The 55,323-nt window shown below is 69.2% G+C and carries 49 protein-coding genes and 9 pseudogenes; 27 read left to right on the forward strand and 31 right to left on the reverse strand.

The window, feature by feature from the left end; genetic code table 11:
• Positions 1 to 110: pseudogene (locus AB0947_RS37825) on the reverse strand (transcriptional regulator); the annotation flags it as partial.
• A 189-nt stretch (positions 111 to 299) separates the two neighbouring features.
• Between AB0947_RS37825 and AB0947_RS37830 the strand changes: the two are divergent.
• The 4 genes from AB0947_RS37830 (at position 300) to AB0947_RS37845 (ending at position 4,238) form a co-directional block, all read left to right on the forward strand.
• Positions 300 to 1,088: an SDR family oxidoreductase gene (locus tag AB0947_RS37830; protein ID WP_366754921.1), complete on the forward strand. Its 789-nt coding sequence runs from the start codon at positions 300 to 302 to the stop codon at positions 1,086 to 1,088.
• 267 nt (positions 1,089 to 1,355) lie between these two features.
• The gene (locus AB0947_RS37835; protein WP_366754922.1) at positions 1,356 to 2,378 is read left to right on the forward strand and encodes an LLM class flavin-dependent oxidoreductase; all 1,023 of its coding nucleotides are present in this window, start codon (positions 1,356 to 1,358) and stop codon (positions 2,376 to 2,378) included.
• Positions 2,379 to 2,556: 178 nt separating this feature from the next.
• Complete coding sequence (locus tag AB0947_RS37840; protein ID WP_366754923.1) at positions 2,557 to 3,183, forward strand: RNA polymerase sigma factor; 627 nt, start codon at positions 2,557 to 2,559, stop codon at positions 3,181 to 3,183.
• The gene (locus AB0947_RS37845; RefSeq protein WP_366754924.1) at positions 3,180 to 4,238 is read left to right on the forward strand and encodes a CU044_5270 family protein; all 1,059 of its coding nucleotides are present in this window, start codon (positions 3,180 to 3,182) and stop codon (positions 4,236 to 4,238) included. The genes AB0947_RS37840 and AB0947_RS37845 overlap by 4 nt, the downstream gene beginning before the upstream one ends.
• Positions 4,239 to 4,423: 185 nt before the next feature.
• Here AB0947_RS37845 and AB0947_RS37850 read toward each other — a convergent pair whose 3' ends face one another.
• Positions 4,424 to 4,558 (reverse strand): hypothetical protein, encoded by a 135-nt coding sequence (locus AB0947_RS37850; protein ID WP_366754925.1) that lies wholly within the window; start codon positions 4,556 to 4,558, stop codon positions 4,424 to 4,426.
• Positions 4,559 to 5,132: 574 nt separating this feature from the next.
• On the opposite strand from AB0947_RS37850, the gene AB0947_RS37855 reads away from it, so the two are divergent.
• The gene (locus AB0947_RS37855) at positions 5,133 to 5,978 is read left to right on the forward strand and encodes an enoyl-CoA hydratase/isomerase family protein (protein WP_366754926.1); all 846 of its coding nucleotides are present in this window, start codon (positions 5,133 to 5,135) and stop codon (positions 5,976 to 5,978) included.
• Positions 5,979 to 6,164: 186 nt separating this feature from the next.
• The gene (locus tag AB0947_RS37860; RefSeq protein WP_366754927.1) at positions 6,165 to 7,136 is read left to right on the forward strand and encodes an MIP family channel protein; all 972 of its coding nucleotides are present in this window, start codon (positions 6,165 to 6,167) and stop codon (positions 7,134 to 7,136) included.
• Positions 7,137 to 7,665: 529 nt separating this feature from the next.
• On the opposite strand, the pseudogene AB0947_RS37865 reads toward AB0947_RS37860, so the two are convergent.
• Positions 7,666 to 7,916 (reverse strand): annotated as a pseudogene (locus AB0947_RS37865) (transposase); the annotation flags it as partial.
• Positions 7,917 to 8,189: 273 nt separating this feature from the next.
• Here AB0947_RS37865 and AB0947_RS37870 point away from each other — a divergent pair.
• On the forward strand, positions 8,190 to 8,585 hold the full coding sequence (locus tag AB0947_RS37870) for a hypothetical protein (RefSeq protein ID WP_366754928.1): 396 nt from the start codon (positions 8,190 to 8,192) through the stop codon (positions 8,583 to 8,585).
• 126 nt (positions 8,586 to 8,711) lie between these two features.
• A pseudogene (locus AB0947_RS37875) lies at positions 8,712 to 8,997 on the forward strand (hypothetical protein).
• Positions 8,998 to 9,182: 185 nt separating this feature from the next.
• On the opposite strand, the gene AB0947_RS37880 reads toward AB0947_RS37875, so the two are convergent.
• The 4 genes from AB0947_RS37880 to AB0947_RS37895 form a co-directional block, all read right to left on the reverse strand.
• Positions 9,183 to 9,596: a hypothetical protein gene (locus tag AB0947_RS37880; RefSeq protein ID WP_366754929.1), complete on the reverse strand. Its 414-nt coding sequence runs from the start codon at positions 9,594 to 9,596 to the stop codon at positions 9,183 to 9,185.
• The gene (locus AB0947_RS37885) at positions 9,593 to 11,260 is read right to left on the reverse strand and encodes a hypothetical protein (RefSeq protein WP_366754930.1); all 1,668 of its coding nucleotides are present in this window, start codon (positions 11,258 to 11,260) and stop codon (positions 9,593 to 9,595) included. Before AB0947_RS37885 ends, AB0947_RS37880 begins: the two co-directional genes overlap by 4 nt.
• 29 nt (positions 11,261 to 11,289) lie before the next feature.
• Complete coding sequence (locus AB0947_RS37890; RefSeq protein WP_366754931.1) at positions 11,290 to 11,547, reverse strand: hypothetical protein; 258 nt, start codon at positions 11,545 to 11,547, stop codon at positions 11,290 to 11,292.
• 486 nt (positions 11,548 to 12,033) lie between these two features.
• Entirely contained in the window at positions 12,034 to 12,483 is a 450-nt protein-coding gene (locus AB0947_RS37895; protein WP_366754932.1) for a hypothetical protein, read from the reverse strand.
• Positions 12,484 to 12,623: 140 nt separating this feature from the next.
• Between AB0947_RS37895 and AB0947_RS37900 the strand changes: the two genes are divergently transcribed.
• Entirely contained in the window at positions 12,624 to 13,811 is a 1,188-nt protein-coding gene (locus AB0947_RS37900; RefSeq protein ID WP_366754933.1) for a zinc-ribbon domain-containing protein, read from the forward strand.
• Positions 13,812 to 13,921: 110 nt separating this feature from the next.
• Here the strand turns inward: AB0947_RS37900 and AB0947_RS37905 are convergent, their stop codons facing one another.
• Both AB0947_RS37905 and AB0947_RS37910 read right to left on the reverse strand, forming a co-directional pair.
• Positions 13,922 to 14,452 (reverse strand): hypothetical protein, encoded by a 531-nt coding sequence (locus tag AB0947_RS37905; protein WP_366754934.1) that lies wholly within the window; start codon positions 14,450 to 14,452, stop codon positions 13,922 to 13,924.
• A 70-nt stretch (positions 14,453 to 14,522) separates the two neighbouring features.
• Positions 14,523 to 14,813 carry a hypothetical protein gene (locus tag AB0947_RS37910; protein ID WP_366754935.1) on the reverse strand — a complete coding sequence of 97 codons (291 nt, stop codon included), beginning with the start codon at positions 14,811 to 14,813 and terminating at the stop codon, positions 14,523 to 14,525.
• Between the two features lie 1,313 nt (positions 14,814 to 16,126).
• On the opposite strand from AB0947_RS37910, the gene AB0947_RS37915 reads away from it, so the two are divergent.
• Complete coding sequence (locus AB0947_RS37915; protein WP_366754936.1) at positions 16,127 to 16,558, forward strand: DUF6300 family protein; 432 nt, start codon at positions 16,127 to 16,129, stop codon at positions 16,556 to 16,558.
• 217 nt (positions 16,559 to 16,775) lie between these two features.
• On the opposite strand, the gene AB0947_RS37920 is transcribed toward AB0947_RS37915, so the two are convergent.
• The 4 genes from AB0947_RS37920 to AB0947_RS37935 form a co-directional block, all read right to left on the reverse strand.
• Entirely contained in the window at positions 16,776 to 17,312 is a 537-nt protein-coding gene (locus tag AB0947_RS37920) for a hypothetical protein (protein WP_366754937.1), read from the reverse strand.
• A gap of 1,257 nt (positions 17,313 to 18,569) precedes the next feature.
• A complete protein-coding gene (locus tag AB0947_RS37925; protein WP_366754938.1) occupies positions 18,570 to 18,803 on the reverse strand; it encodes a hypothetical protein in 234 nt (77 codons plus the stop codon).
• Between the two features lie 419 nt (positions 18,804 to 19,222).
• Positions 19,223 to 19,810, reverse strand: a complete 588-nt coding sequence (locus AB0947_RS37930; RefSeq protein WP_366754939.1) for a hypothetical protein — start codon at positions 19,808 to 19,810, stop codon at positions 19,223 to 19,225.
• 133 nt (positions 19,811 to 19,943) lie between these two features.
• Positions 19,944 to 20,744, reverse strand: a complete 801-nt coding sequence (locus AB0947_RS37935; RefSeq protein WP_366754940.1) for a hypothetical protein — start codon at positions 20,742 to 20,744, stop codon at positions 19,944 to 19,946.
• Between the two features lie 1,263 nt (positions 20,745 to 22,007).
• Between AB0947_RS37935 and AB0947_RS37940 the strand changes: the two genes are divergently transcribed.
• From AB0947_RS37940 to AB0947_RS37960, 5 genes are all read left to right on the forward strand, one after another.
• The gene (locus tag AB0947_RS37940) at positions 22,008 to 22,418 is read left to right on the forward strand and encodes an Imm10 family immunity protein (RefSeq protein WP_366754941.1); all 411 of its coding nucleotides are present in this window, start codon (positions 22,008 to 22,010) and stop codon (positions 22,416 to 22,418) included.
• An 827-nt stretch (positions 22,419 to 23,245) separates the two neighbouring features.
• The gene (locus AB0947_RS37945) at positions 23,246 to 23,797 is read left to right on the forward strand and encodes a hypothetical protein (protein WP_366754942.1); all 552 of its coding nucleotides are present in this window, start codon (positions 23,246 to 23,248) and stop codon (positions 23,795 to 23,797) included.
• A gap of 396 nt (positions 23,798 to 24,193) precedes the next feature.
• Positions 24,194 to 25,045 carry a hypothetical protein gene (locus AB0947_RS37950; RefSeq protein WP_366754943.1) on the forward strand — a complete coding sequence of 284 codons (852 nt, stop codon included), beginning with the start codon at positions 24,194 to 24,196 and terminating at the stop codon, positions 25,043 to 25,045.
• A gap of 125 nt (positions 25,046 to 25,170) precedes the next feature.
• The gene (locus tag AB0947_RS37955; RefSeq protein ID WP_366754944.1) at positions 25,171 to 25,767 is read left to right on the forward strand and encodes a hypothetical protein; all 597 of its coding nucleotides are present in this window, start codon (positions 25,171 to 25,173) and stop codon (positions 25,765 to 25,767) included.
• Positions 25,768 to 26,322: 555 nt separating this feature from the next.
• Entirely contained in the window at positions 26,323 to 26,493 is a 171-nt protein-coding gene (locus AB0947_RS37960) for a hypothetical protein (RefSeq protein WP_366754945.1), read from the forward strand.
• 267 nt (positions 26,494 to 26,760) lie between these two features.
• On the opposite strand, the gene AB0947_RS37965 is transcribed toward AB0947_RS37960, so the two are convergent.
• Positions 26,761 to 27,291 (reverse strand): hypothetical protein, encoded by a 531-nt coding sequence (locus AB0947_RS37965; RefSeq protein ID WP_366754946.1) that lies wholly within the window; start codon positions 27,289 to 27,291, stop codon positions 26,761 to 26,763.
• On the opposite strand from AB0947_RS37965, the gene AB0947_RS37970 reads away from it, so the two are divergent.
• The 8 genes and pseudogenes from AB0947_RS37970 to AB0947_RS38005 all read left to right on the forward strand — a co-directional run bounded on the left by AB0947_RS37970 (position 27,290) and on the right by AB0947_RS38005 (position 36,965).
• Positions 27,290 to 27,772 (forward strand): cupin domain-containing protein, encoded by a 483-nt coding sequence (locus tag AB0947_RS37970; RefSeq protein ID WP_366754947.1) that lies wholly within the window; start codon positions 27,290 to 27,292, stop codon positions 27,770 to 27,772. The two genes, AB0947_RS37965 and AB0947_RS37970, sit on opposite strands and share 2 nt — an antisense overlap.
• Positions 27,773 to 28,173: 401 nt before the next feature.
• Positions 28,174 to 28,434, forward strand: coding sequence for a hypothetical protein (locus tag AB0947_RS37975; RefSeq protein ID WP_366754948.1), 261 nt, complete (start codon positions 28,174 to 28,176; stop codon positions 28,432 to 28,434).
• A gap of 170 nt (positions 28,435 to 28,604) precedes the next feature.
• Positions 28,605 to 29,150: a hypothetical protein gene (locus AB0947_RS37980; RefSeq protein WP_366754949.1), complete on the forward strand. Its 546-nt coding sequence runs from the start codon at positions 28,605 to 28,607 to the stop codon at positions 29,148 to 29,150.
• A 584-nt stretch (positions 29,151 to 29,734) separates the two neighbouring features.
• A pseudogene (locus AB0947_RS37985) lies at positions 29,735 to 30,495 on the forward strand (IS110 family transposase); the annotation flags it as partial.
• A gap of 356 nt (positions 30,496 to 30,851) precedes the next feature.
• Positions 30,852 to 31,283 carry a peptidase inhibitor family I36 protein gene (locus AB0947_RS37990; RefSeq protein ID WP_366754950.1) on the forward strand — a complete coding sequence of 144 codons (432 nt, stop codon included), beginning with the start codon at positions 30,852 to 30,854 and terminating at the stop codon, positions 31,281 to 31,283.
• Between the two features lie 377 nt (positions 31,284 to 31,660).
• On the forward strand, positions 31,661 to 35,545 hold the full coding sequence (locus AB0947_RS37995) for a ricin-type beta-trefoil lectin domain protein (protein ID WP_366754951.1): 3,885 nt from the start codon (positions 31,661 to 31,663) through the stop codon (positions 35,543 to 35,545).
• 72 nt (positions 35,546 to 35,617) lie between these two features.
• Positions 35,618 to 36,477, forward strand: a pseudogene (locus AB0947_RS38000) (IS5 family transposase).
• A gap of 80 nt (positions 36,478 to 36,557) precedes the next feature.
• The gene (locus AB0947_RS38005; RefSeq protein ID WP_366754952.1) at positions 36,558 to 36,965 is read left to right on the forward strand and encodes a DUF4265 domain-containing protein; all 408 of its coding nucleotides are present in this window, start codon (positions 36,558 to 36,560) and stop codon (positions 36,963 to 36,965) included.
• Here AB0947_RS38005 and AB0947_RS38010 read toward each other — a convergent pair.
• Both AB0947_RS38010 and AB0947_RS38015 read right to left on the reverse strand, forming a co-directional pair.
• Positions 36,929 to 37,177 (reverse strand): hypothetical protein, encoded by a 249-nt coding sequence (locus tag AB0947_RS38010; RefSeq protein ID WP_366754953.1) that lies wholly within the window; start codon positions 37,175 to 37,177, stop codon positions 36,929 to 36,931. The two genes, AB0947_RS38005 and AB0947_RS38010, sit on opposite strands and share 37 nt — an antisense overlap.
• Before the next feature lie 385 nt (positions 37,178 to 37,562).
• Positions 37,563 to 37,718: a hypothetical protein gene (locus tag AB0947_RS38015; RefSeq protein ID WP_366754968.1), complete on the reverse strand. Its 156-nt coding sequence runs from the start codon at positions 37,716 to 37,718 to the stop codon at positions 37,563 to 37,565.
• Between AB0947_RS38015 and AB0947_RS38020 the strand changes: the two genes are divergently transcribed.
• On the forward strand, positions 37,713 to 38,108 hold the full coding sequence (locus AB0947_RS38020) for a hypothetical protein (RefSeq protein WP_366754969.1): 396 nt from the start codon (positions 37,713 to 37,715) through the stop codon (positions 38,106 to 38,108). The genes AB0947_RS38015 and AB0947_RS38020 overlap by 6 nt on opposite strands.
• 213 nt (positions 38,109 to 38,321) lie before the next feature.
• Here the strand turns inward: AB0947_RS38020 and AB0947_RS38025 are convergent.
• From AB0947_RS38025 to AB0947_RS38080, 12 genes and pseudogenes are all read right to left on the reverse strand, one after another.
• A pseudogene (locus AB0947_RS38025) lies at positions 38,322 to 38,465 on the reverse strand (hypothetical protein); the annotation flags it as partial.
• Positions 38,432 to 38,647 (reverse strand): annotated as a pseudogene (locus tag AB0947_RS38030) (hypothetical protein); the annotation flags it as partial. The pseudogenes AB0947_RS38030 and AB0947_RS38025, both read right to left, overlap by 34 nt.
• Before the next feature lie 412 nt (positions 38,648 to 39,059).
• Positions 39,060 to 39,191, reverse strand: coding sequence for a hypothetical protein (locus tag AB0947_RS38035; protein ID WP_366754954.1), 132 nt, complete (start codon positions 39,189 to 39,191; stop codon positions 39,060 to 39,062).
• 675 nt (positions 39,192 to 39,866) lie between these two features.
• Complete coding sequence (locus AB0947_RS38040) at positions 39,867 to 42,701, reverse strand: FAD-binding and (Fe-S)-binding domain-containing protein (protein WP_366754955.1); 2,835 nt, start codon at positions 42,699 to 42,701, stop codon at positions 39,867 to 39,869.
• Positions 42,702 to 42,852: 151 nt separating this feature from the next.
• Positions 42,853 to 43,686, reverse strand: a complete 834-nt coding sequence (locus AB0947_RS38045) for a DUF6282 family protein (protein WP_366754956.1) — start codon at positions 43,684 to 43,686, stop codon at positions 42,853 to 42,855.
• Positions 43,679 to 44,536 (reverse strand): nitrilase-related carbon-nitrogen hydrolase, encoded by an 858-nt coding sequence (locus AB0947_RS38050; RefSeq protein ID WP_366754957.1) that lies wholly within the window; start codon positions 44,534 to 44,536, stop codon positions 43,679 to 43,681. Before AB0947_RS38050 ends, AB0947_RS38045 begins: the two co-directional genes overlap by 8 nt.
• A complete protein-coding gene (locus AB0947_RS38055) occupies positions 44,533 to 45,483 on the reverse strand; it encodes a glycine betaine ABC transporter substrate-binding protein (protein ID WP_366754958.1) in 951 nt (316 codons plus the stop codon). Before AB0947_RS38055 ends, AB0947_RS38050 begins: the two co-directional genes overlap by 4 nt.
• Before the next feature lie 57 nt (positions 45,484 to 45,540).
• Positions 45,541 to 46,299, reverse strand: coding sequence for an ABC transporter permease (locus AB0947_RS38060; protein ID WP_366754959.1), 759 nt, complete (start codon positions 46,297 to 46,299; stop codon positions 45,541 to 45,543).
• Positions 46,296 to 47,267, reverse strand: coding sequence for an ABC transporter ATP-binding protein (locus tag AB0947_RS38065; RefSeq protein WP_366754967.1), 972 nt, complete (start codon positions 47,265 to 47,267; stop codon positions 46,296 to 46,298). The genes AB0947_RS38060 and AB0947_RS38065 overlap by 4 nt, the downstream gene beginning before the upstream one ends.
• A 25-nt stretch (positions 47,268 to 47,292) precedes the next feature.
• Positions 47,293 to 47,940, reverse strand: coding sequence for an ABC transporter permease (locus AB0947_RS38070; RefSeq protein ID WP_366754960.1), 648 nt, complete (start codon positions 47,938 to 47,940; stop codon positions 47,293 to 47,295).
• 160 nt (positions 47,941 to 48,100) lie between these two features.
• Entirely contained in the window at positions 48,101 to 48,907 is an 807-nt protein-coding gene (locus tag AB0947_RS38075) for an IclR family transcriptional regulator (protein ID WP_366754961.1), read from the reverse strand.
• Positions 48,908 to 49,062: 155 nt separating this feature from the next.
• Positions 49,063 to 49,986, reverse strand: a complete 924-nt coding sequence (locus tag AB0947_RS38080; protein WP_366754962.1) for an alpha/beta fold hydrolase — start codon at positions 49,984 to 49,986, stop codon at positions 49,063 to 49,065.
• Positions 49,987 to 50,525: 539 nt separating this feature from the next.
• Here AB0947_RS38080 and AB0947_RS38085 point away from each other — a divergent pair.
• Together AB0947_RS38085 and AB0947_RS38090 are read left to right on the forward strand one after the other, a co-directional pair.
• Positions 50,526 to 50,660 carry a hypothetical protein gene (locus AB0947_RS38085; RefSeq protein ID WP_366754963.1) on the forward strand — a complete coding sequence of 45 codons (135 nt, stop codon included), beginning with the start codon at positions 50,526 to 50,528 and terminating at the stop codon, positions 50,658 to 50,660.
• 90 nt (positions 50,661 to 50,750) lie between these two features.
• Positions 50,751 to 51,755: an aldo/keto reductase family protein gene (locus tag AB0947_RS38090; protein ID WP_366754964.1), complete on the forward strand. Its 1,005-nt coding sequence runs from the start codon at positions 50,751 to 50,753 to the stop codon at positions 51,753 to 51,755.
• Between the two features lie 463 nt (positions 51,756 to 52,218).
• Here the strand turns inward: AB0947_RS38090 and AB0947_RS38095 are convergent.
• Together AB0947_RS38095 and AB0947_RS38100 are read right to left on the reverse strand one after the other, a co-directional pair.
• Positions 52,219 to 52,850: pseudogene (locus AB0947_RS38095) on the reverse strand (S1 family peptidase); the annotation flags it as partial.
• Between the two features lie 346 nt (positions 52,851 to 53,196).
• The gene (locus AB0947_RS38100) at positions 53,197 to 53,514 is read right to left on the reverse strand and encodes a hypothetical protein (protein ID WP_366754965.1); all 318 of its coding nucleotides are present in this window, start codon (positions 53,512 to 53,514) and stop codon (positions 53,197 to 53,199) included.
• Between the two features lie 439 nt (positions 53,515 to 53,953).
• On the opposite strand from AB0947_RS38100, the gene AB0947_RS38105 reads away from it, so the two are divergent.
• Positions 53,954 to 54,553 (forward strand): DUF6058 family natural product biosynthesis protein, encoded by a 600-nt coding sequence (locus tag AB0947_RS38105; RefSeq protein WP_366754966.1) that lies wholly within the window; start codon positions 53,954 to 53,956, stop codon positions 54,551 to 54,553.
• A 341-nt stretch (positions 54,554 to 54,894) separates the two neighbouring features.
• Here AB0947_RS38105 and AB0947_RS38110 read toward each other — a convergent pair.
• Positions 54,895 to 55,323, reverse strand: a pseudogene (locus tag AB0947_RS38110) (alpha/beta hydrolase); the annotation flags it as partial.

Below are 55,323 nucleotides of genomic sequence, written 5' to 3' on the forward strand. Positions count from 1 at the left end.
AGGCCGGGCACGCGCCGGACGCGCCCGTCGGCGGGCAGTCCCGCCGACTCGGGGCTCACCCGCGCGCGACGGGTGCGCAAAAAGGCGGCGATCTCACTGCTGCGGTCCATACACCCAGTCTCACCTGCCCCAACACTGCTCGCCCCACGCTGGGTGGCCCTGCCAGTACCTGTTCTGTCAGGGCCACCTCCCGAGCCGTCCAGGTCGGTCCCGCGGTGGTCTGCTTGAAGACAGGGCCCGCGAGACGGACGTCCCAGGCCCCATCCCCGTACGACTCACCTTTCGAAAGGTGTCACTCCATGACCACCGAGACCTCTGCCACGGCCTCTGTCAGGCCCCTGGACGGCCGGGTGGCCGTCATCACCGGCGCGTCCAGCGGCATCGGCGAGGCAACGGCCGAGCACCTGGCGGCACAGGGCGCCAAGGTCGCGGTGCTCGCCCGGCGCGCCGAGCGGCTGGACGACCTGGTCGCGCGCATCGGCAAGAACGGCGGCACCGCCGTGGCCATCACCGTCGACGTGACCGATGCCGCCGCCGTGCAGGCCGCCGCCGACCGTGTCCAGGCCGAGCTGGGCGGCGCGGACCTGCTGTTCAACAACGCCGGCGTCATGCTGCCCGCGCCCGTCGAGGAACTGCGCGCCGACCAGTGGCAGCGCCAGATCGACCTGAACGTCTCCGGGCTGATGAACGTCATCGGCGCGTTCACCCCGCAGCTGGTGCGGGCCGCCCAGGAGCGCGGTGTCGCCGACCTGATCAACACCTCCTCCAGCGCCGCGCAGAACCTCTACCCGACCTTCGCCGTCTACGCCGGCACCAAGGCGTTCGTCTCCCACCTGTCCAAGCACCTGCGCATCGAGCTGGGCCCGAAGAAGGTACGGGTCAGCGCGATCGAGCCCGGCATCGTGGGCACCGAACTCCAGGACCACGTCACCGACACCGGCGCCCGCGAATGGCTGGAAGGCTCCAAGGACACCATCGACTGGCTCCAGTCGATCGACATCGCGCAGACCGTCGGCTTCATCGCCTCCCTCCCGCTGCGGGTCAACCTCCCGCAGGTCTTCATCATGCCCACCGCCCAGCCCAGCTGACACCGGACGCACCGGCCCGGCACGGGCACCGCTGCCTGTGCCGGGGACGGGGGAGCGGGCAGGGTGCGGGTGGGCTCCGCCAGGCGTGCCGGGGCCGGCCTGCCGGAGGCGCCGACCGCGGGGCCGGTGGTCCCGTGCCCGCCCCGGTCCGTCCCTGCCGCCCGCGTCGTGCGCACCGCGCCGCCCGCGCGACCGGCCGGCCGGTCGCGCGGGCGGCGACGGGCCCGTTCCGGCAGAACACACACACCCTCGACAGCTGGACACACTGTGAAGAAGATCGGATTTCTCTCCTTCGGCCACTGGTCGCCCAACGAGCACTCCCTTACCCGGTCGGCCTCGGACGTCCTGCTCCAGTCCATCGACCTGGCCGTCGCCGCCGAGGAGATCGGCGTGGACGGCGCGTACTTCCGAGTGCACCACTTCGCCCGGCAGGCAGCCAGCCCGTTCCCGTTGCTCGCGGCGATCGGTGCGCGGACCTCGAAGATCGAGATCGGCACCGGCGTGATCGACATGCGCTACGAGAACCCGCTCTACATGGCCGAGGACGCGGGCGCCGCCGACCTCATCTCGGGTGGCCGGCTGCAGCTGGGCATCAGCCGCGGCTCACCGGAGCAGGTGATCGACGGTTGGCGCTACTTCGGCTACAACCCCGCGCCGGGCGAGACCGACGCCGACATGGCCCGCCACCACACCATGGCCTTCCTCAAGGTCCTCGACGGCGAGGGTTTCGCCCGGCCCAACCCGCGGCCGATGTTCCCCAACCCGCCCGGACTGCTGCGCCTAGAACCGCACTCCGAGGGACTGCGCGACCGGATCTGGTGGGGCTCCGCGTCGAACGCGACCGCCGTCTGGGCCGCCGAGCTGGGGCTGAACCTGCAGAGTTCGACGCTGAAGGAGGACGAGACGGGCGAACCACTGCACGTGCAGCAGCGCAAGCAGATCGAGGCGTATCGCGAGGCGTACCGCAAGGCGGGCCACACCCGAACGCCGCGGGTCTCGGTCGCCCGCAGCATCTTCGCCCTGACCAGCGACCTCGACCGCGCCTACTTCGGCCACGACCGCAACTCCCGCGACCACGTCGGCACGCACGACAACGTCACCCAGTCCGTCTTCGGGCGGTCCTACGCCGCGGAGCCCGACAGACTGGTGAAGCTGCTGCGGGACGACGAGGCGATCCAGGCTGCGGACACCCTGCTCCTGACCGTCCCGAACCAGCTCGGAGTCGACTACAACGTTCATGTGCTGGAGAGCATCCTCACCCACGTGGCGCCGGAACTCGGCTGGCGCTGAGCGCAGTCACCGGCCGACGCCCCGTCACACGGAGACATGTTCGCCCCGGCACAGGCCGGCCCGGCTGTGGGGCACGGCGGACATGTGCACCGCCGCCGGTCGCCCGCCCGTTCACATGTGACGCGGCTCACGGGAACCCTGCCACCTCCCCGGAACAGGTCATGGTGTGAAGGCATCTTTGAGAACCAGGCTTCGGGCGGGTGACCCGGAGGCGTTCCGGGAGTTGTTCCAGGAGTTCGCCCAAGCGATACACCGTCATGCCCTGCGTGTCTCGGACGACTGGTCGGCGGCGGAGGAAGTCGTCTCACTGACGTTCCTCGAAGTGTGGCGGCTGCGGGAGCGGCTCGAGCCAGGGGATGACCCGGTACGTCCCTGGGTGTACGGCATAGCGACGAACGTGCTGCACAACCGGCGTCGGGCCGTGCGCCGCCACAGTCGAGCCATGGGCCGCCTCCCCGCACCGGACGTCGTCCGTGACTTCTCCGACGAGACCGTCGAACGTGTCGACGACCGCCGCCGGCTCGCCGCCGTGAAGACGGCGGTGACGCGGCTGCGCGGAGGCGAACGTGACGTCTTCCAGCTCTGCGTGTGGTCCGGCCTCACCTACGGCGAGGCCGCCGACGCCCTGGGCGTCCCCGTCGGCACGGTCCGCTCCCGACTGGCCCGCGCCCGCAAACGGCTACAGAAGCTCACCGCGGAGGAATTGAAGAAGCTCGGAAATCCCCAGGAACCACGCCCTGACAGCGAACAGATACAGGGCGACCGCGATTCCGCGGTCCGGACGATACAGGAGACGCTCCGATGAACGCATACCGGCAACAAGGCGCCGAGCCCGAACACCAGCTGATGGGCAATCAGTTCCCGGCTGCCGCGACGCGCGGTCTCTCCCCCGCCCGCATGGCACTCCTCGAGGAACAGCTGATGCGTGAGATCTCCCGGGCCGAACCGGCCCCGGCCGCCGTGGCCCCCCGCCGCCGTGCACGGTGGGGCCTGGTGGCCGTACCCGTGACCGTGACCGCCGCAGCAGCAGTCGTGCTGACGAACATCGGCGGCCCGGCCTCCCCCTCCGCGCCGTACACGGCCCTTTCCCCGGTGGTGAAAGTACAGCCCGCATCCGCCGAGGGCACGACCGAGCTGATGCGGGAAGTCGCTGACGCCACGCGCGAGAGCCACCCCCTCACCGTGCGCTCCGACCAGTACGTGTACATCAGGAGCAAGGTGGGCTTCAGCCGTCAGACCGCTCAGCGCACCATGAACGGCCCCACGCACATGGACGCCGTGCACGAACGCGAAGTCTGGCTGCCGCAGGACCCCGCCCGCGCCGGACTCATCCGGGAGGCGGGCAAGGACGAACGGCTCGCAGGCACCGGCCAAGCCCGCGTCGACGGCGGCGCCGCGACGACCCCCGGCGCCGGCAATGCGACCTATGCCCAGACGGCCGCGCTGCCGACCGACCCCGACACCCTCCTCGAAACGATCTACACCGTCACCGCCGGAAGAGCCCCCAGCCGGGACGCCGCGGCCTTCGACTGGATCGGCGACACCATCGACGAAGCCATCGTCCCCCCGAGGAACGAGGCGGCGATCTGGCTCGCCGCAGCCAAGATCCCCGGCGTCGCCGTCGTTCACGACGCCGTGGACGCGGCCGGACGACACGGCGAAGCCCTGGCCTTCGAGTCCCTCGGCGAACGCACGGAATACATCTTCGACACAACGACACACACCTACCTGGGCGAACGCAGCTATCTCGTCAAGAACACCCCAGCCGGCAAAGCCGGCCAACTCACCGGCATCAGCGCGATCCTGGACAGAGGCGTCACCGACCGACTGGGCCTGGCACCCGCCGACACCGACAAGTAGGACGCACGGCATCCGGTCCGCCGACACGGCCCGGTCCCGGACTCCCCATCCGGACCGGGCCGTGTCCCGCTCGACGGGGGGGAAGGACGGGAGAGCGGCTGAACTGAGCACGGTGCAACCGCCGACGCGCGTAGCCGGTATCACGAAGCCGCCGCCCCCGGACGGGGAACGGCGGCTGCACGACCTCAGCGTCGGCGTCGCGCCGCCAGAACGGTCGCGACGACCGCCACTCCCGCGAGCACGACCGCCGCGCTCACGAACAGGATCCACGGCGGAATCCGCTGCTCGGTGATGGCCAGGATGACAGAACGAGTGCGCACGGGTGTTCCCCTTCTCAGGTGTCGGGTTCCGTCACCAGCACGAAGCCCCGCCGCGGGGTGCGTCGCTCGGTGACCCACGTACTGACCTGTCTCCGGACAGCACCCTGTTCCCGTGACCCGCATCACGTACCACTGCGGCAGCTGATCCGCGACGCGTGCGCTCCCACGTCACCGCCTCCGTCTGACACGGGCGGCGGGAAGCACGGCGCCGGCGCGGCCGGGCGGGGGCAACCGGGAGGCGCGCGGCCGCAGCGGTGCGGCCGGCTTGCTGGCACAGGCGGCTGACGCAACGGGTAGGGATGGGTCTGACAGCCCGGCCGCCCCATTTCTCCAGTGGTCAGGGGTGTCCGCCGTCTGTCACGGCCACCGCCTTGCCAGTGGCCGAAGTCCGCGTATCGGTCTCCGTGCCGCCGGCCCGCCGGGGGCTTCGCCGTCTCGTCACGCTGCCGGTTCCCCCGGTCAGCCGTACAGCTTGCTGTTCGCGGTTCTATCGCGGCGCGACAACAGGTGAATCTCACCGGCTCGCCAGAGCAAGCCTGACTGCCGACGGCCGTTCGGAGCTAGCGTGCGGCGCATGAGTTCCCCCACACGTCTCACCCTGACCGAGCACTCCCCCACCTACTGGCGGGTGACGTTCGACAACCCTCCGGTCAATCTCGTCGACGGGACTATGACCCGAGAACTGGACGAGGTGTTCACGCGCGCCGAGGAGGCCGCCGTCAAGGTCATCCTCTTCGACAGCGCTGATCCCGAGTTCTACATCGCCCACTACGACCTCTCCGCGAAAGACGAACTGGAGCACGTCCTGGCGCATCCGGAGGAGGTCCATCCCTATACGGCGCTCCTCACCCGCCTCACCAAACTCCCCCTGGCGACCATCTCCTCCATCAGAGGCATCGCACGGGGCGCCGGCAGCGAGTTCCTGCTCGCCACCGATATGCGCTTCGCCAGCCGAGAGAAGGCCGTCATCGGTCAGTTCGAAATCGGCATGAGTGCCATCGCGGGGGGCGGACCCGCCACGCGCCTGCCCGGCTTGGTCGGGCGCGGCCGGACCTTCGAGATGCTCTTCGGCGGCCTCGATCTCGACGGCGTGCGCGCCGAGCAGTACGGCTACGTCAACCGGTCGCTCCCCGACGCCGAACTCGACGGATTCGTCGACGAACTCGCCTCCCGCATCGCCTCCTTCGACCTGCAGACAATCAAAGACATCAAACACTTCGTCAATATCGCCACTCTGCGGCCTGACGCCGAGTTCAAGGACCAGATGGACGCCTTCTGGGCCTCGGTGAGCCGTCCGGCCCAGCAGCATGTCGCCAGGCACCTGTTCGAAGCAGGACTCCAGCAGCGCAGCGAGGTCGAGCGCGACCTGCCGCACTGGGTGACGCGCTTTCAGTACCGCCCCGGCTCGGACGAGGGCTAGACGGGGCTGCCGCCGCGACCACACGGCGCCGCCGGGCCGGTCCACGACGGCGGGGCCCTCCCGTCCCCGTGACAGCCGGTCCCCGCGCGCCGGCCCGCCCGGCTTCGCCCTCCCCCGGTCGACGGCACGGCCTCGGCGAGGGAACGCGACGCCACCAGTCCGACAGGTCAGATCATAGGAGTGACGATGACGGTTGAGATTGCGCCCTTGCTGCGCCCTTCCCGGCTCAGGTACCGAGAGGGGCTCCTCGGCGAGTGCCTTGCGGAGTTCCTGGGGATGTTCGTCCTCATCTCCTTCGGCCTGGGTGTCGCGGCCACGGCGGTCGCGGCTCTGCCGGGCTCGGGCCGTACCGCGGGTGCCACGACGAACTTCGTCGGGGTCGGGGACTGGGTCACGCCTGTACTCGGGTGGGGGCTGGCCGTGACCTTCGGCATTTATGTGGCCGGTGGTGTCAGCGGCGCCCATCTCAACCCAGCGGTCACCCTTGCCTTCGCCGTACGGCGCCGATTTCCCTGGGCGAAGGTCCTTCCGTTCATGGCGGCCCAGCTCATCGGCGCCTTCGCCGGGGCGGCACTGGTGTACGCGGTGTACCACGACGCGATCAGCGCCCTGGAGCAGGCGTTGAAGGGGCCGAAGACGAGCGGGCACAGCCTCAACACGTTCTCGATCTTCGGCACGTTCCCCGCTCCGTACTTCCACGGCGGCGTCTGGGGGCCGTTCCTGGACCAGGCGGTCGGCACAGCATTCATGCTCATGTTCATCATGGCGGTCATCGACCTGCGCAACCCGGCCGTACGGGTCTTCATGGGCCCACTCGTGATCGGACTGGCGGTCGCGGCCATCGGTTCGTCGTACGGCGCGAACGCAGGTTATGCCATCAACCCTGCCCGTGACCTGGGTCCGCGCGTGTTCGCGTGGGCGATGGGCTGGGGGCAGCTGGCGCTGCCCGGCTCGCTTCCAGGCGCCTTCAGCAACTACTTCTGGGTCCCCATCATCGCCCCGCTCGTCGGCGGCGTGATCGGTGTCCTGGTCTACGACCTCTTCGTGGGTGACGTCCTGCACGCGCGGGACCAGGCCACCAAGCCGCCGGAGGTGGGCTGCACGCGTCCGGTCACCAGCGCGAAGGAGTCGGTGGCCGCCGTCTCACGGCTCGAGTAGGTGCTGCCCACGATGTCCGGGCGGCGCGGCCACCAGGCCACCGATGTCCATGCGGCCCCGCGGACAGCTCCTTGCCGTCACCGTCGGCGGAGTTCCTCTGCCCAGTCCAAGATCGCGGCTGCCGCCGTGGAGTCCGGTCCCCCCGCCCCGCGGAAGCCGCACAGCAAGCGCCCGGGCACGGTCATGCTGTGCGTCGTCGTCACAGCCGTGACGGGCCTCGCGGTCGGCCATTACCCGGGCCCCGTCTGATACCGGATCCTGACGCTCCTGCCCGCCCTGGCCAGCGCCGCGCACGTCTTCCTCCTCCAGCCCGGGCGCGGCGTCCTGCGCATCACCTTGACGGTCACCACCGGGCTCTACTTCCTCGTGCAGGCGGTCAACGTCACGCAAGGAGCGCCGGGAGCCGTGATCGGCGTGCTCCTGTCCGCGGCCGTGCTGCTCCTTCTCGGCATGTGACCTGACCGTCTGCGAGCAGGCCGGCGAACCCCGGGTGCGGACGGCCGCTGAGAACAGCGCCCGATGAGCGTCCCAGCAGCCAGGTCACCGCGCAGTGGTCCAGGCGTGGGCCAAGGACGCGTTCCAGCGAGGGGTGGAACTGAGTGAGGAGGCCCCGCGTATCCGGTTGGAGGTCCGGGTGGCCTCGGCTGCCAGGTCCTGATCGAAGCCCACCAGCACGGTCAGCTCGGCGGTGATCTCGTCGGTCAGTTCCAGCGAGCGCAAGGTGTGCGGCATCGTCCGGGCGGCGTCCGCGATCACTGCGGCGTCCTTCACGTCGGTTTCGCCTCGCCGTGTCCGCCGGTCAGCGAACCGTGAGCGCTACTTGCGTACCGTCTCCGTGGATACCCTGAAGTCCGCCGGCACACACGTGTCCTTCCGCGCAGGCCGCAACGATCCGGGCCCGCTCCGCCACCGAGCTGAGACCTGACGCACAAGCCGCCGTACCTCATGTGTGATGAACTGTGGCCCGGTTTCGAGACGTTGATCCCGTCTCGGACAAGAGAGCGGGAGGGGACCGTGGACCTTGGTGGGGGGACGTGGCAGCGACTGACCGCCGTGGTGCTCGTCATGGCGGTGGCGGCCGGGTGTACGGGGCAGGGCGAAGGCGCGCGCGGCGGAAACGACGAAGACCTGCTGCGGAACAACGACTGGACGCAGATGCCGGGCACCACCGCGCGGAACGACATCCTGCGGATCAGCGCATTGGATCGGCGCATCGTGGAGCAGGACTCCTCCGGCGGTCAGCCCAACCCCCCGCTGAACCTGGCCGGCCCGCATCTTGAGTCCGATGGCGACTTCACCGTCACCGTGCGCATGTCCGGTGTGGGTGACGATGACGGCGACTCATGGCTGCGGCTGTACGGACGGGTACCGGTCATCTACGACGAGTGGCGCCAGGAGCGGCCCTCACTCCGCGTCGGAGTGACCGCTGACGGACGGGTGAAGGTGTAGATATGGGACGGCGAGGGCGATGAGCCGGCCACCTCCGAGGTTTTCGACTGCGGCTGCTCCGGGACGGTGACGCTCGCCGTGTCGAGCATCGGTGACACCTTCCGCGTGGCAGCCGACGGGCGGCAGCTGGGCACCGTGCTGAACGGCCGGGTCTATGGCGCGGAGCACGACGACCCCCACCCTGGCCCGCTCCCACACCGGACCTACGCCGAACTGGTCGGCGGGCCGCTGGACGGCCTGCTGCTGGACATCCACGGGTGGCGGACCGAGGAAGTCGACGACGGTGTCGCCCTGTCACCGAACTCGGATGGTGGCCCGGCGGCCGCGTCTTGTACGACCCGCGCCCCGGCGAACCCCGCACGCTGGGCCCGGTTGTGAGCTGCCGCTTTATTACTCCGGCGACACACCCTGATCACAGGCCCGACCGGGCTGCGGTGCGGGGGCGATGACTAGGTCGGCCTGACCGGAGTCGGCACCCGCCGGCGGGTGCGCCCGGAGAGCAGCCGTGTCACGAGTTCGGCTTCACCTGGGCAGCGCGTGGGCCCCGCACCGGGGGAGGGTGCGGGGCCCAGTTGTGCTTCGGGCGTCGGCCGCAGGTCAGGTGCGCCGGCGTGGGATGCGCGCCCGGTGCACGAGGGGGATGCCGAGGCGGGCGGCCACGGTTCTCTCCAGGTCGGAGACGACGTGGTCAGGGGTGGCGCTGCTCAGCGGAATCACCCAGTACTCGGCCCACTCCTCCTTCTTCGACGTGGTTCGGCTGGCGTGCTGGTGGAGCCTGGTTGCGGCGGCTCCCTGGGTAAGCATCCGGCGCGGAGCGGTTCTTCCGCAGTAGCAGGCGAGGCCCTCCTGGTTGGCCACGACGTAGATGGCCTTGTCCTCGTACCCGGAGTTCTGGCCGATGGGGACCGGTTCGGGCCGTTCCTCGGCGAGCCACTGGCCGGCGAGCTGGGCGAGCATGGCGTACCGGGTGTCGGTGATGGTGACGAGGCCGGTCCAGACGGTGTCGGTCATCCGAGCGGCTCCTCCTCGGAGATGCGGTCGAGGATCCTGCTCATACGACGGAGCTGCTTGACGGAAGCTTCGATGGCCGTCCAGGAGAGCTGGTCGGTGGTGCCGTTCTCCTTGCGCAGCTTGACCAGGTCGTCGAGGTGGTTGGTGGCCTCGGTGAGGGACGCCTGGAAGTTCGTGAGGGCCTTCTCCTCGCGTGCGGTGCTGGAGAGCCCGCTGGTCTCGCCTTCGGGGTTGAACCCGTGGAGGGCGGCGAGACGCAGGTGAGCGTTGAAGTCGCTGCCCTTCCAGCCATCGGGCTCGACCAGACGTCCGTCGGCCCACCAGCGCGGGCTCAGACCGCCCCGGATCCGCTTGATCGCGTCGGCGAGGACCTGTGGTCCTTCCTCCCTTTCGAGGACGGCCTTGACGACCGTGCCGACGCCGGTGCGCATGACCGTGTGGTTGACGATCTGCTCGGCGGAGCCGCCGGGGGCGAGGAGGTTCCCGCTGGTGACGAGGGCGACCATGGCGAGCACGCCGAGGAGCAGCTTGGCGGGGATGTCGCCGTTGTCGGCGCGCTGGAGAAGGTCGTCCACGGCCTGGTCGTTGTCGACGTTGTCGACGTCCCACTCGTGGTCGACGAGGTCCTTCCACAGGCAGCCGCTCTCCAGCGCGGTGCGCACCGGCTTGATGCCCTCTCCGAGGGAGGTGGAGTACGAGCGCAGGCCGAGCTCGGTGACCAGGCCGCTGCGGCCGGCGAGCTGGAGGCTGCGCTTGTCCAGCTTGGTGGCCGTGATCGCGTTCAGCTTGGGCTCCTTGCGGGTGAGCTGCTGGGCGATGAACGCGAACCGAAGGTCGCGGAGGGCACTGAGACCGAGGGTCTTCATGGGGTCGGTGATGTCGACGCGGCCGAGGAGGACGTCCTTGACGGCCTGGGCGTTTTCGCCGAGCTCGCCCTCGTCGAACAGGGCGGTGACGGTCTCCTCGGCCGTGATGCTGTGCTTCGAGGCGTCCGCGAACACCTTCACCCCGATGTTCATGCGCATCAGCAGCGAACGGACCGCGGCGGGGAAGCGCTGCATGCCCATGTCCGGGTCGTCGTCGGTGTAGCCGATGACGACCTCCACGGGGACGGTCATGGCGTTGAGGAGCGCAGCGGCCTGGTCGCGCTTAGCGCGGGCGGCCTTGTTAGTGCCGGTGGCGGCCTTGATGTCGCGGTAGGCCTTCTTGATGACCTCCCGGACGAGGCTGCGCCGGTCGGTGAGGGGGAGGCTCATGAGGTGCGACGGGAGCAGCGAGGGGCGCTCCTTGCCCTTGGCCGGGCCGATCAGGCCGGTCGGGGCCGGGACGTGGGCGGTGCAGGACGCCCAGCGGCTGTTGCCGTCGACAAGACCCAGGTCCCCGGCGGGGTAGCGCTCGGGGTCCAGGAAGACGACAGGGACGGCCGTCAGAGCCCGCTCCACGATGCGCCGGCCGACTTCCTGCTTGTTTTGCTCCTTCACCTTCTTGGATGCCCGGTCGACGGCGTCGAGGAGGGCGTCCATGGGGTCGGTGTAGACGAGGGCAGCGTCGGTCTCGTGTGCGGCGGGCATGGACAGGACCTGCTGCTGGGCAACGGTGTCCGGGTCGGCCGCGTAGTGGGCCTCGTCGAGGAGCCGGTCATTCTCGACCGCGGGGGACAACATCAGGGTGTGGGCACGGTAGTTGATGACGGTCAGCCAGCCGGTCTCGACACGGCGAGCTCCGGGCGGAGATCGGCGAGGAGGTCCGGCTCGACCGCGCTATACGCGATCCGGAGAATGGCGTCGTCGGTGAGCTGGACGCCAGGCCGGTCCTTTCCGAGGGCCTTGATCGCCTTGGCGGTCTGGCTGACCGGTACGACGCGGTGCTCGAACGGCGTGGAGCGGTCGCCGGAGCGGATGTCGATGACCTGGATGTCGGGGAGGTCGTCGGGGGGTTCGATGGTGCTCACGTGGCCTCAATCTGGTGGGCCGGCGCGTGACGGGCTCGCGGCCGGTGATCGGCGTACGCGAGCAGAGCGCCATCGGAGCGCTACGCACCCGTGCCCACCCCGGTGAGGACCGCGGTCCGTCGCTGGGCTGACCCGGCTTCGCTTCGGTGGCCTGGAGGCGGATCCAGGTACCCGCCCCGTGAGGTGCGGGCGGCGTACTTGGACCTTGTCAGTGGAGACCGCGGTCTCCACCGGCTGCGCAGCAGGCCGCCCTCGGCGGCGGCGATGGGCAGGAATGTACATCCGTCCAGGCTTGCAACGCAGGGGAATTGGCGAACTGCCCGACCTGGCCGGCTGCAACCTGCCGCCGATGCCTGCCCAGACCTTCTGCGCCAGGTACCAGCCTGTCCGTGACCGGCAGGCTCCGCCTCTGTCCCGGTGCCCGGCGACGACGGGCTGCACAGTCCGGCCGTGCAGCCCGTCCGCGCTCACGCACGTGTCGGACGGTCACCTCATCAGCGGCACGACGATCGCCGGCACGGCGATGCACAGCGTCATGACGCTGAAGGCCGCGATGCTGCCCCAGCGATCGCCCGGTTCACCGGGGCCTTGACCAGGCGGGCGATTCCGAACCCGATGAGGCCGGCGAGTGCGGAGAAGAGGATGCACATGCCCAGCACGAGCATCAGAACCACGAGCAGTTGCACGGTCACGCGGCACCCGCTGCTTACCGTGGCGGGCGCCAGCCTTGGTGTGGAGCTGGTCGGGGATCCAAATACGCCGCTCGCGGGCCGACTCGTACAGGACCCCGCGGAAGCGGGTCTTGCGCATCCGGACCGCCGCATGGGTGATGTCCAGCGCGTCCGCTATCTCGGTGTCCACGTAGCCCTCGACGGTCATCCGGACGACGACCTGGGTGATCGAGGGCTGCTCGCCCAGCTCGACGAGAAGGGCCACCGCTCCTCGCGGACCGCAGGCACGGACGATCCCGGAGCCGGGCTGTAATCAGCGGTCACGCGTCTCCGTCGGCCTGCCCGATCGTTGAAGAGGCTGGGTTGGACCGGGAGAGCTGCCCGCAGACCAAGGAGGGGGACGCCGTGGCGCGTTCGTTGGGTGTGTCGCTGGCCGAGGCGTATCCGCAGGTCGCCGCAATGTGGTTGCAGGAGCGCAACGGGGGGCTGACTCCGGCAAAGGCGACGCCGAAGATGCAGGTCGCGGTGTGGTGGCGGTGCTCGGCCGGGCACGAGTGGGAGGAGAACATCTCCAACCGGACGGCGCTGCCGAAGTGGAAGGGCGGCGACGTCGCGGCCTGCCGTGAGTGCGTCGGCTACAAGGTGTCCTACTCGTATCCGGACTGCGGGCACACCGCGATGGTCACCCCGGAGGCCGCGGCGAAAAAGCGGGGACGCTGCTGGAAGTGCCATCAGGAGTGGTGGCAGGCCAACGAGAAGCGCCTGAAGAAGGAGCTGTCCACCGCCGCGAAGGCCGCCGCCGGCCGCGCGGGCAAACTGCTGGACGCCGTCCCCGTACCCGCCGACGTTCCGGCACCGCTGGTCACCGAATGGCGGTGGTGGGCGTCCAAGCACCTCCAGGGCGCCATCGCCGCCGAGGAGCAGATGGGCAAGGAAGGCCGAACAGGCGAGGTCCTGGCTCATGTCACCGAGATGGCCGCCCACCTGCTGCCGACGAAGGAGGAAGCCGGGCACGCGGCGGCCAACGGCGGGGTACTGCGGCTCCTGGACCAGGCGCACTGGGCAGAGGGCTGGCTCCACCGGCTCACCGGACGCTCAGCCCAGAGCGTAGACAAGGAAACCCTGCAGAACATGGCCTGGCTCCTGGGAGAGGTCCTCGCGGACTGGTCGCAGCGCGCCGCCGAGGCCGTCGCCGCCGACCGCGCCAAGGGGCACGAGCCACCCGCCACCGCTGAGGTCACCCGGGTCCTGACCCGGGTCGCGCTCTCCTTCAAGGACGAGCTGGTGCGCGACACCCCGCTCGCCCCGTTCGCCCGTGCCTACAGGGAACTGCGGCTGCCCGTGGTCCCGGACGGCAAGGGCCGCTACGGCCGGGCGGACGTGGTGGTCTGGGTGCCCGGCGGGCCGAACTTCGTAATCGAGATCGACTCCGCGCCCAACCCGGCTAGCGCCGAGAAGCTCGTCTTCGCCCGCGACGCCGGCGCCTTCCCGCTGTGGGTCCGCTTCGGCAAGGGGAGCATCGAGACCATCGACGGCGCCATAGTCCTCGACATTCGTGACGCCGTGCGGGATGCGTGCAAGGCAGGCGCCTGACGGCCGTTGCTACGGGGTGCCGTCGATGCCCGACGCCGTGGCGTTCGGAGTGCCAACCTTCCGGCGGTAGCGGCCCTGCGCGGCTTGCTCGGACTCCACAACTGGCCCGGTCACGTCCGCACATAGCGATCGCCGTGATGGAAGTCGAACACCCACAGGTGTGCTTCGGGCGGTTCGTCGCAGACGTCGCAGACGCCGGGGCGCACTTGCACCTCGAAGTAGTTGTGAGCGAAACCTCCGGGGCCGTCATAGTCGCGTTGAGCGGCGCTCAGGCAGTTCCTGCCAGCCCGGCAGCGGCCGCAGCAGTCGTGAGTCATGATCGTGGGGTCCACCTTCTTCCTACACCCCTGGTGACCGCACTCGTAGTAGCCGCCTGCATGGTGGGTCCACCAGCGGTTGGGCGGGTCGGTGTCTTCCTCCTCGGTCTTGGTGGCCGCGGTGTTGGAAGGGGTGAGGGCGCGGCTGACTGCCACAGTGGCCACGAGGCCGAGCAAGATCAGACCCGCTTTGCCGACGGGCGCGAGGCCGTCGGCGATGCGCCGATGCAGGGGCTTTCGCTCGTCTCCGTCTTCTGACGGCGGGTCGGAAGGCTGATGATCGCCGCTTTGAGAGCGGGGTGTCGTACCGTCCGGCGCTGCCATCTGACGGACCTTCTTCTCAGCTCTGGGAACCGGAAGTTTAGAGCCCCTGGGCGGAACAGGGGGACCTCGATTAGCCGATGCTGGCGTCTGTCTCCGGAGCCTTTCGGGCGTTGTTTCTGAGGTTGGCGAAGGGCAGAGCTCCTCCGTGGAGTTCTTTGAATTCATCGATCAGGTCCTGCTCGGCCTCACCCGGGTCCTCCTCGGTCGTCGGCTGCCAGGCGACGAGCAGCGTGTCCGAGTCGGCCAGCTGCCAGATGTAGCGTCCGCCCCAGTGGCCGGCCAGCAGACCGGTGCCGTGGCGGCGATAGTCGGCAAGCCTCTGATTCAGTCCGTCCTGACCCGCGGCCTTGCCGATGTACACAACCGTTGCTCCGTCCACCCAGGCATCGCCCGAGCTTGTCGGCGGTCACGGACGGGTCGCGGCCCTTGAGGTGCCCGGCAGGGCTGGTGGGGAGGAACGACGGGGGCGAGGTGTCCGTGCGGATCACCACGTAGATTCCGTGCCCGGTCGGGACGTTGCTGCGGGGCAGTTCACGGAACGGCACGAAGCCGCGGAAGCCACGTGCGGTCAGGGTCCTCTGCGTCAGCTCTGGTGTCGCGCTCATGGCAGGCATCGTGCCAGGCGCATCTGACAGTCCTCAAGAACGACTGAGGTCACCTGTCCGGCTCCCTGGATGCCGTCACCGAAGCCTCCGGACGGTTCCTCTCGATCGACCGCTGAGGGGCGCCATCGTAGGTACGGTCGTCATCACGTAACCGACGACGGCACACACCACCGGACCCAGGGGGCAATGGGCGTGGAGAACGGATCGCAGAGCATCCCGTAGGGCGGCGAGTGGCGACGTCACCTCCGCTCCGATGCCGAGATGGATCTCGTGCGCTCGTGGATGCGCCGTGTCGAGTGCCCGACCTGCAAGGCAGCCGCAGGGCGGGCCTGCCGCACCGTCCGCCGCCCTCCTCCCCCCATGCAGCACGCGACTGACGTACAAGCCGCTGGCTCGCTTACCTGCCACGGGCCAGGGAAATCCGTTCCGCGTCCGGTCAGACCGCGGGCCGCGGGGAGTGCAGGCATCCCCGGGCCCGGTGTACGGAGTCGTGGCGTTCAGCGATGGTGGGACGACGCCGTCACGCCTCGGGCTGTGAAGGCTCCACCTGGCGCAGGCAGTACACGCACCTGGACCCAGAGTCGACGCGGCCCATGCACCGCCGGCAGTCCCCCCGTTCACGCACTGGCCCCCGGCCGTCCGCGCAGCCGGGGCAGGTCATCACCGGCTGCCGGAAACCGAAGCTGACCACCCACCCGTCCCCTTGAGCGGCATCCCGCGCCAGCTGCGAGACCTCGGAGGCGGAGCGCGCGTCTTCGTCGTCGCCGGTCTCCACCGCCAGGTAGACGGCGAAGCAGTCGTCGGTGTCACACACGACAGCCACTCCAGTAGGCATCTACTTTCCTCCCCAACTCGGCACTCAGGGCGATGACTTCAGCCGCGCTGTGCCCTCCGGTCGTGCCCTGCATGACCATCCTGCGGCAGAGCAGCGCCTGCGAACCGAGAATTCGCACAGGCTCATCGAAGGAGCCCAGCCCCACCCCTTGCAGTGCAGCCCTCTTGACCCTGATCGACAGGCGGGCGGATCGTGGCCGATCGCGTCACGCTCCACCCCGAAAGGGGGACTCGCATGTCGTTCACCCGGCGCTACGTCGTACGCCCCGACGGCTCCTTCTGCCGCATCGGCAACCTCGACGGCAGCCTCGACAACGTTCCCGACGAAGAACTCGCGCGTCTTCACCCCGAGCGGGATGAAGACGAACAGCCGGCCCGGCCCTGCTCCCGCTGCGGCACCGAACTCCTGCTGCACTGGCACGGCCCGCCGATGACCGACGTCTGGATGGAACTCTGCCCAGCCTGCGACGCCCACCGCCCCGCCGCCCGCGCGTTCATCCAGTGGCACCGCGACCCCGACCGCGACCCGAAGGCGCTCCCCAAGCTCTTCGGCTCCCCGAGCAACAGAGTGTGCGGGGCGGTCAGGGAGCCGGTGACCGCCCCGACGATCGCCCCGGTTGTCTCGCGGACTTTGTATTCACGCCAGCCCCTTGTCGACGGCCGGTAGACGTCGGTGAGCCTTTAAGGCAGCTTCCCACAGCCTGATCAGAGCACCAGCCGTCACTCTGCGTGCACGCAGCACGGAAAGCGAGCCAACCCCTGAAAACGGACAGCGGATGTTCACCGCTTCGGGAGGCACCGCAGCCGGCCTCGTTTGATTCCACATCACTGCGGCAGGGGGGGCGCAACGCGTGCCGCATGCTGATGTCTCGCGGCCCTGAGCATCAGGGAGCAGAGCTGCCGACGACTTCCGCCAACTCGCCGGCGGCCTCGGGGGTCAGACGGTAGAACCCCTGGAGGCTGACCGATCTCTCAAGACGGCCATCCACCACGTGCTTCAGGCCGCGGGTCTGACCTCGGCGGTTGCGCCAGGTGAGCCTCGCCAGCAGTTCACCGGGGACGGCTACATCGAAGCGTACGGGCGTCGCGTCCACATGCACCGCCATGGCACCGCAGCCGCCGGCGCCGAGCATCGACCAGTCACCGTGCCCCGGATACGCAGGGTCCTGCCAGGTTGCGGGTGCCGCGCCGCAGCAGTCGCGTCGTTCCATATCGATCACCCGCAGCTGACTGACTACGAAAACCTCGCGCCGGTTGACATGCAGCGCGTACACCTCGTCCCCAGCACGAGCACCCGCCCACGCGGGCAGGGAGGAGTGAACGCCGCTGAAGGCGACCGGCGGTCGCTCTCCCACGCGACCCGCCTTGCGCAGTGCACGGCACGTGTCGTGGGTCCACAAGACGGTGAATGCATCAGACATGCCATGATCCTATGAACGGGGACTGACAGCCTCCCGCAGAGGACAGGGAATCTCGCCGCAGAAGTGGCGACGATCGTGCTTGGCACTCGCGTGCCGTTCGAATCCTTGGATAGGCTTCGCCGCCTCCCGAAGTGGCCAACATCTGCTGTCCGCGCTCCCATGGATGAAGCCACCCGCCCGTCACGGCCGCTTCTGCCTCTTTCCTCGGCCCTGGGACGTCGCTGGGCCGTCCCGGCCGCCGGCTGCCTTCGCCGCGCGGCTGCGCCCGGCGGCCGCCTCGCGCTGGACCGTGGTGGCCTGCTGCCGTCACCCCGGGCCGCGCCCGCACAGTCGGCCACCGTCCACCGGCCGCCCCGCCCGCCGCCGTCCGTCGGCCGTGAGCCGTCGGGTCATCGGTTACCGGGCCGGGCGCCCGCCGGTTCCGGTCGCCACCGTTCGCCCGTACCCGCCGCCGCGCGCCCGTGCCGCTTGTCGCCGCCGCCCAGCAGCTCTCGGTCCTCGGCTGTGCCGAGCCGCTGCTGCCCGCGCCGCGGCTCGCCGCCCGCCTCCGCCCGTCCGGCCGCCCGCGCCGTCCCGTCCGGCCGCGACGCCGTCCCGCTTCCTTCCGGTCGCCCTCGGTAGGTCCGGCGGCCACCACCTGCGCCGTCCACTGTCCGGCCCTCTGCGCATCGGACCGGACTTGCGGGCCGCGCTTCTGCACCGGCCTCCCGGCCGCGCGCCGGGCCGCTGGCCGGGCTCGCGCGGGTCTCGCCCCCGCCCGCGCTGCCCGCCGCCGTACTTCCTGTGCCTGCCGTCCTGTCGTTGCCCGGCAACACGGCGCTGGCGCCATGCCCGCCGGCGCCCCGCACACCGGCCGTGGTGCCCGCGCCGCGCCCTGGCCGCGGTGCCGCCGCCGCGCTGTGCCGGCCTGCTGTGCCCTGTCCCGGCGGCTTGGGCTTGCGTCCGGCCGCCGTGCCGAATTGCTGCTCGTCGTGCGCCCATGCGCCGTCCCGCCTCGGCCGTCCGCCGGGGCCGCCCGGCTGTCTTCGTCAAGCCGGGTCTCGCCCGGGGCCTGGTCCCGACCGGTCGTGATGACCGACGGGATCTTCGCCGGGCAGTGGACCTGAAGGGATTTGAACCCCCGGCCCTCTCGATGCGAACTATGGGCGCGGCGTTCGCTGGGGTCTGCCGTACACGTCAGCTGGTTGCTTGGGGCTGGCAGTGGTCGGCCCCAGGCGCGGGGGTTGCTGTACTTCCGTGCTGTACAGCGGCTGCGGCTCAGCCCTCGTCCTCATCAAGGCCGAACCCATCTGGCACAGCCAGCAGGGCATCGCGCCATGGCCCTTCCGGCTCTTTCAGGGCCCCTTCGAGGAACAGGTCTGCGAGTCGGTGCCGATCTTCCGCGCCGAGGCGGTCGAAGAGGTACGCCGGATACTCCATCCATCGGGACGCCGCGTCCGGCGAGGCTTCCTCATCCGTACTGGTGTCCACTGCTGCCACGAGATGCGCCATGGCCTCTGCCAGTGTGCTCAGGAGCGGATCACGGTGGCCCCGCGCTGAGGCCAGGTCGCCAGAATGCATGCGTGCAGAGTATCCAGCGGTCGGCGGAGCGGCTTTGGGCTGGAGCTGCTTTAGGGCGAGTGATCACGGCCCCGTAAGCGGATGGCGAGTCGGGCAGTGTGTGGAGGCTCGGAACCCTTCGGCGCGGCAGCCGGTTCCGGCGGCGTCACCCGTTTCCTGCGCCCGCGCGGCCGCCGCTGCGTCCGGCGCCTTCCCGCCAGGCAGGTACCGCACGGCAGGGGAGCGACCGGGCCTGCCGGGTGCCAGGCGCCCCGGCTGGTCACTGGCCGCGGCGTTCCTCAGCTGAAGCCGTTCCGCCTGGACCGCTATCGCGCCGGCTCTGCCGCGGATGGGTGGCGCGTCGCCGCCGATCAGCTCCGAGCGCCGGTGTAGGCGTCGATCCGTCTGTAGTCGTGGTCGAGGAGTGCGGCCAGTTGCGGGCCCGCCCACAGGGTGAACGTGAGGGCGATCTCCCGTGCGTCTTCCACCTCGTGATCGGGGTGGGAGGTATCCCAGGTAGGGCACTGCGAGACGGAGAAGCCGTTGCTGTTCCGTCCCGGCGGTGGCGTCCGGGCGGGGGTGAGGTCGTCGGCGACGACTGCCAGGATTTCGATCGCGGTGGGGCCGGCGGGGTGTGCGTGCTGCTGGGTGTGGGCGACCTGGTCGCCGAAGTCGAGCAGCCACCTGCCGAACCGGTCGGGGTCGCGGTCGAATCGCTGCCAGGGGTACGCGCACAGTTCGACCGCGAGGTGTTCGGTGAGCCGCAGGGAGTCCTCGCGCAGCGTGCCGCCGGTGTGCCATGTCTCCAGCACGTCGGTCAGGCAGTCGTAGATCTCCCAGTTGGCCGAGAGCGGTCCGTCCGCCGCGGGGTCGTTGCGGGCGGCTTCGTCCAGCGCGGCCGTCGTGATCAGAGCGAGCGCGGCCTCGCGCGGCGTGGGGTGGTCCGTGGTCTCGGTCATCGCTGTTCCCGGGGGATCGTGGGTAGGGTCACGGCTTTGTAAGAGGACGAAGGGGTGGCGAGCGAGCGCCTGTGACCGAGCACTGCAGTTGGCCCCGCTGGACAATTCCGGTACACAATCACAGCCCGGTTGCTCAGAACAGGGAGGCCCAGAAGGCCGCTTCCGGGTCGGGTTCTTCGGGGTGGAGCATGCAGCGTCTGCAGCGCAGGAGTCCGGGTTCGTTGGTGCCGGAGGCGGCGTTCATCCACGGCAGGGCGTCCATGGCGTGTGCGCGCTCGTCTTCGGCGAGAGTGTCGACGGTCCGGCGGAGCTCCTCGGGTGCGGATTGGTCGGTGAGGCAGAGCCATCCGATTGCCGCCGCCAGGCGGGCTTCGGGGGCCTCCGTCCGGTCGTGCCACCGTTCGCGTAGCCACGTGAGGGTCGGCGGGTGCGGGTGGGCCCGGGTGATCTCGGCGGTGGCCAGGAGCAGGGCGGCGCGGACCATGGCGTCGCCTTCGGCGGCGAATCTGCTGGCCAAGGCGGTGCGGATGATGTGGTCGGGGTCGGTGGCGGTCGCCAGTACGTAGGCGGCGTCGACGCGAATGGTGGGGTCGGAGTTCCCGAGGAGGGGCAGGAGTGCGGGGGCGTCTGCGGTGATCGCGGTTCGGGCGGCGGCTACCGCCCAGCCGGCTGGGTAGCCGGTCACCTCATAGCCGTAGTCGTCGTGGGTGTCGGGGGCGCTGCGTCGGGGATCGTTGCGATGGAGGAGGAGTTCCTCGCGGGAGGCGACGCCGTGGTGCCGGGCACGGGCGGGGCCGCACAGGACGGCAAGGACGGCGGCGCGGTGTGGGTGGTGGGCGTCGATGGCCAGGGGGATGAGGAACGGCACGGCGAGGGCTACAGCGGCCCGGCTGTCATTGGCGCACAGGCCCCACAACACACCTGTCGTGTCCACACGTGGTTCGCCGTCAGCAGCGCGAAGGAGTTGAACGGCCTTCCGGGCGTCGTGCCCGTGGGGGAAGTTGCCCCACGGGACGGCATCGAGGTCCAAGTCCTGTCGGGGTTCGGGCAGGATGGCGGCCACTACTGCCCGCACGTCGAATGGGCCGCCCGAGAACGAGGCCAGGTCCGCCCCGTCCGCCACTTCCCGGCACATCGCGAACGTCGGATCGGTCCGCCAGCCCTTCATGCCGCACCCCCGCTGTCGAATCCCGGAACTTGATCATGACGAGCCCTGCGGGCCACCGGAAGCCACTCGCACCCGTGCGCCGTCCCGGGGCCGACCACTCGCCGTCCGGCCCCTGGGCCCGGGCCTGCCGCCTTACTCCTTGTGCCTCCGCGCCGCCCCCGCCTGGACCCTCGCCGTGCTGTGGCCGCGCGGCGCCGTGCACAAAGGTGACCTCTCGTCGTCCGGCCGCCGTGGTCCCGCCCGCGCCTCTGGTCGTCCGCGTCCGGCCGTCCGGCCTCCGGCCGCCCGTCGGTGGCGTCCGGCCGTCTCGCCCACCGCGCCGTTCCGGTCCCTGGCCGTTCGGGGGCTTGCCGCCGAGCTGTGCGGCGTCCTGGCGGTTCGGCCGTGCCCGGCCGTTCCGGCCGTGCGGCGCCTGACCACCGTCCGTCCCGGGTGCTGCTCCTCGCCTGTCCGCCGTTGCGGAGGCCGGACTGCCGGCCGTCGCCCGTCCTGCGGCCGCGCCCCGCATGCTGCGCCCGCCGCCGCGCCTGCCCCACCCGCTCCGTGCCTCGGCGCCGCTGTCCGGCGGTCTGGCGGGCCCGCGCTCGTTCCGCCGTGTTCGTGTGTTCCCGCCCGCGCCGGTGTGCCGTGTTCCCCGTGCACTACGTGGACGGGCCGCCGTGCTGTGCCGGCCTGCGGCGCCTCGTCCCGCCGGCCTTGGCCTGCGTGCGCCGTTCCGTTGCCGCCTGTCCGGCGCCCGAGCCGCTGCCGCGCCCGAGTCGCCGCTGCGCCCGCGCCGCGCCGCTGACCCGCTTCCTCCCGGCCGCGCGCCAGGCCGTCTCGTCGGGCCGCTGGGCGGGCCCGCTCGGGCCCCCGGACCCGCGCCCGCTGCGTCCATGTGGACGCTTACGATATTCCCCAGCCAGAAGTTCACGGTCTTCCCCCCGGGGGGATCCCGGAGTTCACGTCGGAGGCCGTCGCTGAGTGGAGGGGCACCGATGCTCCGACCCGGTGTCCTGCGTCGGCCGAACGCGCTGATAGAACCCGGCCATGACATACCGATTCACCGCTCGTGTTGCCGCAACAGAGATCGACCCTGACGGCTACTTCACCGAAGCTGCTCTTGCTGAAGAAGCGGACGGAAGCGGATTCATCTTGATGTTCATGGCGGGCGAGGACGACCCAGATGAACAGGAAATCGCCATGGGCATGGACACGCACTGCCTGGTCACAGCCGGACAGGGCACCGCCTATGGCTGCGTGCGCGAAGCCGTTCTGACGGGCAGGGTCCTCCGCGTCTCGCTCGACCCCGACGCACTGGAAAACCTGCGGTTGAGCGACAGCGAGGTCGAGGCCGTCATCGAAGCACCGGACGAGGATGTCGTCCAGTTCCGTAAAGTCCTCGCCCAGGTGCTCGCCTACGGACGTGCAGACGCTGTGCCCGTTCGTGTAGCCGTCTGAGCCGGTCATCGGACCGAGTTCGCGGGTGGGGAATTACGTGAAGCCGACGGCGCGATCCGTGGGGAATTGCATGACTGTCGACAGCCCGGCGGCCGTGCGGTGCCGTGCCCGGAGGCCGCCCGTTGCCCGGCCCGGCCGCCTCGCCGTCCGCGCCCGCCGCGCGTGCCCTACCCGCTGCGCTCGTGCCGCGCCGCCTCGCCGTCCGCGCCCGCGGCTGTTTCCTCCGCGCCTCCGCGCCGTTCCCCGGCGGTCTGGCGGGCCCGCGCTCGTCCCGCCGTGTTCGAGTGTTCCCGCCCGTGCCGGTGTGCCGTGTTCCCCGTCCACTCGTGGACGGGCCGCCGCGCTGTGCCGGCCTGCGGCGCCTCGTCCCGCCGCCCTTGGGCCTGCGTGCGCCGTCCCGCCCGCCGCCTGTCCGGCCGCCCGAGCCGCGCCGCGGTCCCGCTTCTTCCCGGTCGCCCTCGGCAGGTCCGGCGGCCACCGCCGCCCGCCGTCCCGCGCCGGGCTGCGTCGGTCCACTGTCCTGACCGTGCTGTGGCGTTCGGCGTCGCCGCCTTGCCTGCCCCGAGCGCACGAGCCCACCGCCCCTGGCCAGCAAGAACCCAGTTCACCAAGATCCCCGGCAAGACCCAGGGCACCAAGCAGCTGGAGAACATCACCAGCGAGGCGGAGATCCACGCCCTGGTCCGAGAACACCCAGCCCCCTGCCTCTGTCGCCGCCGCTTCGACCGCTACGACCCGCCCCGCGCGCACCACCAGGACGTCGTCGGAGGCGGCGGCCGGGCCGTAGGCAAAGGCGCAAGGAGTAGCAGGCCGGCGTTAGGTCGGCCATGGCGAACCCGCGCCAAAACGGGCGGGGCTGCCTCGTCAGGGCGCCGGTCGTCTGGCCGATGCCGCTCACGGTTGCGGTACCCGCCCCGGCCGCCGCCCCCATCGCCCTGACCTGCCTGACGCACGAGTTGCGGCCACCCGCCCCGGTGACCCACTGCTCGGAGAGGAAGCACTCCTACGGCTCCGCTCAACGCCCGAAGCCGGACGATCCGCCCAAGGAGTGCTGGTACTACCACGACGGCCACACGGTCGGTCGCTTCGACATCGGCGACACTCCAGACGAGGCCATGGCGTTCCTGCTCCCGGCGTTCGAAGAAGCTGGACTCCTCGATGATGACGTGAGAGAGGAGTTCGACTCGTTGCATGCGACCCTGGCCGCCTTGCAGCAGCACTTCGGGCTGTCACTGCCACGCCAGGAAGTAATGAATGGTCGCTTGCCTGCAGCGGTGACCGCGATCGTCTTGCCAGAAAAACGGAGTTGGGTTTCGCGGTCCCGGACGTCGGTGAGAAACCCCGGGCGCGCGCCCAGCGTGGCCTATCCACCGGCCTGACGCCTGTGGCTGGCGGCTTCAACTGCTGCTGGCCTCCACGAACACAGGCAGCGCCTGTTCGCGCCCCAAGCCTCGGTGCGTACCAGGTCGGGCACCGGGCTGCCGGACGCCCCCGCCCCCCCGCTCTGATCAGCGGGAGGTGCCCGCAGCCGCGTTCGGTATTCACCTGGGGCCTGGCTGGCGGAAGAGCGGGACCAGCAAGGCGACACCAGCCTCTACCGGCTCGGCTGGACCTGCCCGTGCAGCAGCACCTCGGTCAGTTCCTCCTCGCTACCGCGTCGAACACACGGCGACTACGAACATGGCAAGCCGCACTGCAGACAGAGCGTAGGCGCGGGGGCGTGTCTCGCAGCTCGGTGCGGCGAGCGGCATGAGCAGAGCCCACCAGTTGTATGAATGTTCGACAGTCGCTCAATTGAGTGGACGATCGGATCTTTCGCAGGTAGCTTGATCGCGCAGTACGCCGCTGACCACGACGTATTGCTGATGCCTGTGAAAAGCATGATGGGGGAATCAATGAAGGCCAAAGTGGCTTCGTTTGCACTGTTGGGGTCCGTTGTTCTTGGGGTGGCTCCCGCTTACGCCGATGCTCCCGATCCGTCCGACCAGAGCTCAGTAGTGTCTGCTGGCGCCAGTGCCGCTGACAGCGACGCAGCGGCCAGTGCAGAGGGAGGCCAACTTCTCCTTACGACCGATGAGCAGTACGTCCAGACTTTCGGTGCGGCCGAGGCTGCTCAGCAAGGCATCACGTACGAAGCCGTCACCGAGGCGGACTCGCCGGCGGAGTCTGCCGTAGCGGATGACACGGACAAGGTCATCGCGGAGGCAGACTCTGCTGCCGCGGCTGACACAGGGGCGGCAGCCGATGAGGCTGCCAGCAGCCACTGGAGCGTGGTGAAGTTCGTGGGCCATGATGCGGACGGCCGGTACATCCCTACCCGGCAGGGCAACAGGGCGTTCGGCTGGGTCCACTTTTCCGGGCCGCACAACATCCACAGCAGTAAGGTCATCAAGGTGGCGGTGAGTGAGCACCCCGAGAGGGGGAGCACGAAGACCCGCAAGCTGTACGGCGCGGTGTTGTACGACCGTCTCGGCATCATTCTCGCTCGTGTGAAGGTCGTCGCGCAATACCACTGGGAGACCGCTGATCACAAGTACAAGCTCGCCGACCATGACGACAAGATCGGCGTGATCACGGCTTACTGCCAGGGTGTCAACAAGTGCCCTGACGCGTTGAACCGAGTGTGACGGATCAATCGATGATGTGGGACCAGACAGGCCCATCCGGTCTGCAGGCGCAGCTGGCACATGAACTGCTAGGCAGTGTCACAGCGTTCGCGTGTGGGCGGAGCGTCCGGCTTGTGCGGGGGGTCATGAATGACCCGGAGCGACGCGGTGTCGGCCGTATCGTTTTGTGGGACGGTCAGCAGCTGGACACGTCAGTTGCCTTTGACGTGCCACTCACGGACACACACGGAGCGATCATTTCCGCAGGGGACCTCGAGGCGGCCCTGCGAAGCGCTTTGGCCGACTTCTCCCACGGCGAGATCGAGGAGGCACCGCGCGATGCCTTCGGAATCCCGGTAGTCGACGCCTCCGCTGCTGTTCACGGATTCGTCGACCATCCCCGGTTCCATCTCTCGGATGCACTGCGGGCCGCAGCCGCAGCTTTCTCCGTTCCAGCAGAACCTGATGAGCCTGCGGAGCTGCGCCTGCGCGGCTTCCTGCTCCTCGACCACGGAACGTGTCGCCTCTACCTGGACACCCCCACATCACAGGACGCCCCTCCAATCGGTGTCGACCTTCCCCTTCGAGACGAAGACGGCTCTGTCGTCGTTGGAGTGACAGGAGCGCACGCCGTGCTTCCGGTCCTCTTGGAGACAGGGGAGTTGGAGCGAATGCGGAAGGACGTTCACGACCCCTACTGCCACGCTGTCTACGACTTGGTGGCCTGGCTCACGGGTCGCTGACAGGCGTTTCGACCGAGATGGGTCCCCCGACCTGGTGGCTCATGCAGGAGCCACCAGGTCGACGCTGCTGATACATGTCGGTCACCGTCAGAGGCTGGCTGGGGCGGCGTACAACGGCCGGCAACCGGCTCTGCCGGGACTGCTGCGGCAAGGCCGAGCGACTCGCCGCCCAGCAGCCCTGCCCGCGCTGCGGCAAGCCAGGCCATCTGCGCGAGGACACCGGCTGGTGCGGGTCGTGCTCCCGTCCGGGCCCGCCGAGACAGTCGCCCCAGATCTGCCGCGAGTGCGGCCAGCCGAGGCGGCATGCCGGACCAAGCCTGTGCTCGGCCTGCTGGCAACGGAACCCCGGCCGCCCCTTCATCCGCGGCGAACACCTCCGCGACCAACTTTCCCATCCGCCCGCCTCGCCTGGCTCGAAGACTTCGCCGCGCAGCTCGCGGCCCGCTTCTGCGTTCGCCCGGGCCTGCGGCCTCGTCACCGGCCGAGGCTGACTCCTGAGCGACGAGTACTCCAACTCGCCCCGGGCCCTGCTGAAGCGACCTCTGCGACCCTCCCATGACGGCCGGTGCCCTCAGCTGGCCCCGCCTCGCCGCCGCGACCGGACGAGACCTCTTCGAACTCCGGGACGTCCTCGAACGCACACCACCGCCGCCGCCCGACATCCTGCTCTGTGAGTACTGCGGCCGCCCGCCCCGACCGAACGTCGAGGCCGGCCCGGCTCCCTGATGGTGCTCGGCCCGATGTCGGCGCAGAGACGATCTCTTGAAGAGCGCACCCTTCAGCAACGGCATCCTCCCGGACCAGAAGCAGGTCCTGCCCTGCCCCGGCTGCGGAGCCCAGTTCATCCGCCCCGCGGTCAGCCCCCGCAGCGCCTGCTCACCTCGCTGCCATGGCAGAACATGCGTGCGCAACAGGCTGAGCTGGCTCTTTACGAGAACCCTGACGCCATCGAAGACAACGACTCCGAAGCAGGTGAGCCGACCGGGTCTGCCCCTACGATTCAGCATCTGCCTGGCGAGCTGTCATCCAGTGTTCCTCGAACTCGCTCCGGCTGATCTCTTCTCTCGGCAGCACAGGGTCGAAAGGGTCCACGATCGGTGGGTTGTACGGCCAATCGTCAGGGCCGCTGCGCACGGCGGTTCCGTCCTCGGCCAACTCCACTTGGCGAATCCGACGCCCATCGGACCCCACCTCCATCAGATACACGACCGGTTCATCGCCCTCCTCGTCCCAGCGGCGCCGCAGGAATACGACGTCCCTCCCTGCAAGCGCACCGAACCCTTCACACTCACGTTGGGCGTCACGCAGACCTGGAGGCATCCGAGGGCCGTCGATGTCGACTTCCTCCAGGCCCTCATCCTGAAACCGGGTCACAGTGTCCGGGTCGGTGACCACCTCAACCCAGGCGAACGTTTCGAGGACCTCCCGCTTGGAACGCGCTCGGACCCACCACCATGAACCGCCCATTCCATAGTCGTGCAGAACGAGGAAGGGGCGCTTGTGCGCGTCAGCGTGGTCGGTCATGAAGGCTGAGCCTAGCCAGCCCCGCTGCGGAGCTGTTGGCCTGGTCGAACTCACATGGCAGCTGACCGGAGCCATCACCACGTTGTTCCGCGGCACCTACGAGCACAGCCCGGTTGGCGTCCACAAGGACCGTTTCGCCACCTTCCTGTTCGGCCTGCGTGGTCGCAAACGGATGCGGTTCTGGCCGCGCAGGCCGTGGGACGAACCCATCTCGACCAAGACCGACTACGCCCGCCACACCGCGGCGTCCGTGCCTGCCGAGGTAGGCCCCGGCGAACTGCTGTACTGGCCCGCCGACTACTACCACGTCGGCGGGAGCGCCACCGCCGCCGCGGCGAACAGCGTCAACGTCGGCATCCCCCGCGACGAGCACCACACCGGCTACGAACTCGAAGACCTGCTCGCCGACCTCGACCCGGCCCGCCTCGCCGGCCGCGGCGGCCCTGGACACCCTGCTGGGCACCACGGACGCCCCCCCTGACCGCGCCAGGCCCCGCGACCGGAGGCGTCCTCGCTCCCACGCTGCCCGAGGCGCTCACTACCGCCGCACGGGCCCTGCACGACTTCGCCGACCCCGTCGCGATGCGCCGCCGCGTCGCCGTGCTCTCCCTGGACCGCTGGAGGCTTCGAGCCGGTTCCGCCCGCCACGGCGCCTCGCGCCCTCAGGGACGCGGACCGGCTGCGCGGCGACCCGCAGGCGCCTGTGCTGTGGGTGCCGGACCCGGACTCCGGCACCCTCTGCGCGGCGAACGGCCACGAGACCCGCACCCGGCTGGCCCCTGACGAGGTGCGCCGGCCCACCCGAGCGCTGTCCGGGCCGGACCCGGTCGCTTCCTGGAGCTGGACAACGGCTCCGACACCGGGCTGCGCAGGGCCGAGCTGGTGCAGGCTCTTACCGACCCGGAGCACGGTCTGCCGCTGGAACTGCACGGGCACCGCGACCTGAACCCCGGCGGGAGCCTCGGCCTGGTCCTGCTGAAGGCCCCGGACCGCACCGCCACCCTCCAACTGCGTTATGACCGGGTCGACTACGCCGTCAGGCAAGACCGCGCCGAGACGTTCGCGGTAATCCGGCGGCGCGTCAGCGCCGTGACCGGCGAGGCTTCGCTGCCTGCGATGCCCGGCTGCTCGGCCACTGGCTGATCTACGCCCCAGGGCGCCCGGGCATCCGTCAAGGCTCCTTCACCCGATGGAATTGCTGGAACACGTGGATGTCCCATGCCGCATGCGCTTGCCGTACCGTTCTCGGACCGCGCCTGCCCAGGGAGGACGGCGGGCCGTACCGGGGAGAGGACGGCATCGGATGATCGGGGATGACCAGGAGCCATGGGGCGCGCGAGTCGGACTGTTCATCGAACGCGTGTCCCCGGCCCGTCGACGACCACGGCACCGACGTGATCACCGTCGCCCTGGCTCCCCCAGACACCCCGCACGCCACGGCCTACCTCCACGGCCGCCAGCTCGGCTACACCAGCAGGAGCTGGCTGCGCGGCGAGACGACCGCAATCGTCGGCGTCTCGCAGCCGGTCTACGCGATGCTCACCCACACTGCCGCGAACCTGCCCCTCCCCGACGACGTCGGCATGGCCCCCGCCCACTACGGCGTCCACGTCGAAGCCCGCCGCAGCGACAACACCAGCTTCAGGCGGCTGCGTCTCGGCCCCTACACCCACACCTCGCTCGCCTCCCACGACGCCGACCGCCTCACCACCCAACTGGAGGGCCAGGCGGCCACCCTGCTCTCCGGCTTCACCGTCACCGCCACGAATGCCGTATTCGGCCTAAGCGACCACGACAGTCACGCCGATCCGCGCGGCGCCACTGTCGCTGCGCTCCTGACCGACGCATCGTGGGGGTGAGCGCGTGACCACCACGAGCCTTTACGAGATCGAGACCAGGGAAACGGAAACGGCACCACCGGTCTTGCCCAATGCGTCGGACCCGGGCGAGGAGTCGGCCGACAACGGGTTCGTGGCCTACCGAGGCCCTTACGTCGCTCGCCAGCATCGGCACCACCGAACGGCGACGACACCTACCCAGGAGCGTTCGTCCTGCTCGGACACCACAGGTCGGCCGACTTCACCGAGGCTGCCGCTGCCTACAAGGCCGACCATGTCCAGGGCTGGCGGAAGCATCTCTACCCCGGCGACGATCCAAAGGATCTCCTCCCCTGTATCCCGCGCGCCGTCCGACCGAAGGCGCTTGAGTCGGTTGTTCACGAGAGCTTCGAACCGGTCGAAGGCGCCGATGGCGAGATTGGCCAGACTGCGTTTGACGTGCGCCCATACCCACAACCGGGATGAGGTCAGGTGAGTAGGCGGGCAGCAGGGACACCGTCAGCCACTCGCGCTCGGCGATCAGCTCACACGTGGAGTGGGAGACGTGGGTGTTGAGCCGGTCCTAGACCAGCACGATCGGCGCCTTGACGAGCCGGTGGACACCAGCACTTCTCGCGGCGCATTGCCGGCAGACCGTCTTCGTACCCGGTCGCACGGTCAACCGCATGTCGGGCGCCTATCGGGGCGAGGCGAAGACCGACGCCCGCGACGCCTACGTCATCGCCGAGACCGCCCGCCACCGCAGGGACTTCGCCGCGATCGATGTGCCCGCGCAGCTCGCTGCTGACCTGGCGCTGCTGACCGCCCACCGCGCCGATCTCGTGGCCGACCGGGTGCGGTTGCTAAACCGCCTGCGTGCCGTGCTGACCGGCGTCTTTCCCGCGCTGGAGCGGGCCTTCGACTACTCGGTCCGCAAGGGTGCCCTGGTGCTGCTGACCGGTTACCAGACGCCGGCCGCGATCCGCCGCCGCGGCCGGACAAGGCTCACGGCCTGGCTGGCGGGCCGCCACGTGTGCGGCGCCGACGCGGTCGCCGCGACCGCTCTGGAAGCCGCCCAGGCTCAGCAACCGTGCTGCCCGGCGAGGACGTCGCCGCGCAGATCGTCGCCGATCTGGCCGGGCAGATCCTGGCCCTGGACGACCGGCTGAAGCGGATCGACAAGCAGATCCGCGAGACGTTCCGCAGCCATCCGCAGGCAGAGATCATCGAGTCCCTGCCCGGCATGGGCCCGATACTTGGGGCTGTGTTCGTCGTCGCGACCAGCGACCTGTCGGCCTATGCCGACGCCGGACTCCTCGCCTCGACGGCCGGGCTCGTCCCCGTCCCCCGCGACTCCGGCCGCCGCACCGGCAACCTGCACCGGCCCACGCGGACAGTACTCACTACGGGTGTCGGTTGAGGGTCACGTCGACTCAAGTACGACCAGCGTTTGAGAAGCACTCCGGGGGTCGACTGCCGCTCTGGCAGCGATCGAGGCGGCTTGACTCACTCCTGAGTCACCGGTCGCCCAGTCAACCCGGGCAGCGTGACTGGGCAACCCTGTCGACGACGGGCCGACGACGTTGAACGCGGCAGCGTGAAGGTTCAACACTCAACGGCTTGTGTGGCCAGGGCACTTACTTTACGATCACTTCTTGTAAGTGAACGCTGCGTAGATTTCAGCGTCGACAGGCCGCGTATCGCGGTGAAGACACGAGCCGTACGGCTCAGGAAGTAGATCTCATGAGACTGGCGAAGATCGTCGCCTCGACTGCAGTTGCCGGAGCGGCGCTGCTCTCCCTCGCCGCACCGGCGTCTGCGACGAATCCTCCCTACGACGGCTGTCCGGCATGGGCGCTCTGCCTCTACCAGGACGCGGACGGAGCGGGCTCGAAGGCGATCATCACCCCTCCCGCGGCGGGCGGCCACTCGCAGATAGTGAAGCTGTACAGCGTCAGTTTTCTGAACGGGATCAATGCCAACAACCAGACGTCGTCCTGGCTGAACAACTCCCAGTGCTCGGTGGAGTTCTGGGATGATCCCGATTCGGACGCGCCCTGGCAGATCGATTACGCGCCGTCGTGGAATTGGGGCCGGACGGGTACCTGGAACAATCCGGGCCCCATGTCGTATGCCAACGACCACCTTTCTGGCGTTCGCTTCTACTGCCCCTAAAGGCTGAGTTGGCCTGACGGCCCGACTCTGCGGGGTCTCCGTTACGTAGGCCGGTTTGAGCAGGGGCTCACCCAATTCTCGTTGGAGTCCTGTCACCGGACCAGTCACCGTGCTGCCCCCGGCACCAGTTCAGGAGCCGGGGGTGCTTCTGTGCATTCTCCCCATCGGGAGCCACCGAATTCCGCTTGACCTGAGCCATGGCGCGCTCTGGTCAGTGGATCACGCGGGCGGGGCCCTGACCCGCCCCACAAAAAGGACAATACGATGAAGCAGAAAGAGCTTACGTGAGACGGTTTTGGCCAGCGGCCGCAGTATTGTCCGGCCTGCTGCTATCTCTCTTGCCAGCGCTGCCGGCGCCGGCGGCACCCCTCTCGGCCATGGCCGCATCGGCGGCGGACAGCGATCCGGAAGACGGCACTCTGACGCCGGGTGGCGACCCGCCTTCGACCGGACCGGGGGCTGTCGGGCCTGATCTCAGCTCCGCCAACCGTATAGGCCCGCTGTCCGGTATGCCGGACTGGTCGCGTGCCGGATATCTGGGTGGCCAGCCGCTGCCCGGCGACGGCGACATGAATCCCGACCCCACCTGCAATGTCACCCCCGATCAACTGGCTTCCAAGTACCGGGTGATCGCGAACGACCGTGTCGATGACACCACGGGGCTGCAGAAGGCGATCGATGACATCAAGTCCAACTGCTCGCCGACGGCCAACTACCACAAACTCTCCCTGATCACCTTGCCGGCCGGCCGGATCGACGTGTCCCGGCAGATGTACGTCGACGCCAGCTTCCTGACCATCCGCGGGCAGGGCTCCGGCGACGGCGGCACGAAGTTCGTCTTCCGGCCCGACACGGACACCCGGTACGACACGCTGACCAACGGTCGCTGGTGGCAGGACGCCATGGTCTACGGCGCGGCCCCCGACGAGGGTTCGGGTGGCTGGGTCTGGCCGGGACGGGGCATGTTCCGAGTGCAGACCCGGACCGTTGCCGCCCGCTACCAGGACGAATGGTCGGCGGCCCCCGCCAACCGCAAGGACCTGTTCGAGGGCAGCATTAACCAGCACTGGGTCTCCGGGCTCAAGCTGTCCTCCCCTGCCGGCGACCCCGGGTTCTCCGCCCGCCAGGGGCAGAGCGTCGTGCACCTGGACCCCAAGGCCAACATGAGCAAGCTCACCGTGGGCGCTTACGTCTGGGTGGGCGCGGCCAACAGCCGCAACTTCTACGCACAGCAGGGCATCAGCGGCGATGACGAGGCGCTTGAGGATCCCCTCATGATGCGCCAGCAGATGTTCCAGGTCGCCAGCTTGGACACCACGGCCAAGACGGTCACGCTGGACCGACCGCTGGAGTGGGACCTGCCGGTGGACGACACCTCGGACGGCTCCCGGCAGTATCTCGCGAAGCTGACTCCCAGCAAGCTCACCCCGCTGGAGATCGTCGAGGGCGTCGGGTTCGAGAACTTCGCCTTCACCCAGGACATGGCCGGCCTGCCGATGCTGGACGGCAGTACCTTCCAGGGGACCCCTGAGCAGGCCGTGAACAACTACGGCAACATGGCGCCCGAGTACGCGATGCACGGCATCGTCTTCAAGTGGGCCGCCAACAGCTGGGCACGCGGGCTCACCGCCACGATGACCGGCTCGCACCCGATCGTCACCGAGGACGCGCTCAACCTGCAGATCGAGCGCAACAGCTTCGACGGTTCCTGGAACAAGGGCAAGGGCGGCAACGGCTACCTGCGCGGCAGCCGCGTCTGGAGCTCGCTGTACGCGTACAACCTCAGCCGCCACCTGCGCCACTTCACCTTCCAGTGGTCGGCCAGCGACAACGTCGCTTTCCGTAACGACCTCGACTCCGACCTGAACCTGCACGGCGGTTGGGAACACAACAACCTGTTCGAGCAGAACACGGTGGTGGTCGCCTACGACCACCGCTCGGGCAGCTGCACGGCCAACTGCGGTGGGGAAGGCGGTGAGATCGACGAGGGGACCTGGTATCCCATCTGGTGGGCGGCCGGCCCGAAGGCGATCAAGTGGTCCGGTTCCTCCGGGGCGCAGAACGTCTTCTACAACAACTCGATGATCAAGCAGGCCACCCCCGGAGGGGATTACGCGGACTATGCGCCGTACGGCACGCGGGAGGGTACGGCCTTCGAGTTCGGGTCCGACAACGACGACCCGGCGAAGTTCCACCACCTTAGCCAGGACGGGCAGGTTATCCCGGACTGGACCGGCCGCGAGACCGCGAACTACCTCGGGCAGGGCGTGGTGGCCCGCGACATGAGCGGCCAGCCGTCGCTGTTCCTGCGCGATCCCACTATCGGCCAGCTCGCCCCGAGGGACATCGGCGACCGGGACATGACCACCTGGAACATGCAGGGGGCGAATATGGGGACTAACAGCGACAGGTGGAATACTGATGTCGCTCGGTTGGCCCGGAACACACAAATCGTGGCGCTCCAGGAAGCTGGACCCGTCGCGCCCATGCGGATGATCCTGGATGGTGCCGAAACACCAATCAACCTATACGTACCGCGTGGGATTGCCGGTACTTATATTCCCGGACTGGGTCATAGTAACGGTCAGCGGAGGGTGAGCATACCTCTGGCGAATGCTTCAGCCGCACAGCTGCCACAACTCGGATACGGAGACCGCGTGAGGCAGCAAATCTGGGAGATGCCCGACGGGCAGCGCCGGATTATCTATTTTCTCCAGACCGACCCACACCGCGTGAACGGAAGAGACACATACCGCGGCGGCCAATTCAACCTCGCTTTCGTCACCCGCGGATCGGCCCGCGACGTCGCCGCCATACCCGGTGTTGATGGGGGTCGAGGGTCGCTGGGTTTGCGATTCGGCAACACCTGGTATTTCAACGTGCACGCATCGTCCGGCAACGGCGGCGCGGACGCTGGAATCCTGCTGCAGCGTATCAATACCTTCGTCACTAACCGCGCTCGGCAGGAGAGCTGGGTCGTCATGGGTGACTGGAACCAGACTCCGACCCAATTGCTGAACAGGCCGGGATTCCCGGTGGGCGCAGGCGTCATCAGCGCCGGCCGCCCGACGCAGCAGCGAGGAAGAATTATTGACTACTTCGTCACCTCCTCCCAGGTGACCGGGCTGCAGACGACACAGCTGGAGAGAAGGCCCCTAGACGCACCCCTACGGGTGTATCGCAGCGACCACGCCCCGGTTCACTTGGGCGCATTGGCCGCCGCGGCCGAACCGCAGGACCTTTTCCGAAATCCCCGGGCGTTGACGAACATGACGGCCGGCGGCGTGCTCACCGTCGACGACCCCGACAACCCGGGCTCCCTGTCCACCTCAGTCCTCCACCGGCAACTCGGCCAACGCTGGAAAGCGGTAACCAATGTCAACGGGACGATCAGCTTGACGGCCATCCTTGCGAACGCCGCCGCGTGCCTCGCCCTCCTGCCTGCCCTCATCCCTAGTGCCTCAGCAAGTCCAGTCCCCAGTGCGGTGACCGACTGCAATGCAGATGATCCGAGCCAGCAATGGGATTTGGACTACCAGGGCAACGACGAGTGGCACCTGCGCAACCATGCGCAGAGCAGTCAGTGTTTGATCGGTGATGTGAAGGACGACCCCAGACAGCACGAGCCCGTCGGCGTGGCCGACTGCACGAACAGCCCCGCCCCGCAGGCTCTCAACTGGACATTCACGGAGCCCAACACCTTCTTCCCGCAATTGCTCTCTCCTGAGGACTCGGACCTGACGGACCGCATAGCAGGACCGGTCAGCATGGAGAACCTCAACGTCGGCGCGCTCATGACCGTGACGGACGGGGCGACTAGCAACAACTCCACGGTGGGCCAGTTCGAGCGCAACGGCGACACCTTTGGGCACCCGCCGGCCCCCAACCAGGGCTGGAACGTCGACTGGCTCTCCGATGGGCTGACCGCCACACTGAGAGGGGTGGGGAGCAACCGTTGCATCCAGCCTCGCGACGGCCTCGATGATGCCCCCGGCACACAATTGGTCATCATGGACTGCGACAGCAGCAACGTGCACCAGCAATGGACCGCCCTACAACACGTCGCTGGCGACCAGACCCTGGTGCAATGGCGGAACGTGGCTGACGGCCTCTGCATGGACGTCGCGGGCGCACCCACCGACCCGGACGTGGGCAACCTGATCGTCTTCAACTGCAGCGAAACCGCCGCCAACCAGCTGTGGGCAATGACGCCGTACGATCCGACCGGTCTGCCGGTCCTCCCCGACGACGACGAGACGTAAAGACCCACAACATCGAAAGACCATCGGCCCGCGCCGCCACCAACCGGCGCGGGCCGACCTGTGGGGTGCGGGGTGGCTCGGCCGAAGCCGTGGGAAGTCGACGACGAGTTGTGGGCGGTGGTGGAGCCGCTGTTGCCGAAGGTGGAGCGCCGGGCCAATCATCCTGGCCGCAAGCGGCATCCGGACCGGTTGGTGTTCCAGGGCATCCTGTTCGTCTTGCACACCGGGATCGCCTGGGAACATCTGCCACAGGAGCTCGGCTCCGGCTCGGGCATGACCTGCTGGCGGCGGCTGGCCGAGTGGACTGAGGCCGGGGTGTGGCCCCGGCTGCATGAGGTCCTTCTTGCGAAGCTCCGCAGCGCAAACGTCCTGGACTTCTCCTGGGCGGCCGTCGACGGCTCCCACATACGGGCGCTAAGACGGTGTCCTAAGGGGGCTCCGAGACGGGACGAAGCCCCGTTGACCGGGGCAGGACGGGCAGCAAGCATCACCTGATCACCGACGCCACCGGCATTCCGCTCGCTGTCACCTTGGCCGGCGGTAACCGCAACGACGTCACCCAGCTGATCCCCCTCCTCCAAACCGTGCCGCCGGTGCGGGGCAGGCTCGGTCGGCCCCGACGCCGCCCGGACGTGCTGCTGGCCGACCGCGGTTACGACCATGACAAGTACCGACGCCTGGTCTGGGATCTCGGCGTGAAGCCGCTGATCGCTCGCCGGGGCACCGAACATGGCTCCGGGCTCGGCACCCAACGCTGGGTCGTGGAGCGCGCGTTTGCCCACCTGCACTGGTTCCGCCGCCTGCGGATCCGCTGGGAGATCCGCGACGACATCCACGAGGCATTCCTCACCCTCGGATGCGCTCTTACCTGTTGGCGACGCCTGAACTCGCCCCGCCTGGTTCCGGCCGAGGCGGCTGGTGCAGGATCTTGAGGTCGGGATCCGGCTTCAGGAGGCACCCCATCACCATCATCACGCATGAGGACCCAATCGGCCGGGGTCCCAGTAACTACATGATCCACGCTGATCTGTCGGATCGGGAGGACGGCTGGCGTGAACAGCTTTGGACCCGACAGCTCGCGCCTGACCGGTTCGAGGTGGCCTGTCTGCCCTTCTTCACCTACGGCATCTGCTACCGCGACGTAGTGACCATAGACAGCAACCACCTGGTAACCGGCGTGCTGGAGAAGTCCGGCCACCGGACCCTCCGGGTCGCTCTCGTCATCGAGCACCCAGATAGGGTCCAGCTGCACGAACTCCTGCACGGCAGCACCATTGAGGCCGGCTTGCCCCACGAATGGCTCCAGGGGACCTACCTCGCGGTGGACCTCCCGCCGGGCACCGATCCGACAGCAGCACTCAAGAAGATCCTGGAGGCATCCGCTCAGACTGGCGCTCTCCACTGGGAGATCGACTCCTGAGCATTCCGATAGGAGTTCCAGGGTGTCGGCCCGGCACCCGCGGGGCCGCCGCCACCAAGAGCCAGGCCGACCGCCACTCTTTGGAAAATGAAACCGAGCAGCACGTCGGCGACAAGCAACACGACGGGCGGTGTGATGCGGAAGTACGTCGAGAGCACGGTGCCGAGCAGCGTCGCCAAGCCCAGCAGTACGACGAGTTCAAGACCGAGCATTTTGCTCCGGGGTCGGCGGCAGATGGGGGCCGGCCCGGACGTTGTCCCGGCGGCGGGCAGCAGGCCCCCGCTGTGGAGTAGACCGGGCGGGGCGTGTTCCGCGGGTGTGGGAGGGGGCGTGTCGGCTGGCGCGGAGCACGGGCCGGCGCAACTGAGTCCCGTTGCGTCCGCACGACCGATGGTCTCCGGTTGCAGCTCCGCTGCGCCTGCCCCGTCGCACGCGGTGATCACGACACACGTCAGGCGGACCGCGGACTGCGACGGGGGTCCGGACAACACGGTGGCCGGACCGTCGAAGGCGTCACCGCCCGAGTCGGCCGGCGGCTCCCGGCATGTCGTTCAGCGGCTACGGGCGGTCCCAGTCCGCAGTCCGGGTCGATCGCGGTCAGTTGCGCCGGGCGTATGTGGCGGCGGCCGGTTCCACCGCCGGCACGTGCTTGCCGAAGCCCGCGGTCACCTCGCTCTCGTGCGCGGCCGCTACCGCGATCCGGGCCGGGACGAGCGAATCGTGGACGCTGCGCTCGCCACGTATTGTGTGCACATCAGTGAGCCGAAGACGCTGTGCGGCCTGATGCCCGCCTACCGCCTTTGCACCGCCCGCTGGTCGCTGGTCGGCTTCGCCCCCGCCCGGCGCCCGCCGACCACCGCACCGGATCGGCAGCCCCCGGCCGACCCGGGCCCACCGGCCGCGCCCCGGCCCTCGGACCTGGAGCCGGGGAAGTGGGAGATACCCCGCGTCCCGTTGCAGTACGAGCGGGCCGTCCTCGCCGGCGCGGTGGTCCGCGAGAAGCTGCGCACCCTTGTCGTGCGGGGCCGGGCATATGACGTGGTTGTGAACCAGCAGGCGGCGATGCCCGAGCGGTTGCCCGGGCTCCCGGCCGCCGACCCCGAACACGGCGACCAGGACCGGAGGCCGGGCGCCGGGAGGTGATCGGCTTGACGGCGCTCCGGGCTTTGAGACAGTCCTGCACGGACGTGGAAGCCCTCGATTGGACGGTCGAGCGGCTGCGCCGTCTCCAGGATTGCGAAGGCTGTGGGTGGTGTCGTTGAGCTGGTAGGAGCGCAGGTCGCCGATGGTGCCGCCTTCGCGTCCGACGCAGACGTGTCGGCCGAGGTAGTTGTCCTTCTGGTAGACGCGTGCGGTGCGGCTGCTGTTGTTGATGATGGAGCTGCCGGTGCCGCGGATGTAGTCGGGCAGGTGTCGCACCGAGCCGTCGACGGCGCGTTGACGTAGGGCTGGCCGTTGAAGTTGATGTCGGGGTAGATGCAGACGAACCCGCGCGGGCACGCGATCTGGTCCCGGGCCACGGCGGGTGCGCCCGCGGTGGTGGTGGCGTGGGCGGGCGCGAGGCCGGTCAGTGATGCGGCCAGGACGGCCGGGATGGCGGCGGCAAGCAGCGCAGTCCTGGGGATGCGGGCTCGTCGTGCAGGCAGAAGCTTCACGGCTGTCCTGGCGGAACGGTTCGCCATTCCGCTTCGCGTCGATGTTCATTCAGACGAGCGAGTCCGCGCCGTCGTCCAGCCCGGCCACCGGCTACGCCGTCGCGGCCAGGGCGCCTGGGCGATCACCCAATCGCTCAGTTCGGCGGCGTCGTCAGGTGGGGGACGTCGGCGGGGGACAGGTCGGGCCGGACGCGATGCCAGCGCGCGGGATGGCGCCACCGACCGGAGGCGTCACGGGCGACATCGACGCCGACTAGCCGGGGGGATGGCCTCGGTAATCGCCTGCTCGAACGCCTCCTCGCTGCCGGGCCGGACATCGATCCGGGCGACCTCCGTGATCACGGCTGACCTCCCGTCCCGGTCTCCGGTTCGGCGGGCCGCGTGTGTTCGGCGACGGCGCGGGCGGTGGCCCCCGTCGCCACGATGGTCCGGGTGGCGTTCACCGAGGCGTACGTCCACAGGATCCGCAGAGGGGCGGTCGTGAGGCGTTGAAGCGGTGCGGTGTACCGGCGGCGACGTACGTGGTGTCGTACGGGGACAGCCGGTGCCCGGTGCCGTCGATCTCCACCACCGCGTCACCCTCGAGGACGACGACGCTCCCCGCGCAGTCGTGGGTGTGCGGGGCGTCCCGTGCCGGGTCCGAACAGGGTGATGCCGTTCAGGAAGACCCGCGCGCCGACCGTACGGGCGACCCGGGGGGTGGTGCTGACCCCGCCACCGCGCTGGAACGCCGGCAGTTCGGCGGGGCGCAGGACGGTGGGCGGGAAGGAGCCGCAGGGTGCGGCGGGTGCGTGGTTCGCGGCGGAGGCGGACGGGGGTGTGGTGTTCTCAGCTGGTTGAGATCGGCGCTGTCGCTCGCCCGCCTCGACGTGAAGGCATGGCCGTCCCGGACGAGCCGGACCCGCCCTGGACACGAGATCCGGCCGGGGCGCGGGTTGGCAGCCGTCGGGGACGGGCGCGATGGCACCGACAGGCCTCGACCGGGCCGATGAACGTGGTCGTCCGGGACCTGACGGCCTGACGACCGCAGCCAGCGTGTGACCGCCGCCTGCGGCAGCCTCCCGTCGCAGCGAACGGCGATGACCGCCAAGCGGTCGCCACCCACTACGGCGGCCCCGCCCGGGTCCGTGTCGATTCGCCAGTCGGCCCCGGGCGGAGCTGGTCCGTCCGCTCCAGTATCAAGCCCACCGTGCGACAGCTGCCACGGTTTCGGCCTCTGGCAGCGCCCCGGCGCCACTCACCGGGCTCACCTTCGTGTGGGCGATGAGCCCCGGAGGGCTTCGGCGATGATCTGCACGAGGTGGCGGCTGTGGAGGCCGGCCAGGTCGCGGACCTGAGTGCGGCAGGAGAACCCGTCGGCGAGGATCTGCCGGTCAGGACTGACGGATGCCTTGGCGAGGATGCCCTCTCGTGCGATTTTCTCGGAGATCTCGTAGTGGCCCTTCTCCATACCGAAGTTCCCGGCGAGGCCGCAGCATCCCGCGGAGATCTCGACGTCACAGCCCATGGCTTCCAGGAGCGCCTGATCCGCGTCGAAACCCATGACCGAGTAGTGGTGGCAGTGGGGCTGGACGAGCAGCTTCTCGGCTGCTTGCGGCGGCGTCCAGCCGATGGAGGTGACGAACTCGGCCATGGTCTTGACCGAGTGGGCGAGTTCGACGGCACGGGGGTCGTCGGCGAGGAGTTCCACGAGGTCCGAGCGGAGCGTGGCGATGCAGCTGGGTTCGATGCCGACGACCGTCCTTCCGTCCCTGACGTAGGGGAGCAGAACGTCGAGTGTCCTGCGCAGTCGGGCTTTGGCGGCGGTGAGCTGGCCGGTGGAGACGAGGGTCAAACCGCAGCAGGCCCCCGGGCCGGCGATCTCGACGTCACAGCCAGCGGCGAAGAGGACGTCGAGGGCGTCCCGGGGGATGTCCGGATCGATGGCGTCCGAGAAGGAGTCGACCCAGAGCACGACCTTGGCCCCGGTCTGCTTCGCGGACCTCGTCGGCGGTTTGCTCCGCCGGAACGGCTTTCGGGGCAGCGTCGGCAGCGAACGGCGAGGGTCGGCTCCCATCACCGCCGCCATGGCTCTGCGCAGCAGCGGGACGCGGCCGGCGAGGTTGACGAGCGGGGCCAGTGGCGCGGCGAGCCTGAGCCACTGCGGGAGCCGGCCGAGCGTGTAGTGGCTGAGCGGACGCAGTCGCCCCTTGTACGTCTGGTGCAGCGTTTCGGACTTGAACATCGCCATGTCGATGCCGGTGGGGCAGTCGTTCGCGCAGGCCTTGCAGCTCAGGCACAGGTCGAGAGCGTCGTGGACCTCGTGGGAACTCCAGCCGTCGGAGACCACGCCGCCGTTGAGCATCTCCTGGAGGATCCGCGCGCGGCCCCGGGTGGAGTCCTTCTCGTCGCGCGTGGCGGTGTACGAGGGGCACATGAAGCCGCCCTGTCCGCGGCTGTCGGCCCGGCATTTGCCGACCCCGACGCACCGGTGGACGGCATCGGTGATGTCTCCGCCGTCGTGCGCGAAGGCAAAGCCGTCGGTGGCACGCAGGCGCCGGGCCTGGGGACGGCGGAGGTCGGCGTCCAGCGGTGCCGGGCGGACGACGACCCCCGGGTTCATGACGTCTTCGGGGTCCAGGAGCGCCTTGAAGGTTTCCATGGCGCGCACGGCTTCGGGGCTGTACATGACGGGCAGCAACTCGGAGCGCGCGCGTCCGTCCCCGTGCTCGCCGGAGAGGGAGCCACCGTGCTCGGCGGCCAGCGCCGCGGCGCGTTCGAGGAACCTGCGCATGAGGGCGCCGTCGCCGTTGAGGGGGAAGTCGAGACGGACGTGGACGCACCCGTCGCCGAAGTGGCCGTAGGCCAGCCCGGAGACGTTCTCGGAGGCCATCAGGGCTTGGAGGCCGCGCAGGTAGTCACCGAGGCGTTCCGGGGGGACGGCGGAGTCCTCCCAGCCCGGCCAGGCCTGCTTGCCGTCGGCGGTGCGTCCGGCCAGGCCGGCACCGTCGGCGCGGATCTGCCAGAGCCTGGTCGCCTCGGGCCCCGCGGGCAGGACCAGGGTGTCGGCCGAGCCGGCTGCGGCGACCAGTTCACGTGCGGCCCCCACCGCCTCCTCCGGGCTGACACCGCCGACCTCGGCGATCAGCCATCCGCCACCGGCGGGCAGGGTGGGGACGCCGGCAGCACCGTGGGACCGGCGGACGACTTCGATGAGCTGTGCGTCCAGGCCTTCCAGGGCGAGCGGGCGGAAGGGGAGCAGATTCGGCACGTCGTCCGCGGCGGTGGCCATGTCGCGGTAGCCGAGGACGGCCAGCGCCGACGCCGGTGCCCGGGGCACGAGTGTGACCGTGGCTTCGAGGAGGATTCCGCAGCTGCCTTCGGTGCCGGTCAGGGCGGCCGCCAGGTTGTGTCCGTTCTCCGGGAGAAGGTGTTCCAGGGAGTAGCCGGAGATCTGCCGTCCGAAGCGTCCGAACTCGGTGCGCAGGACGGCCAGGTTCTGCCTGACGAAGGAGTCCAGACCGGGCACCGCGGCGAGACCTTCGGGCCCCGTACCGGCCGTGATGACGTCGCCGCGGCCGGTCAGCCATGTCAGGGACACCACGTTGTCGGCCGTACGCCCGTAGGACAGGCCGTGTGGACCGCACGCGTTGTTGCCGATCATCCCGCCGATGGTGCAGCGGGTGGCGGTGGAGGGATCGGGGCCGAAGCGAAGCCCGTACGGCAGGGCGGCGGCCTGCAGGGTGCTCAGGACCACCCCGGGTTCCACGACCGCCGTGGAGGAATCGGGGTCAACGGACAGGACACGGTTCATGAAGCGGGAGAAGTCGATCACGAGGCCGGGGCCTACGGCGTTGCCGGCGCAGGAGGTGCCTCCTCCCCGGACGGTGACCGGCACTCCATGGGCACGGGCGAGGTCGACAGCGGTGATCACATCGTCCTTGGACTTCGGCGTGAGCACGGCCTCCGGGACGATCCGGTAGTTGGAGGCATCGGTCGCGTACAGCGCCCTGGTCAGGGAGGAGCCGTCGACGAGGCCGCCGAGTTGTCCACGCAGGGCGTCGAGGAACGCCTCGTGGCGGGGCTTCGCATCGTCTGCCATGGTCGCTTCCATCGGGTGCTGCTCCTGAGGGGCCGTCGGGCCTGCCGGGGTGGACGTGGATTCGTGCGCGGCCCAGTCGGGTCTGCAATGGCTCGCGCGGTCGAAGGAAGCGAACCGCGTACCGCGCGTTGACCGCTTCCCTCGATGGCCGTCATGGGAGGACGAGGTGCCGAGGGGTGTCGCCGCCCGCGTCGCGGAGCCATCCGGGGTCCAGCCCCTCGGCGGCGAGCGCGAAGATGAGCTGTTCGAGGGCGGCGGGAGGCTCGGGGCTGTCGGGCTGTCCCGCGTCGGAGGCAAGGACCAGACGTGGCCCTGCCGCCCGGGCGACGGCAGCCAGTCGGGCAGCTGTCATCCCGGGCTGGTGGAAGAGCTGGTAGGCGGTGATCTCGACGTGGGCCCCCCGCTCGGCGAGTTCGGCGATCTCCCGCACCCGAATGCCGGGGACGGTGTAGGAGGGGTGGGTGAGCAGGAACCTTCCGATGCCCCGGGCCTGGGCCTGGTCCAGTAGCCACCGGCATTCCTCGCCGCTGACATGTCCCGTGCACAACACCGCGTCGTGCTCGGCGATCAGGTCGAGCACGAGGGCGATGTCCTTGACCGCGGCGTCGTCCGCGGGAAGGACCGGCGGGACGCACAGCACCGAGCGGTCCAGACGCTCGTCGAGGTCCCCCAGCCGTGGCAGTCGGGCGGTCTCCTGGGTGTGGGCGTCCGCCGTGGGGAACCACACGACCCGCCCGCCCGTGGACAGAGCCGAGAGGACGGCCGCCGGGTTGATCCCGCCGACGGCACGGTTGAGGGTGATTCCTCCCACCACTTCCAGTCCGGACGAGCGGCTGAGGGCGCTGGCCCGGCCCACGGTGGATTCGTGGTGGGCCTTCAGCACGAAGCCGCTGTAGCCGGCCGCCGCGTAGGCGGCCCCTATCTGGTCGTCGTACCCGATGCGGTCGAGGACGTCAGGAGCGGCATGGACATGAACGTCAAACACGGAACTGCTCCCTCTCGGAGCCAAAGGTGGTCGCGAAGGCTCCGGCGAGGAACTCGGTGCGGGACTCCGCGAGCAGGGGGACCTCTGCCCGAAGCCGGCGCAGGGCTGTCATGTCCAGCTCGGCGACAGCGGCACCCGGCTCGTCTCCGAGGGAGACGAGGACGCTGCCGTCCGGGCCCAGAACGCGTGAGCCGCCCCAGAACCGGGCCCCGCCGTCGGTGCCGCAGCGGTTGGCGAACACGACGTAGCACTGCAGCAGCACCGCGGCGTGCTCCAGGATCACCTCCCAGGTGCGGCGGATCCTGACCGGGTCGGAGCCTTCCACGCTGGCCACGGGCACGATCACGACTTCGGCGCCGCCCTGGGCCGCCAGCCACGGGATGACCGGATGCCACATGTCGTTGCAGATGGCCGTGGCGATCCTGGCCGCGCCGAAGCCTGCGGTCCGCAGCTCCGCGCCCGGCTGGAACGAGAGGTGCTCGTTCCACGGCGCGTAGGACACGGGCTGGAGCTTGCGCTGCAGGTGCCGGGTCCCGGTCCGCGGGTCGGCCAGCAGGTAGCTGTTCCAGGGCAGCCCGGAAGGGTTCTTCTCGGCGAAGCCCACGGCGACGCCCGCGGACACCAGGGCAGCCAGCCGCGGATCGTCGCTGGTGAAGAGGTCCGTCTCGGTGGGAGACGTGAATCCGTAGCCGGTGACCGAGAGCTCCGGGGTGACGGCGAGGTCGACCGGGCCGACTCTGTCGCGCAGTTCGGCGATGCGGGCGAGGTTCTCTTCGACCGCGCCGAAGACGGGTGCGGTCTGGAGGAGCCCTACGCGAAGCGTGGCCGGCTCCTCCCGGCTCCGCGTCACTTCAGCTTGTTGGCGCTGAGCCACTGGCTCGCGACCTCCTCCGGCCTCTTGCCGTCCACGTCGATCTCCGCGTTCAGCTTCTGCAGTTGGGCGGTGACCAGCAGCTTGCTCACCGGATCCATCACCGTCTGGATATTCGGGTACTTCTTCAGCACGGTGCCTCGGACGTTCAGGGAGAGGTTGTACGGCGGGAAGAACTTCTTGTCGTCCTTCAGGACCGTCAACCCGAGGGCGGATATCCGGCCGTCGGTGGCGAAGACCTCACCGAAGTTGCACGGATCGCCCTTGGCGACCGCGTTGTAGATCGGGCCTTCGGCCAGCTCCGCCGCGTCGCTCTTGGGGAGGTTGAAACCGTACGCCTTCTGCAACCCCGGCCACCCGTCGTCGCGCCCGAAGAACTCCGAGGCGCCACAGAAGCCCGCGTGGCCCGGATCCTTCGAGGCGAGTGTGGCGTAGTCGGAAAGCGTGGCAACGCCCAGCTTCTTCGCCGCCGATGTCTTCACCGCGACGGCGTAGGTGTTGTTCGCCGCGGCCGGCGGGAGCCACACCACGTCGTGTTCGGACTTGTCCAGCGCACTGACCTTCTTGTACAGCGCCTGGGGATCGGTGAGGTTCCCCCGCTGCTGCAAGGCCAGCCAGCCGGTGCCGGTGTACTCCCAGTACATGTCCACGTCGCCGCTGGTCAGCGCCGCGCGCACGGCGTTGGTCCCGCTCATGCCGCAGGTGCGTTTGACGCTCGCCCCCTGTGACTCGAGCCGCTGGGCGGTGATCTCGCACAGCAGCAGCTGCTCGGTGAAGTTCTTCGACGCGACGTTCACGGTGACCCCTTTGAGGGGGCCGCTCCTCGCCGGGCCGCTGCCCACGTCGGCGCCGCTGCTGCCGAGAGCACAGCCGCTGGTGAGCGCGAGGCTGAGCAGGCTCGCTGCGGCCGTCATGGTTCTGCGCATGCTGAAGCCCTTTCATGGTGCTTGAGGGTGTCTGGGTGGGACGGAGCAGGAGCGGTCTCAGATGCCGCGCGGGCGCAGGACCCGTTCAGCCAGGCCGGCCAGCCAGTCGACGGTCAGGGCCAGGGCCATCGTGAGGGCGCTGCCGACGACGAGCACCGGCGTCCTGTCGAGGGAGATGCCGGAGGAGATGACGGAGCCGAGGCCCCCGGCGTTGGTGAACGCGGCGAGGGTGGCCACGCCGACGTTGAGGATCAGTGCCACGCGGATGCCTGCCAGCATCACCGGGACTGCCAGAGGCAGCTCGATGGTGAACAGCACCTCCCGGGCGTTCATCCCCATGCCCCGGCCGGCGTCGATCAGCGCGGGGTCGACCTGACGGATCCCCACCATTGTGTTGCGCAGCACGGGAAGCAGTGCGTACAACACCAGGGCCACCACGGCCATCCAGAAGCCGACGCCGAAGACCATGGCCAGCACCACCAGCACTCCGATCGACGGCACCGCCTGGCTGGCGTTGGCTGCCGCGAGCACGATCACCCCCGCCCTGCTGATGCCGGGCCTGGTCAGCAGCACGCCGAGGGGGACACCGATGGCGACGGTCAACAGCGTCGAGACGACGACGAGTTGGACGTGCTCCCACAGGGCGGTCAGGACGACGTCCGGAGCCAGGCTGCGGGTCTCGATGGAGTCCAGCTCCAGGGAACTGACGTAGGCCCAGAGGACTCCCAGCAGGACGAGGACGGCCAGCGGCAGCACCCACGTGCGGGAGCGGCGGGTCCCCGAGCCGGCGGTTGCCCCGACGGCCCCGGCGCTCATGAAAGCACCTTCGCCGGCTGGGCTGCCGCGGTGAGCAGGGTCTGCAGGTCGAGGTAGCGGGTGCCGTCCCCGGGAACACTGACCTCGACGCCCTCCGCCCGTGAAGCCAGAACCAGCTCGAGTGCCCTGTGAACTGTTTCCCCGGCGTCTATGGCGATGGCGTTAGCCGCGCTGGGCACGTCGGAGGGTGCGGAGGCCATGACATCCGAGACCTTCAGCAGCGACAGTCGACGGACCGGGGCGCCGGACCCGACGAAGTCGCGGACGAAGTCGTCGGCGGGGTTGCTGAGGATCTCCAGGGGCGTGTCGAACTGGGCCAGGCGGGAGCCGGGGCCGAAGATCGCGATGCGGTCGCCCAGGCGGAGCGCCTCGTCGATGTCGTGGGTGACCATCACGATCGTCTTGCGGATCCGTTCCTGGAGCCGGAGGAACTCCATCTGGAGCTTTTCCCGCGCGATGGGGTCCACGGCGCCGAACGGTTCGTCCATCAGCATCACCGGCGGATCCGCGGCGAGGGCGCGGGCGACGCCGACCCTCTGCTGCTGGCCGCCGGAGAGCTGCCGGGGGTACCGGTCGGCATAGGTGGCCGGATCCAGTCCGACCATCTCCAGCAGCTCCTTCGCTCGCTGACGGCGCTCGGACTTCTTCACCTTGAGCATCCTGGGCACAAGGGCGATGTTGTCCGCGATGGTCAGATGAGGGAGCAGGCCGATCTGCTGGATGACGTAGCCGATGCCGCGCCGCAGCTCGTCCACGTCGGCATGGGTGACGTCCTTGCCGCCGATGAAGATCCGCCCGTGGGTCGGCTCGACGAGGCGGTTGATCATCCGCAGGGTGGTGGTCTTCCCGCATCCGGACGGGCCGACCAGGACGACGAACTCTCCTCGCTTGATCTCCATGGAGAGTTCGGAGACGGCTGCCGTCTCCTGGCCGGGGTATCGTTTGGAGACCTCGTCCAGAAAGATCATGGTGTCGGGGCTCGGGATGGGCCTGTCAGACATTCAATCCTCGCAGAGCGGTGATCTTGGCGATCACGATGAACAGCAGGTCGAGGACCAGAGCGACGAGCACCACTCCGATCACTCCGGAGAGAGCTTCTTCCAGTGCGTTCGCTCCGCCGATCCGCTCCAGCCCCCGGAAGATCAGCTGTCCCAGTCCAGGGCCGCGTACGACGGCTCCGATGGCGGCCGTCGCGACCAGCATGATCGTCGCCGTGCGGATCCCGTTGAGGATCACTGGCCAGGCCAGGGGCAGGACAACGGTGCGCATCCGCTGTCCCGGGCCCATGCCGAGGCCGCGGGCCGCCTCGACGGCGGCCGGATCGACCCCTTCGATGCCGGTCACCGTATTGCGCAGGATCGGGAAGATCCCGTACACGGAAAGGGCGGCGATCGTCGGGGCCACACCGAGCCCCAGGAGGGGGATCATGAGGGCGAACAGGGCGAAGGAGGGGATGGTAAGCAGGGACCCCGTCAGCGACAGCAGGGCGCCGCGCAGGCCGGGGGAGGACTGGGTGACAAGGGCGAGCCCGATTCCGACGATCGCGGAGATTGCGACACTGACGAGGACCAGCTCGATGTGTTGCTCGGTCAGGAACACCAGGTAGCTCGCGTTGTCGGCCATGTAGGAGATGAGCTTCACGGCGTAGCCGCCCCTCTCGACGGACGGCCTGCGAGCGTGTCCAGGACCGCCTGGCGGGGGCCGGCGGGGCCGGACTCGGGACGGGGAGGAGCGAGATGTCGCATGGTGATCTCCGGTTTCGTGGCTCGGACGGATGGTTGTCGGGTCGCTTAGGCGGCCGTCAGGGGTCGCTCGGATCGGCGCAGGAGCGCACGTCGGAGCCGAGGGAGGCCTGCAGGGCCCGCACCGTCGACAGCAGGTGCCCTCCGAATGCCTGGACGTGCGGCTCGATCCTGAACGCGGGGCCGGAGATGTTCACCGCCGCTTTGACCTGGCCGGTGAAATCCCTGACCGGTGCCCCGATGCCCATGAGCTCCGGGTCGAAGACGCGGTTCGCGACCGTGTATCCCCGCCGCCGGGCCTGCTGCACCTGGACGAGGAACTCGCGTGCCTCACGCTCCGACACCTGGTTCTCACCGCGTCGGACGACCTCGATGATGTGCTCGTCCTCGCAGTCCATCAGCAAGGCCATGCCACTGGAACTGCGGTGCACGGGGATCGTGCGGCCGACCCAGTTCACGGCCTCGATCGACCTTCGGGAGCCCTCTGACAGGACGGTGAGGACCTCACCGTCGCTGAGCACGCTCAGGTAGGTGCGTTCCCGGACCGTTTCGGTCAGCCTGAGCAGCAACGGGGCGGCGAGTTTGGTCAGCCGCTGGTCTCCCGCTCGCACCGCCAGCGCGAACAGCCGCCAGCTCAGCTCGTACCGCCCCGAACTACGCCGGTCGACCATGCCCGTCTCGCGGAGGCTCTTGAGCTGTCGGGACACGACGGACTTCTCGCGCTCCAGCACCCTGGCCACATCGGCCACGCTCAGGCCGTCGGGGAAGGCGGCCGGATCCGCGGACGCGAGCGCGTCCAGGATCGCCATCACCCGCGAAGCACCGCTCCGCGAGGCGGGGGGAGTCTGTTTCTGCTCAAGAGCCATACCGAATCCTAGGTAGCGGTATGCAGTAACTAGAGGGCGCACGTGAGGTACGCAACACGAGGTTGCATTTTTTGCACCGCTCCTCCGCGCGCCGCCTCCGGTGCCGGGCGGGACGGGACCCGTCAGGTTGCGTGCGGGGGCGGTCCGGGCCGCTGTCAGGCCGAGATGCTCCGGGGCCGAGCCGCCGAGGTGCTGAAGGCGGCGTCGAAGAACTCCTTAAGCCGGTCGCACAGCAGCAGGAACTCCGGGTGGTCGCCGTACATGAAGTCGTTGTGCCGCCCGTTGATCGTGTACAGGGTCCTGGGGGAAGCGGCCGCCGCGTACAGGGACAGGGCCTCGTCGTAGGGATGCAGCGAGTTCCGCTCACCGTGGGCGATGAACAGGGGTGTCGGCGCGAGGTTCGCCACCACGTTCTCCACCTTCAGGTCGAGGATGGACTCCGTGAACTGCAGCCGGGTGGGGTGCCCGAAGCCGTAGACCTGTGCCAGTTCCTTCTGGACGTAGTCGTCGGTGGCCGGGTCGAGCGGGTAGTGGGCGAAGGTGTCAGCGAGCTTGGACTCGCCCCGCAGCACTCGCTGCACCCGGTCCTCCTCCACCTCGTCGACGATCTTCAGGAACTCGTCGTAGGTGTGGATGGACTTCAGCCAGCGTTCCCCGTCGTAGAACCCGTTGAGGGACGCCACGGCCGCGACGTCGTCGCCGCCCTTCTCGGCCGCGAGGATGACATTGGCAGCGCCCATGCCCCACCCGATGAGGCCCACGCGGCGGGAGTCGACGTCGTCCCAGGAGCGGATGAAGGTGACCGCGTTGCGCACGTCCTGGGCCTGCTCCTCGATCAGGACCCGCCCCTTTTCGCCCTCACTGTCCGCCATGCCCCGGTAGTCGAAGCCCAGGCACACGAACCCGCGCTCGGTCAGCCGCTGAGCGAACAACTTCGGGTAGAACTCGTTGAACCCCTGGTAGCCGGAGTTGATGACGAGCGCCGGGTGCCGCTCTCCTTCCGGGAGGTCGTCAGGGTAGTAGGCGGTGGCCTTGAGACGGCTGCCCTCGCTGTAGAACGCGGTTTCCTTCTGGATCACGATGCTTCCTTGTGTAGGTCCGACTGGCCACACCCCGGCGCCCTCCGGGGCCAGAGGCGCCACAGGTCTTGGGCGGTCACTTTCGAGCCATGATGTGATGAACGCAACGTAGAGATGCATTATTTGCAACGCCTGACGGCAAGTGCAGTCGCAGCGGACCTGCGGGCCCGTGCCTTCCGGCCCTGAGGGCCGCGGTCTCCCTCCCTGGCACAGCGTCCCTGAAGCCGGAACCGGCGGCCGGAGGCGTGGTGCGGCACTGTCCGGAGAGGTAATGGCCGACACGGCCGTGCAGTACGGGCACACGTGTACGGCCTGCCGGGGACCGTGCTGGAACAGCCCGTGAGCAGCCCGAGTTCAACGGTGCCGTGACGTGGAACCTGGTCATCCCCGCCCGCCGGGTCATGGTGCACATGTGTGAGTGTCCGTTGCGATTTACGGCTGGTGCGCTTACATCTCAACCCGGGTTTTGCTTGTTGACAAGACATAAGTGCGGGATATTGTCGACGCAACTGCCCATCCGCATCCTCTCGGAGCCACCCATGCAACGCGTCGTTCAGTTCACCGACCGCCGGCAGGCCGAGGCCGCCGAGCCGGTCGGAGCTGAGCCGTCGCCCGACCATCTGAGAGTGCGGACCCGCTACTCGTGCGTCTCGGCGGGCACACGCTCCTTCTGACGCGCCTGCACTGGCCCGACGAACACCTGCCAAGTCCTCCTGCACCCGGCTGCGCCGACGGTGCGCACGTACCACCGAAGGATTGCTCTCATGGAGTACCGTCACCTCGGCCGCAGTGGCCTGGTCATCAGCGAGATCGCCTACGGCAACTGGCTCACGCACGGCTCACAGGTGGAGGCGGACGCGGCCACCGCCTGTGTGCATGCGGCGCTGGAGGTGGGCATCACCACCTTCGACACAGCCGACGTCTATGCGGCGACGCGCGCCGAATCGGTCCTGGGGGAGGCGCTGAAGGGCGAGCGCCGCGAGGGGCTTGAGATCTTCACGAAGGCGTACTGGCCGACCGGTCCGGGGCGCAACGACCGGGGCCTGTCACGCAAGCACCTCATGGAGTCGATCGAGGGATCGCTGCGCCGGCTGCAGACCGACTACGTGGATCTGTACCAGGCGCACCGGTACGACGTGGCCACGCCGCTGGAGGAGACGATGGAGGCGTTCGCCGACATCGTGCACTCCGGCAAGGCCCACTACATCGGTGTCTCCGAGTGGCCCGCGGAGCAGATCCGGCGCGCTCACGCGCTGGCGCGGGAGCTGCGCTTCCCCCTGGTCTCCAACCAGCCCATGTACAACGCCCTGTGGCGCGTCATCGAAGCGGAGGTCGTGCCCGCCTGCGAGGAACTCGGCATGGGTCAGGTGGTCTACTCGCCGATCTCGCAGGGAGTGCTGACGGGCAAGTACGAGCCCGGCGCCCGGCCCCCGGAGGGCTCACGGGCCACCGATGACAAGGGCGGGGCCGACATGATCGCGCGGTGGATGCGCGACGAGGTGCTCGAGGCCGTGCAGCAGCTGAAGCCGCTGGCCGCCGAGGCCGGGCTGTCCCTCGCCCAACTGGCCGTCGCGTGGGTGCTGCAGAACCCCAACGTCTCGGCGGCCATCATCGGTGCCTCACGGCCGGAGCAGGTCGTGGAGAACGCCAAGGCGTCCGGTGTCGTGCTGGAGGCCGACCTCATGGCCCGCGTCGAGGAGGTCCTGAAGCCGGTGGCGGTCACCGACCCCAAGCGGGTCCACGACAATGTGCCGCAACGCCGCCCTTGAGCCGACACGACCTCGCGAGCGATCGGAGGACCGTCCTGACAGGTGTTCCCCCGAAGCATCGCTGGCGGTCACGCCTGGAGGACTGCCTTGCCACGTCACGGCCGCACCCGTTGTGCGTCCGGCATTTCCCTGGGCGGGCCGGAGTGGCCCGCCGATACCTTCGGCGGGGATGAGGAGCAGGCGGTCGCAGCCGTGGAACCCAGCCGTCGGCTCCCGGCCGGCCCCGGTCGTCGCGCACTCGGAATGGCCGGCGCCGTGGGCGTCGCCCAGGGCGGCGTCCGTCGGAGGCGGGCATGGCGAGCCTCGCCTCGGCCTGCGCGTCACCGGCGCACGGGCGCGTCCGAGGCGCCGGCGCCCAGTGCGGTGCACGGGGGTGCCGCCGCCGACCGGCAACCGGATCAGGAGTCCGCCAGCTCGACCACGCCCGCAACAGCGCGAAGGCGCGGCGCTCCTGTCTACTGGCTCAGAGCAGGCTGACCCCGTGGACGCTCAGCGCCTCGGTGACCGGCTGGAAGAACGTGGTGCCGCCCGTGGTGCAGTCACCGCTGCTGCCTGATGTGAGGCCGATGGCCTTGTTCCCGTCGTAGAGCGGGCCGCCGGAGTCGCCGTGCTCGGCGCACACCGTGGTCTGGATCAGACCGTAGACCGTGCCGCCGCCCTGGCCGTAGCGGACGGTGGCGTCCAGCACGGTGACCATGCCGGAGTGCAGCCGGTGGTGGTGCCGTCGCGAGTGACCGTCTCGCCCACGTAGGCGTTCGCGGCGGTGTACCCGCCGGAGCGGCTGAGCGAGGGGTTGTCGTAGCGGACCAGGGCGTAGTCGTCTCCCGGGAAGCTGTATCCGACGTGGCTCCCGATGACGGTGTTGCGGTTCTGGTCTGCGTACCAGGTGCTGACGCTTTTGGCGCAGTGACCGGCCGTCAGGAAGTGGTAGGTGCCGTGCTTGACCACGTTGAAGCCGAGCGAGCAGGTCTACAGCCAGGGGCCGCCGACGCCGTAGATAGGATCGCCGTGATCCACCTTCAGGCTGAACGTGCCGGTGGTCCGCTCGACGCGCACGGCGTCCCCGTAGCGTGCCGCCGTCTGCCTGAGCGTGGCGAGGTCGTCGCGCGAGACCGCGGCGGCGAAGGTGGTGCGCTTGAACCTCAAGGCGGCCTCCTCAGGCGCAGCAAGGTCTGGCAGTCATAACTACGACAGATCGTGTCCCTGACAAGTTGATGACTGAAGTATTCTGATTAGCTCCCCGCGGGCTCAAGAGCCCGTAACGAACCGGTTACCGTGTGGAGTTGGTGGCCCGCTGAGCCGGGGAAGGTCTGCGTGAAAACGCATTCGTCAGACCGTGCAGCACCACGCAGTGGATCCTGGCACCTCAGGATCCACTGCGCTGCGCCGCACACCCTAGGGCACGATGTGGCCGGCCGCGCGGAAGAGGCGATACCACTCCTCACGGGTCAACGGCAATTCCGAGCCCGCCGCCGACTCGGCCACTCGACCAGGGTTGGTAGGTCCCGAACACCACCTGCATGTTCGCCGGATGACGATTGATCCACGCGACGGCGATCCCGGGCGGAGTCACCCCGTACCTCGCGGCCAACTCGTCGAGAGCGGCGTTCAGTTCCGCGTAGTTCTCGAGGTCGCCGATGAAGGCCCCGTGCCGCCGCTCGCCGCCCGTCCCCGCCCGGCAGCGCCGCCCCGGGCGGCCGGCCTCAGCCATCTCCGCCGCCGGCCTGATGTCCGGCCGTCCCCCTGCCGCACCCGTCACGGCCGCTTCTGCCTCATTCCTCAGTCCTGGGCCGTCGCCGGGTCGTGCCGGCCGTCGGCTGCCTCGGCCGCGCGGCTGCGCCCGGCCGTCGGCCCGTCTCTGTCGGTGGCCTCATGCCGGGCGGCAGCGGCTTGCCGGTGTCACCCCGGGCCCCGCTCCCCCTGTCGGCCACCGGCCTTCCAGGAGCACCCTGTGGCGAGCACCGCAGACGAGTCCGAGCAGCCCCTTGACCGGTTCGAAGGGACCCCCCTCCGTTGACCTCTCCATCACCCCCTCCGCGCCCCGCTGCCAAGGGCCGGGAGTTTCCGCAGGTCAGCCCCGGCGGACAGAGGGCCCCTCGCAGGTGCGACAACAGTTCGTTGAGTGCCGAACCGTCCGGTCTGTAGCGTGCGGAGTCCTGTGTGGGAGATGCCCGCGCTGATGATGCCGGAGGCCTCCTGTGCCGGAGACGGACCTGAAGCAGCGGCTCGTCGAGCGGTTCCAGGAGGTCAACGGGGACCATCCGATGACCGACGCGGATGACGTATATGTCAGCGCGCAGTTCGTTCCCCTGGAGGAACTGTGCGCAGTCCATGGCCGCGAAGCCGATGCGGTCCGCCGGCTGATGCTGAGGCAGCGTCTGCCGCTTCCGGGATATCTGCGCTCCGACGGCGCTGAGATGGTGCCGGCCGACCTGTTCGCTCTCGCCGAGGAGGCCGGCGGCGTGGACCTGCTCGAAGCGTGGTTCACCGCTCACTGGGCCGACCCGATCACCGGGAAGGCGGAGTGGAATGCGTATCTCAGCGGACAGTACGTGTGTCTGCACTCGGTGACCTCGGCCACCATTCAGCGTAAGGATCACCTGACGACCGCGATCGGCGCCGCGGCGAACGAGCCGGATGCCGGTTCAGCACAATGGTCGGAGCGGCTGCACGCTCTGGTCGACGAACTCGACGCCCTGGAGCCGGCGTTCACGGCCTATGACCGCCTTCGGTTCGGCGGACCCACGTCCCGGGACACCTGCATCGACGCCATGCGCGCCCGTTTCCCGCGCCCGTGACCCGGAGCCGTGGGTGGCATTCTGCGGATCGGTTGGGTCGTGCATGCCGCGCGGACTTCGGGACGTTCGACGAGGTGGCCGCGTTCGAAGCGGGCCCCGGCGCGAACGAGGGCGATGAGGTGGAGAGCGTTCACAGCCGCTGCACGGACCGGCTTCCGAACCAGGCTCAGCCGGCCGGGCACCCAGGAACCGCACGGACGCCACCGCCACCGTGGCTTCGTTCACGTTCAGCAGCAGCGTTTGTCGACGAGATTCAGCAGCGGTCGACGATCGACGGGCTCGCGAATGTTCATGTGAAATAACGACGTTGTGGCGCTGTCAGGGGAACGTCCCGCCGCTGTTCAGGGCAGGTACTCGATCAGCCGGTTGACCAGGTCGACCGGGCGCGACAGCGCTCCCAGGTGCCCGCCCGGAACCTGGTCGATGTCGATCCCGAGGCGGTCGCGCGTCACTCGGCGCTGGAACTCCAAGGGGAAGAACCGGTCCCCGGCCGCGGCGAGCACGCGTGTGGTCACGTCTGGCCACCGCTCGATGTCACAAGGTTGGCTGAACGCGACGTTGGCCTCAGGCCGCTCGTGCGCCGCGCTGGCAGCGACGATCTCGTCCGGCACGTCGTGAAGAAAGTAGGTGGCCAGGTCCAACTCGGTGGTGTACCCGCCTGCTTCGGCTGCCGCCACGCGGGCCTCCGTCGATCCGGTGTTGTCCCACCACTGTCCTGGCGTCTCGCCCGGCAGGGGGACCATCGCGTTGACCAGCACCAGCAGATCCAC

Source organism: Streptomyces sp. NPDC047841, assembly GCF_040704085.1.
GTDB lineage: Bacteria > Actinomycetota > Actinomycetes > Streptomycetales > Streptomycetaceae > Streptomyces > Streptomyces argyrophylli.

Bases quoted from the DNA above. Each gene is read 5' to 3' on its own strand.
- AB0947_RS37830 (WP_366754921.1), top strand. From the start codon at position 300: ATGACCACCGAGACCTCTGCCACGGCCTCTGTCAGGCCCCTGGACGGC.
- AB0947_RS37845 (WP_366754924.1), top strand. From the start codon at position 3,180: ATGAACGCATACCGGCAACAAGGCGCCGAGCCCGAACACCAGCTGATG.
- AB0947_RS37855 (WP_366754926.1), top strand. From the start codon at position 5,133: ATGAGTTCCCCCACACGTCTCACCCTGACCGAGCACTCCCCCACCTAC.
- AB0947_RS37860 (WP_366754927.1), top strand. From the start codon at position 6,165: ATGACGGTTGAGATTGCGCCCTTGCTGCGCCCTTCCCGGCTCAGGTAC.
- AB0947_RS37880 (WP_366754929.1), bottom strand. From the start codon at position 9,596: ATGACCGACACCGTCTGGACCGGCCTCGTCACCATCACCGACACCCGG.
- AB0947_RS37885 (WP_366754930.1), bottom strand. From the start codon at position 11,260: ATGTTGTCCCCCGCGGTCGAGAATGACCGGCTCCTCGACGAGGCCCAC.
- AB0947_RS37905 (WP_366754934.1), bottom strand. From the start codon at position 14,452: ATGGCAGCGCCGGACGGTACGACACCCCGCTCTCAAAGCGGCGATCAT.
- AB0947_RS37915 (WP_366754936.1), top strand. From the start codon at position 16,127: ATGTCGTTCACCCGGCGCTACGTCGTACGCCCCGACGGCTCCTTCTGC.
- AB0947_RS37920 (WP_366754937.1), bottom strand. From the start codon at position 17,312: ATGTCTGATGCATTCACCGTCTTGTGGACCCACGACACGTGCCGTGCA.
- AB0947_RS37925 (WP_366754938.1), bottom strand. From the start codon at position 18,803: ATGGCGCATCTCGTGGCAGCAGTGGACACCAGTACGGATGAGGAAGCC.
- AB0947_RS37930 (WP_366754939.1), bottom strand. From the start codon at position 19,810: ATGACCGAGACCACGGACCACCCCACGCCGCGCGAGGCCGCGCTCGCT.
- AB0947_RS37940 (WP_366754941.1), top strand. From the start codon at position 22,008: ATGACATACCGATTCACCGCTCGTGTTGCCGCAACAGAGATCGACCCT.
- AB0947_RS37945 (WP_366754942.1), top strand. From the start codon at position 23,246: ATGGCGAACCCGCGCCAAAACGGGCGGGGCTGCCTCGTCAGGGCGCCG.
- AB0947_RS37950 (WP_366754943.1), top strand. From the start codon at position 24,194: ATGTTCGACAGTCGCTCAATTGAGTGGACGATCGGATCTTTCGCAGGT.
- AB0947_RS37955 (WP_366754944.1), top strand. From the start codon at position 25,171: ATGAATGACCCGGAGCGACGCGGTGTCGGCCGTATCGTTTTGTGGGAC.
- AB0947_RS37960 (WP_366754945.1), top strand. From the start codon at position 26,323: ATGACGGCCGGTGCCCTCAGCTGGCCCCGCCTCGCCGCCGCGACCGGA.
- AB0947_RS37970 (WP_366754947.1), top strand. From the start codon at position 27,290: ATGAAGGCTGAGCCTAGCCAGCCCCGCTGCGGAGCTGTTGGCCTGGTC.
- AB0947_RS37965 (WP_366754946.1), bottom strand. From the start codon at position 27,291: ATGACCGACCACGCTGACGCGCACAAGCGCCCCTTCCTCGTTCTGCAC.
- AB0947_RS37980 (WP_366754949.1), top strand. From the start codon at position 28,605: ATGACCAGGAGCCATGGGGCGCGCGAGTCGGACTGTTCATCGAACGCG.
- AB0947_RS37990 (WP_366754950.1), top strand. From the start codon at position 30,852: ATGAGACTGGCGAAGATCGTCGCCTCGACTGCAGTTGCCGGAGCGGCG.
- AB0947_RS37995 (WP_366754951.1), top strand. From the start codon at position 31,661: ATGGCCGCATCGGCGGCGGACAGCGATCCGGAAGACGGCACTCTGACG.
- AB0947_RS38005 (WP_366754952.1), top strand. From the start codon at position 36,558: ATGATCCACGCTGATCTGTCGGATCGGGAGGACGGCTGGCGTGAACAG.
- AB0947_RS38010 (WP_366754953.1), bottom strand. From the start codon at position 37,177: ATGCTCGGTCTTGAACTCGTCGTACTGCTGGGCTTGGCGACGCTGCTC.
- AB0947_RS38040 (WP_366754955.1), bottom strand. From the start codon at position 42,701: ATGGCAGACGATGCGAAGCCCCGCCACGAGGCGTTCCTCGACGCCCTG.
- AB0947_RS38055 (WP_366754958.1), bottom strand. From the start codon at position 45,483: ATGCGCAGAACCATGACGGCCGCAGCGAGCCTGCTCAGCCTCGCGCTC.
- AB0947_RS38060 (WP_366754959.1), bottom strand. From the start codon at position 46,299: ATGAGCGCCGGGGCCGTCGGGGCAACCGCCGGCTCGGGGACCCGCCGC.
- AB0947_RS38065 (WP_366754967.1), bottom strand. From the start codon at position 47,267: ATGATCTTTCTGGACGAGGTCTCCAAACGATACCCCGGCCAGGAGACG.
- AB0947_RS38075 (WP_366754961.1), bottom strand. From the start codon at position 48,907: ATGGCTCTTGAGCAGAAACAGACTCCCCCCGCCTCGCGGAGCGGTGCT.
- AB0947_RS38085 (WP_366754963.1), top strand. From the start codon at position 50,526: ATGCAACGCGTCGTTCAGTTCACCGACCGCCGGCAGGCCGAGGCCGCC.
- AB0947_RS38090 (WP_366754964.1), top strand. From the start codon at position 50,751: ATGGAGTACCGTCACCTCGGCCGCAGTGGCCTGGTCATCAGCGAGATC.